The 56448-nt window shown below is 64.7% G+C and carries 50 protein-coding genes, 1 tRNA gene and 1 pseudogene (1 of these 52 only partly in view); 24 read left to right on the top strand and 28 right to left on the bottom strand.

Annotated elements, in window-relative coordinates; all coding sequences use genetic code 11:
* The 4 genes in view from G4223_RS09490 to G4223_RS09475 are tightly spaced (at most 16 nt apart) and all read left to right on the top strand, a layout consistent with a single transcriptional unit that may run on beyond the window.
* Positions 1-422, top strand: partial view of a phage tail protein gene (locus G4223_RS09490; protein ID WP_163678410.1) — the final stretch only. Its footprint begins 532 nt before the window's first position; the window shows 422 of its 954 coding nt (coding positions 533-954); the start codon falls outside the window, past its left edge; it ends in the stop codon at positions 420-422.
* On the top strand, positions 419-1258 hold the full coding sequence (locus G4223_RS09485) for an H-type lectin domain-containing protein (RefSeq protein ID WP_163678405.1): 840 nt from the start codon (positions 419-421) through the stop codon (positions 1256-1258). Before G4223_RS09490 ends, G4223_RS09485 begins: the two co-directional genes overlap by 4 nt.
* 16 nt (positions 1259-1274) lie before the next feature.
* Positions 1275-4511, top strand: coding sequence for a polymer-forming cytoskeletal protein (locus G4223_RS09480; RefSeq protein WP_163678403.1), 3237 nt, complete (start codon positions 1275-1277; stop codon positions 4509-4511).
* Positions 4501-6609: an AAA family ATPase gene (locus tag G4223_RS09475; RefSeq protein WP_163678400.1), complete on the top strand. Its 2109-nt coding sequence runs from the start codon at positions 4501-4503 to the stop codon at positions 6607-6609. The genes G4223_RS09480 and G4223_RS09475 overlap by 11 nt, the downstream gene beginning before the upstream one ends.
* On the opposite strand, the gene G4223_RS09470 is transcribed toward G4223_RS09475, so the two are convergent.
* Positions 6588-8555 carry an eCIS core domain-containing protein gene (locus G4223_RS09470; protein ID WP_163678398.1) on the bottom strand — a complete coding sequence of 656 codons (1968 nt, stop codon included), beginning with the start codon at positions 8553-8555 and terminating at the stop codon, positions 6588-6590. The two genes, G4223_RS09475 and G4223_RS09470, sit on opposite strands and share 22 nt — an antisense overlap.
* Before the next feature lie 117 nt (positions 8556-8672).
* Here G4223_RS09470 and G4223_RS09465 point away from each other — a divergent pair, with 117 nt between their 5' ends.
* Complete coding sequence (locus G4223_RS09465; protein WP_163678396.1) at positions 8673-9575, top strand: hypothetical protein; 903 nt, start codon at positions 8673-8675, stop codon at positions 9573-9575.
* An 81-nt stretch (positions 9576-9656) separates the two neighbouring features.
* Here the strand turns inward: G4223_RS09465 and G4223_RS09460 are convergent, their stop codons facing one another.
* Positions 9657-10997: a ferredoxin reductase family protein gene (locus tag G4223_RS09460; protein WP_163678394.1), complete on the bottom strand. Its 1341-nt coding sequence runs from the start codon at positions 10995-10997 to the stop codon at positions 9657-9659.
* Between the two features lie 189 nt (positions 10998-11186).
* Here G4223_RS09460 and G4223_RS09455 point away from each other — a divergent pair, with 189 nt between their 5' ends.
* The gene (locus G4223_RS09455; RefSeq protein WP_163678391.1) at positions 11187-11759 is read left to right on the top strand and encodes a septation protein A; all 573 of its coding nucleotides are present in this window, start codon (positions 11187-11189) and stop codon (positions 11757-11759) included.
* Between the two features lie 162 nt (positions 11760-11921).
* Positions 11922-12248, top strand: coding sequence for a hypothetical protein (locus G4223_RS09450; protein ID WP_163678388.1), 327 nt, complete (start codon positions 11922-11924; stop codon positions 12246-12248).
* Positions 12249-12376: 128 nt separating this feature from the next.
* On the opposite strand, the gene G4223_RS09445 is transcribed toward G4223_RS09450, so the two are convergent.
* The 16 genes from G4223_RS09445 to rnk all read right to left on the bottom strand — a co-directional run bounded on the left by G4223_RS09445 (position 12377) and on the right by rnk (position 27490).
* Positions 12377-14020, bottom strand: a complete 1644-nt coding sequence (locus G4223_RS09445) for an enoyl-CoA hydratase-related protein (RefSeq protein WP_163678386.1) — start codon at positions 14018-14020, stop codon at positions 12377-12379.
* A gap of 4 nt (positions 14021-14024) precedes the next feature.
* Entirely contained in the window at positions 14025-14861 is an 837-nt protein-coding gene (locus tag G4223_RS09440) for an FkbM family methyltransferase (RefSeq protein WP_163678382.1), read from the bottom strand.
* Positions 14861-15925, bottom strand: coding sequence for a hydrogenase expression/formation protein HypE (gene hypE, locus G4223_RS09435; RefSeq protein ID WP_163678379.1), 1065 nt, complete (start codon positions 15923-15925; stop codon positions 14861-14863). The genes G4223_RS09440 and hypE overlap by 1 nt, the downstream gene beginning before the upstream one ends.
* Complete coding sequence (gene hypD / locus G4223_RS09430; RefSeq protein ID WP_163678378.1) at positions 15922-17076, bottom strand: hydrogenase formation protein HypD; 1155 nt, start codon at positions 17074-17076, stop codon at positions 15922-15924. The genes hypE and hypD overlap by 4 nt, the downstream gene beginning before the upstream one ends.
* Positions 17073-17297 carry a HypC/HybG/HupF family hydrogenase formation chaperone gene (locus G4223_RS09425; RefSeq protein WP_163678375.1) on the bottom strand — a complete coding sequence of 75 codons (225 nt, stop codon included), beginning with the start codon at positions 17295-17297 and terminating at the stop codon, positions 17073-17075. Before G4223_RS09425 ends, hypD begins: the two co-directional genes overlap by 4 nt.
* A gap of 4 nt (positions 17298-17301) precedes the next feature.
* Positions 17302-18396 carry a Kae1-like domain-containing protein gene (locus G4223_RS09420; RefSeq protein ID WP_338086856.1) on the bottom strand — a complete coding sequence of 365 codons (1095 nt, stop codon included), beginning with the start codon at positions 18394-18396 and terminating at the stop codon, positions 17302-17304.
* Positions 18397-18487: 91 nt separating this feature from the next.
* A complete protein-coding gene (hypB, locus tag G4223_RS09415; protein WP_163678372.1) occupies positions 18488-19414 on the bottom strand; it encodes a hydrogenase nickel incorporation protein HypB in 927 nt (308 codons plus the stop codon).
* A complete protein-coding gene (hypA, locus tag G4223_RS09410) occupies positions 19414-19758 on the bottom strand; it encodes a hydrogenase maturation nickel metallochaperone HypA (RefSeq protein WP_205762453.1) in 345 nt (114 codons plus the stop codon). The genes hypB and hypA overlap by 1 nt, the downstream gene beginning before the upstream one ends.
* Positions 19751-20920, bottom strand: a complete 1170-nt coding sequence (locus G4223_RS09405; RefSeq protein WP_163678369.1) for a nickel-dependent hydrogenase large subunit — start codon at positions 20918-20920, stop codon at positions 19751-19753. Before G4223_RS09405 ends, hypA begins: the two co-directional genes overlap by 8 nt.
* Positions 20920-21153, bottom strand: coding sequence for a HypC/HybG/HupF family hydrogenase formation chaperone (locus G4223_RS09400; RefSeq protein ID WP_163678366.1), 234 nt, complete (start codon positions 21151-21153; stop codon positions 20920-20922). Before G4223_RS09400 ends, G4223_RS09405 begins: the two co-directional genes overlap by 1 nt.
* Before the next feature lie 2 nt (positions 21154-21155).
* The gene (locus tag G4223_RS09395) at positions 21156-21641 is read right to left on the bottom strand and encodes a HyaD/HybD family hydrogenase maturation endopeptidase (protein ID WP_163678363.1); all 486 of its coding nucleotides are present in this window, start codon (positions 21639-21641) and stop codon (positions 21156-21158) included.
* 78 nt (positions 21642-21719) lie between these two features.
* Positions 21720-23426, bottom strand: coding sequence for a nickel-dependent hydrogenase large subunit (locus G4223_RS09390; protein WP_163678360.1), 1707 nt, complete (start codon positions 23424-23426; stop codon positions 21720-21722).
* Positions 23427-23438: 12 nt separating this feature from the next.
* Complete coding sequence (gene hybB, locus G4223_RS09385; protein WP_163678357.1) at positions 23439-24626, bottom strand: Ni/Fe-hydrogenase cytochrome b subunit; 1188 nt, start codon at positions 24624-24626, stop codon at positions 23439-23441.
* A gap of 4 nt (positions 24627-24630) precedes the next feature.
* Complete coding sequence (gene hybA / locus G4223_RS09380; protein WP_163678354.1) at positions 24631-25608, bottom strand: hydrogenase 2 operon protein HybA; 978 nt, start codon at positions 25606-25608, stop codon at positions 24631-24633.
* A 6-nt stretch (positions 25609-25614) separates the two neighbouring features.
* Positions 25615-26751 carry a hydrogenase small subunit gene (locus G4223_RS09375; RefSeq protein WP_163678352.1) on the bottom strand — a complete coding sequence of 379 codons (1137 nt, stop codon included), beginning with the start codon at positions 26749-26751 and terminating at the stop codon, positions 25615-25617.
* A 319-nt stretch (positions 26752-27070) separates the two neighbouring features.
* Positions 27071-27490, bottom strand: coding sequence for a nucleoside diphosphate kinase regulator (rnk, locus tag G4223_RS09370; protein ID WP_163678349.1), 420 nt, complete (start codon positions 27488-27490; stop codon positions 27071-27073).
* 351 nt (positions 27491-27841) lie between these two features.
* Here rnk and G4223_RS09365 point away from each other — a divergent pair, with 351 nt between their 5' ends.
* On the top strand, positions 27842-28177 hold the full coding sequence (locus G4223_RS09365; RefSeq protein ID WP_163678347.1) for a hypothetical protein: 336 nt from the start codon (positions 27842-27844) through the stop codon (positions 28175-28177).
* On the opposite strand, the gene G4223_RS09360 is transcribed toward G4223_RS09365, so the two are convergent.
* Positions 28170-31061 carry an EAL domain-containing protein gene (locus tag G4223_RS09360; RefSeq protein WP_163678345.1) on the bottom strand — a complete coding sequence of 964 codons (2892 nt, stop codon included), beginning with the start codon at positions 31059-31061 and terminating at the stop codon, positions 28170-28172. The two genes, G4223_RS09365 and G4223_RS09360, sit on opposite strands and share 8 nt — an antisense overlap.
* 197 nt (positions 31062-31258) lie before the next feature.
* Between G4223_RS09360 and G4223_RS09355 the strand changes: the two genes are divergently transcribed.
* The 7 genes from G4223_RS09355 (at position 31259) to G4223_RS09325 (ending at position 39951) form a co-directional block, all read left to right on the top strand.
* Positions 31259-31903 carry a ribonuclease T2 family protein gene (locus G4223_RS09355; protein WP_163678342.1) on the top strand — a complete coding sequence of 215 codons (645 nt, stop codon included), beginning with the start codon at positions 31259-31261 and terminating at the stop codon, positions 31901-31903.
* A 77-nt stretch (positions 31904-31980) separates the two neighbouring features.
* Positions 31981-33594 (top strand): YfbK domain-containing protein, encoded by a 1614-nt coding sequence (locus G4223_RS09350; RefSeq protein ID WP_163678340.1) that lies wholly within the window; start codon positions 31981-31983, stop codon positions 33592-33594.
* A 159-nt stretch (positions 33595-33753) separates the two neighbouring features.
* A complete protein-coding gene (locus G4223_RS09345) occupies positions 33754-35403 on the top strand; it encodes a putative transporter (RefSeq protein ID WP_241004051.1) in 1650 nt (549 codons plus the stop codon).
* A 258-nt stretch (positions 35404-35661) separates the two neighbouring features.
* Positions 35662-37383 (top strand): putative bifunctional diguanylate cyclase/phosphodiesterase, encoded by a 1722-nt coding sequence (locus tag G4223_RS09340; protein WP_163678339.1) that lies wholly within the window; start codon positions 35662-35664, stop codon positions 37381-37383.
* Between the two features lie 127 nt (positions 37384-37510).
* Entirely contained in the window at positions 37511-39190 is a 1680-nt protein-coding gene (locus tag G4223_RS19955; RefSeq protein ID WP_163678337.1) for a methyl-accepting chemotaxis protein, read from the top strand.
* Positions 39191-39241: 51 nt separating this feature from the next.
* Positions 39242-39568: an Hpt domain-containing protein gene (locus G4223_RS09330; RefSeq protein WP_163678335.1), complete on the top strand. Its 327-nt coding sequence runs from the start codon at positions 39242-39244 to the stop codon at positions 39566-39568.
* Positions 39565-39951 (top strand): RrF2 family transcriptional regulator, encoded by a 387-nt coding sequence (locus G4223_RS09325; RefSeq protein WP_163678332.1) that lies wholly within the window; start codon positions 39565-39567, stop codon positions 39949-39951. Before G4223_RS09330 ends, G4223_RS09325 begins: the two co-directional genes overlap by 4 nt.
* On the opposite strand, the gene epmA is transcribed toward G4223_RS09325, so the two are convergent.
* The gene (epmA, locus tag G4223_RS09320) at positions 39952-41010 is read right to left on the bottom strand and encodes an EF-P lysine aminoacylase EpmA (RefSeq protein WP_163678329.1); all 1059 of its coding nucleotides are present in this window, start codon (positions 41008-41010) and stop codon (positions 39952-39954) included.
* A 20-nt stretch (positions 41011-41030) separates the two neighbouring features.
* Between epmA and G4223_RS09315 the strand changes: the two genes are divergently transcribed.
* Complete coding sequence (locus G4223_RS09315; protein ID WP_205762452.1) at positions 41031-42095, top strand: lysine-2,3-aminomutase-like protein; 1065 nt, start codon at positions 41031-41033, stop codon at positions 42093-42095.
* Here the strand turns inward: G4223_RS09315 and G4223_RS09310 are convergent, their stop codons facing one another.
* On the bottom strand, positions 42096-42896 hold the full coding sequence (locus G4223_RS09310; protein ID WP_163678327.1) for a hypothetical protein: 801 nt from the start codon (positions 42894-42896) through the stop codon (positions 42096-42098). It lies immediately after the preceding gene.
* A gap of 238 nt (positions 42897-43134) precedes the next feature.
* On the opposite strand from G4223_RS09310, the gene efp reads away from it, so the two are divergent.
* The 3 genes from efp (at position 43135) to G4223_RS09295 (ending at position 45907) form a co-directional block, all read left to right on the top strand.
* The gene (efp, locus tag G4223_RS09305; RefSeq protein WP_163678325.1) at positions 43135-43698 is read left to right on the top strand and encodes an elongation factor P; all 564 of its coding nucleotides are present in this window, start codon (positions 43135-43137) and stop codon (positions 43696-43698) included.
* An 84-nt stretch (positions 43699-43782) separates the two neighbouring features.
* Entirely contained in the window at positions 43783-44589 is an 807-nt protein-coding gene (locus G4223_RS09300) for an inositol monophosphatase family protein (RefSeq protein ID WP_163678320.1), read from the top strand.
* Positions 44590-44800: 211 nt separating this feature from the next.
* Positions 44801-45907, top strand: coding sequence for an OmpA family protein (locus G4223_RS09295; RefSeq protein WP_163678317.1), 1107 nt, complete (start codon positions 44801-44803; stop codon positions 45905-45907).
* Between the two features lie 196 nt (positions 45908-46103).
* On the opposite strand, the gene G4223_RS09290 is transcribed toward G4223_RS09295, so the two are convergent.
* Positions 46104-47792, bottom strand: coding sequence for a cation acetate symporter (locus G4223_RS09290; protein ID WP_163678313.1), 1689 nt, complete (start codon positions 47790-47792; stop codon positions 46104-46106).
* Entirely contained in the window at positions 47792-48085 is a 294-nt protein-coding gene (locus G4223_RS09285) for a DUF485 domain-containing protein (protein WP_163678310.1), read from the bottom strand. Before G4223_RS09285 ends, G4223_RS09290 begins: the two co-directional genes overlap by 1 nt.
* 521 nt (positions 48086-48606) lie before the next feature.
* Between G4223_RS09285 and G4223_RS09280 the strand changes: the two genes are divergently transcribed.
* Together G4223_RS09280 and G4223_RS09275 are read left to right on the top strand one after the other, a co-directional pair.
* Positions 48607-50046, top strand: coding sequence for a DUF294 nucleotidyltransferase-like domain-containing protein (locus G4223_RS09280; RefSeq protein ID WP_163678306.1), 1440 nt, complete (start codon positions 48607-48609; stop codon positions 50044-50046).
* Between the two features lie 127 nt (positions 50047-50173).
* The gene (locus G4223_RS09275) at positions 50174-50422 is read left to right on the top strand and encodes a hypothetical protein (RefSeq protein ID WP_163678303.1); all 249 of its coding nucleotides are present in this window, start codon (positions 50174-50176) and stop codon (positions 50420-50422) included.
* Between the two features lie 67 nt (positions 50423-50489).
* Here G4223_RS09275 and rpoH read toward each other — a convergent pair whose 3' ends face one another.
* Both rpoH and G4223_RS09265 read right to left on the bottom strand, forming a co-directional pair.
* The gene (rpoH, locus tag G4223_RS09270) at positions 50490-51356 is read right to left on the bottom strand and encodes an RNA polymerase sigma factor RpoH (RefSeq protein WP_163678300.1); all 867 of its coding nucleotides are present in this window, start codon (positions 51354-51356) and stop codon (positions 50490-50492) included.
* Positions 51357-51506: 150 nt separating this feature from the next.
* Complete coding sequence (locus G4223_RS09265; protein ID WP_163678297.1) at positions 51507-52487, bottom strand: RluA family pseudouridine synthase; 981 nt, start codon at positions 52485-52487, stop codon at positions 51507-51509.
* A gap of 37 nt (positions 52488-52524) precedes the next feature.
* Here G4223_RS09265 and G4223_RS09260 point away from each other — a divergent pair, with 37 nt between their 5' ends.
* The 3 genes from G4223_RS09260 to G4223_RS09250 all read left to right on the top strand — a co-directional run bounded on the left by G4223_RS09260 (position 52525) and on the right by G4223_RS09250 (position 53426).
* Entirely contained in the window at positions 52525-52854 is a 330-nt protein-coding gene (locus G4223_RS09260; RefSeq protein ID WP_163678295.1) for a hypothetical protein, read from the top strand.
* Positions 52855-52864: 10 nt separating this feature from the next.
* A complete protein-coding gene (locus G4223_RS09255) occupies positions 52865-53317 on the top strand; it encodes a M67 family metallopeptidase (protein ID WP_241004050.1) in 453 nt (150 codons plus the stop codon).
* Between the two features lie 33 nt (positions 53318-53350).
* Positions 53351-53426: transfer RNA gene (locus tag G4223_RS09250), tRNA-Glu, on the top strand.
* Positions 53427-53657: 231 nt separating this feature from the next.
* On the opposite strand, the pseudogene G4223_RS09245 reads toward G4223_RS09250, so the two are convergent.
* The 3 genes and pseudogenes from G4223_RS09245 to G4223_RS09235 all read right to left on the bottom strand — a co-directional run.
* Positions 53658-54095, bottom strand: a pseudogene (locus tag G4223_RS09245) (IS5 family transposase); the annotation flags it as partial.
* Positions 54096-54444: 349 nt separating this feature from the next.
* A complete protein-coding gene (locus G4223_RS09240) occupies positions 54445-55098 on the bottom strand; it encodes a TetR/AcrR family transcriptional regulator (protein ID WP_163678290.1) in 654 nt (217 codons plus the stop codon).
* Between the two features lie 117 nt (positions 55099-55215).
* Positions 55216-56271: an AbrB family transcriptional regulator gene (locus G4223_RS09235; RefSeq protein WP_163678288.1), complete on the bottom strand. Its 1056-nt coding sequence runs from the start codon at positions 56269-56271 to the stop codon at positions 55216-55218.
* Between the last annotated feature and the right edge of the window lie 177 nt (positions 56272-56448).

Genomic DNA, 56448 nt, shown 5'->3' with positions numbered 1-56448 from the left:
GGACGGTGAATGGTCAAGTGGTCCAAAACGGCCAGACCCAGGATTCCACCGGCACCGTCTCGCTGGAGGTGGCGAATCCCGCCCCGCCGGTCATCACCGTCACCGACGTCTATGCGCGCGGCCAAAGCTTCGTGCTGCGCGATTCCTACACCTCGGGCATGCCGGTGGTTTCCGGTCAGGCGCCGTGGGTGTTCAGCGTGCGGCTGATCCAGCGCGATCCGAATTTCTTTCCAAGCAATTCGGCGGTGGTGCAACTGCGCGATCTGCTGCCGAAGTTGCGGGTGGTGTTGGACGCGGCCCGTCCGGCGCTCTGCCGATACACCATCCAGGTCATTCCCGGCATGCGGCTGCCGCCCACGGGCAGCTCGATCATGCTTGTTCTCAACGGCAACACGCTGCTCGGTAGCCAGGAGGCCACATGAGTTCCATCCCCACCGAAATCGCCTATTCGGTGTTCTACACCGACGGCCAGTTCCTGACCGCCGCCAGCATGCAGATGCAGGCCGATTACTTCAGCAACTGGATTCAATTGCAAACCAGCATGCTCTACAATCCGGGGATATTGCAGGGGCTCGACGTCACCGCCTCGGGAGCGTCCACGCTGATGGTGGCGCCGGGCGGCGGGTTGAACGCCGCCGGCAACTTCCTGATCCTGCCGGGCAATGGCGGCAGCATCACCGTCAACAGTCAGACGGCGACGCCGCTCTATGTCTATCTGGTCTATCCCAGTCCCGGTCCGCTGGTGGCCGCCAACGTGCGGAACATGGCGGCGCAGGTCAGTTCGGGCACCAGCCCGGCGGCGCCGCCGAACGGCATCGTCCTGGCCAAGGTGACCCTGGCCAACGGCGCCATCGCGGGTATAGACAACAGCGTGCGCGTTGCGGTGACCGCCAAGGTGGCTGCGGCCTCGCGCGCCGACGTGGCGGCTGCGGCTTCGCCCGCCAATGCCGCTGTGGTGGGCGCGTCCTTTACCGCGGCGCCATCGACCACCACCCGAACCGGCACCGCCACGGTGCCCGGCCAGGGGCTGGACAAGCCGGGGGCGACCGTCGTCACCCAGATCACCTTCGGCCCGAGCGGCGCTCCCCAATTCTCGGTGCCGCCCATGGTCACGGCGACGACGCAGGGGCCGGTGCCTTTTGCCACAACGGTCAGCGGCATCTCGACCACCGGCTTTACCCTGACCGTGACCGCCATCACCACCGGCATCGTGCCGGCCGACACTTTGGCCGTGTCGTGGATCGCCACCGGCGCCTGAACCAGGAGACGGCCGAATGACCGACGTGCCCCCCATCGCCCGCCCCAATTACTTCACCGGCGAGGCATTGCTGACCGACGATTTCGTCTGCGAGCAGCGCTATCACATGGACATGTTGCAGGCACTGAACCTGGGCCTGCACACCTATGGCATCGCCAGCGGCCTGGACGTCTATTGGCAGGCCGGCGTGCAGTCGCGCCAAGTGCGGGTCGGCTCCGGCATGGCCATAGACCGGCTGGGGCGCGAGATCGTCATGACCCAGCCTCGAGTGATCTCGTTGGGCGATGCTGCGCCTGGCAGCATGCATTTCCTGACCATCCGCTATCACGACACCTTCGCCGAGTTGTCCGATGACGGCGGTGTGCTGGGGTACAAGCGAATATTGCAGGAACCGGTGATCGAATACGCGGCGGTTCTACAGGATCCTGGCCTGAACGTGCTGTTGGCGGTGGTCAACATGTCCAGCCAGGGTGTCATCAACCAACTGACCTACGAAGCCGGCGGCTACGAGCGGCGCTATGTGGGTGGCCGGTTCGGGGCGCTGTCGCTGGTGACGGAAGGCAGCGGTATCCTGGCTGCCAGCGATCCCGGCACCGCAATGTCGGTGGGCGCGACCCTGGCGGCCCGGCGTGAGGCCTCGGGCGACGGCGCCTATCTCGAGGTCGGCGCGGCGCGTACCTTGTTCGCCGGCATGGTCGCCGGCATGGGCGCCATCGGCATCGGCACCGAATATCCCACCGCCGACCTGGACCTCGGCGCCATCATGACCGACGGCTTGGGGACCATCACCTCCAATGGGGTCCAGATGACCCTGACCCGCGCCATCACCCCCCCGTTGCAGCCGGGCGACATGGTCATGCCGCTGGTCCCCCCAGGTGCCACGCCGATCCGCCCCAGATGGGCGGTCGTCGCAGCCGCCACTTCGGACCCGCTGGTCTATACCCTGGTGACCGCCTTCGACCCGCCGCTGACGTTGCCCTACCGGTTCGGCTATGCGCGCGGCACGGTGGCACGGGTCAGTTCGCCCGTGGGCGATCCCACGTCGCGGCCCTTGGACCTGCTGCGTGTCGAACGCACCGGTCAGGTCGGCCTTGGCCTACGCGCCAGTCCGGCCAGCGGCGGGGGCGACGGCCCCAGCGCGCTGACGATCCAGCCTGATCGGCGGGTGGGCATCGGCCTGACCGCCGGTCCCGTCACCCAGGCCCAATTGGAGGTCGGCGGCCTGATCCATGCCGACGCGCTCAGCGTAGCGGGGGCGGTGGAGAGCGGCGGCCTGACCGTCAATGGCGGCATCTACGCCGAAGGCGCGGTGCAGGCGGCGTCGTTCGAAGGCAACGGTTCCAAGCTGAAGAACCTTCCCATCCTCAGCTATTGGACCAAGGTCAACCCCACCGCCTCGGTCTCGCCCATCTATTTCGACGGCGGCGCCGTGGGTATCCAGACGGCGGCGCCGCTGGCGTCGCTGACCGTGGGCAGTGGCCGCGCCTTCGTCGGCAGCGGTCTGGTCAGCCGGTCGGTGGACAATTCCCTGGTGCTGATCGGCAACCAGACCCGTTTCCTGTCCGAGGTCAACGTGGGCGACAGCATTCAGGTCGGAGCCCTGCGGCTGCTGCGCCAGATGGTGGCGAAGGTGGTCAGCGACACCGAACTGGAATTGACCGAACAATTTCCGGTCATCCTACAGGCCGCCCAATTCCAGGTGACGGGTGCCGACGGCAAGGCGAACAAGGGCGATGGGCAGGTTTCCAGCAACGGCACCCGCCTGCTGGGCAAGGGCACCAAGTTTACCCAGCAGGTCAAGTCAGGCAGCGAAATCTGCATCCAGGACTTCATCCCCAATGGCGACAAGGCGGTGTCCACCTGGCGGGTGGCCATGGTCAGCGGCGACACCCAACTGGTGCTGATGCAGCGTCCCGACCAGGCGCAGTTTCCCGCCAACCTGTCCGCCTTCATGGTCCAGCCGTCGCTGATGACCATGATCCAGGACAACAGCGAGACGCCGGCCAATACCCAGCCCAGCGGCGACGCGCCCATTCCGGCGCTGCTGGTCATCAGCAACGGCGCGGCGGCGGCGGGGCAGGCGGTGGACGGCAGCATGCCCGCCAACACGGTGGCCATCAACACGCCGCTGTCCAAGGTGGATTCGTCTTACGCCCTACAGGTGACGGGGGCGGTCGACTTCAGTGGTTCTATCGTCGTCGACAGCTTGCAGACCGGCACCCTGACCGTCACCAAGACGGCGACCATCGGCCAGACCCTGTCGGTGCAGGGAGACACGCAGGTCGGGGGCGTCATCACCGGGGGGCAGGGGCTGACCTTGACGGGCGACATCCAGGCACAGAACGCCGCTCTCAAGGGGGGGCTGACCGTGCAAGGCAATCTTAGCTGCCAGGGCGGCATATCGGCCGAAGGGAACCTGTCCGGGGCGCAGGTCGGGTGCGGTGCGTTGTCCGCAGGACCGTTGAACGTGTCGCCGGACGGCAGCATTTCCGCCTTTGGCGCACCTTTCCAGGTGCCTCAGTCCTTCCAGGCGTCAACCGACGGCATCCTGGTCGTGCAGGCTGCGCCCAGGAACGACGACAGCATAGGCATGGTCCGATGCGAGTTGGGTTCGTTTACCTACCTCATGTCCGTCTTGGCCTTCAGTCAGTCCAGCGGGTTCAAAGTCAAATCCTATCCATTGCCCAACACCATGACGGTGCCCGTCCGCCGAAACGATTCCGTCAAGGTCGTGGCCGAAGTCGCTTCCGGTGGCATCGCGGTGACCTGTATCTTTACGCCGCTGGGTGTCTTCGGCGGCATGCGGACCTTGTCCAACGTCGCGCCGCCGCCGGATCTGGCGGCGCTGACCAGTCCGGGCCAGCAGACGCGGCATGCCGCCGCCGTGTCGGACGATCTGGCCAACGTTCTGGCCGATGCCGCCAACATGTCGGCCGGCGATTCGCTCCGCGACCAGTTGGCTCAGGGCATCGCCAAGCTGACCTGCGCGGTCAGCCCGGATGGCGTGACCCCGGACGCATTGGGCGCGGTGGTGGATACGGTGACGGCCATGGCGCACGCCAAGGTCACCGACGCGCAGCGCAAAGCGCTGGAGGAGGGCATCCGTGCCGTTCTGCCGGGCAGCGGCGGGCCGGACGGTGTTAAGACCCTGGCCAGCGCGCTGCAAGCCATCGGCATTCCCCGTGACCCTTCTGGCCGCCGTCTGATGATGCGGGCGCTGGAGCGCGTGATCGGGCTCCCCGATGCGGACTGAACGTTCACCCGCTCCAGACGGGCCGTTCGCCGATACCGCCGCCTGCCTGGCTGCGCTGGCGCGGTTGGCGGCCTGGCACCTTGATCTGGGCAAGGCCAAGCCGGGGGTCGGGGCGACACGCCTGCGCCTGCGCCTGGATCGTGGCTGGTCCAGGTTCGAAGAACGCGCCGAAGCCAGCTTCACCCACGGTCCCTTCATTCCCTGGGTCCATGTCTGCGCCTTGTTCCAGCTTGAACGGCTGGACCAGGTGGCCTTGGTCATGGCGTTGATGGCCGAGCTGGATTCGTCCTTTTCGGCGCATCTGCGCCAGCTTTCTGGCGCGGCGGCAGAGGGCGAGGGCGGCGGGGTGCCGTGCCGTGCCCTGGCCCGCATGTTAGGGGGGGGGGCCGATCTGTCCGTTGCCCTGGGCGAGGACGGGCCGCTACGGCGATGGGTGCTGGTACGAACCGGGCCGGGTTTCGATGCCGCCGCAACGGTCGGAAGCTTCCGGCTGGACCCCGCCATGGCCGCCTATCTTTCCGGCCGGGCGGCGCCGCGTCCGCGTCTGGATGCTCCTTTGGTGGCGGTGGAGCCGGTGCCGCTGGACCAATTGCCGGTGTCCGATGGCGTCCGTCGTCCTATTCAACGCTTTGTCGCCCTGTGCCTGCGCCGCGACGAGGCCCCGGCGGGCTATCTGCTGCTGTTGCAAGGGCCGGATACTCCGCTACAGGAAAGGATATGCGCGGCGGTCTTCGCCGCCTTGGGCCTGGGTTGCCTGCGACTGGACGGCCGCGCCGTGCGGGCATCGGCCCAGGTGATGGCGCGGGCCGACCACCTGGGCCGGCTGCGGCTGCTGTGCCGTGACCTGCTGCTGTGCGGTCAGGCGGTCATGGTGGTGAACGCCCATGACTTGACGGAGAGTGAGGACGACACCGGATTGCGTGACCTGATGGACGCGCTGCTGTCCAGCCAGCGGGTCATGGCGGTGGTCGGTGGGCCACGCCGATCGTTGATGGACGCGGCCCACCGCTTTGCCGGCCATCGGGTCACTCCGGCGCCCGTGATCGTGGATCTGCCCGATGCCGCGCTGCGCCGCCGTATCTGGGCCAGACGGCTGGCGGAGCAGGGGATTGTGGCCCCGGAGGGTGCGGACACCCGTCTGGCCGAGGCCTATCCGCTCACCGACGAAGCCGTCGCCTTGGCGGTGGACGACGTCGCCGCGCAACTGAACCTGGACCCCGAGGCGGCGGTCGAGCCCCTGCTGGCTGAGGCCTGCCGCGAGCAGTCCCGTCGGCAGACCTTGGATGTGGCGCGGGAAATCCGCTCGGACCGCAGGCTGGACGAGGTCGTTCTGCCGTCCCGCCAGCGCGGCGTGCTGGCCGAGGTGCTGGCGCATGTGCGCCACCGCCGCGCGGTGAGCGAGGATTGGGGGTTCGCCGCCTTGTCCGGCGGGGCCTCGGGGCTATGCGTGCTGTTCCACGGCCCATCGGGCACCGGAAAGACCATGGCGGCATCGGCCATAGCCACCGAGTTGGGCTTGTGCTTGTACAAGATCGACCTGTCCAGCGTGTTCAGCAAATATATCGGCGAGACGGAAAAACACTTGGCGCGGCTGTTCGACCATGCCGAGGCCATGAACGTGGTGCTGTTTTTCGACGAGGCGGAAAGTCTGTTCGCCCGCCGCACCGAAACCCGCGACTCCCACGACCGCTACGCTAACCTGCAAACCGGCTATTTGCTGGACCGCATCGAGCGTTATGCCGGCACCGTCATCTTGTCCACCAACCTGCTGAAATCCGTGGACCAGGCCTTCCTGCGCCGCTTCCGTTTCATCGTAGACTTCCCCTTTCCCGGTCCAGAAGAGCGGCGCGCTATCTGGTCCAGGGTTTTTCCACCCCAGGCGCCGCGTGCCGACGATCTGGATATGGAGGCCTTGGCGGAAAATCTGGTGCTTAGCGGCGGCAACATTGCCTCGGTGGCGCTGTCGGCGGCCTATCTGGCCGCCGATTCCGGGCAAGCCATCGCCATGCGTCATGTGCTGCAAGCCGCGCAAGCCGAATATTTGAAGCTGGGAAAGCTGTTTCCAACCGAGGAATTTTATTCCGGCACCACCGCGTAGTAATGCCGCTCACGGAAGGACAGATAAACGCTGATGGGGTTGGGGCCAGCCGCCACGTCCTCGTGCACGATGTGGTTGCCCATGTAATAATAGACCCGGATTCCGCGTGTGGCGTCGATATGCCCGTTCTGACGCAGATATTGGATCAGGCGGCGGCCTGCCGGAGATCTTAGGGACAGCATGTTGTGGGCGCTGGCCAAGTGCTCGGACACCAGCGTCTGTCGGGCCTGGGCGACGACGGCTTCGTCAACCGATCCGTTTCCGGCCAGCAGCAAGGCGCGAATGGCGCAATTGTAGCCGGCGCCGCTGACGCCCCGCACCCGCAGGCCGGGGGCGACATAGGCGGGCACCCGCTGTTCGCCCACTGGCCTGGGTCGTTGTATCTGGGTGCCGCTTTGGCCTTGTCGGGAATTGGTGCCGATGGTCGGCAGTTGTACGTTGGCGGTCTGGGTGGTGGGGCGCATCACGGTGCGCCGCAGGGTGCTGTTTTGGCCTTGTCGGGAACTCGTGCCGAAGGTCGGTCGTTGCACTTTGGCGGTCTGGTTGGGAGGGCGCATCACGGTGCGCCCCGGCTTTGGACCGGGACCGTGGATGACCATGGTGGTGGCCCGGTTGGCGTGCTGTCCACGCTGGTTCAGATGCAGGTCGTGGAAGGTCTGCTTGGGCCGGCTGGGGTCGGTGCCGTGCATCTGGAAGTTCCAGACATTGTTGCTGACGGCGTTGGCGCTGTCCGCGCCCAGCGAGAACCCCTCCAACGTCACCCGGTCGCTGCCGTCGCTCATCACCACGCCGGCCACATGGTAGACCCATTCGTTGCCGGGATCGGGGCGGTATCCCGGCATGGTGCTTTCGGTGGCGATCAGATAGGCCTCACCCACATCGGGGTTGGCGTGCAGGTTGATGCCCATTCTCTGGTCGAACGCTTCGCGTTCCTTGTCCGTCAGCTTCGCATAACGGGCGCGCAGGTCGCGGGCCTTGTCCTTGGTTTTGAAGCCGGCGCGAAACAGCGACGTGCCCAGATGCCGGGCGAAGGCGCTGGGTTGGTTCTCGACTTCGTCCTGAGGACGCGACTCTTTCCCCGCTTTGACCTTGAAGTCGCGGAAATAGCCCATGCGCCCGCCGATCACCGCCTGGGCCGCCTTGCTGCAATCCGCCCACATGGCGAAATTGGGCTCGCCGCCCCGATTGTTGGCTAGACGGTTCTTTTCCGCCTTTTCAGTCATGTCGCGGCAATCCTTGGCCTTGCCCAACTCGTCGTTGGAGGCTTGGTCGCGCGGCACCCAACTGGGATAGGCTCGGTACAACGCCCCCAGCACAGGGTGAGGGCAGGGCGGTCCCTGGATCAGGCGCACGAATGATCCGCGCTGGCGCAGGGACTGGTTGGCGGCGGCGATCAATTGGGGCGTGGCGTACAATTCGCGGCATTCACCCCCCACCGACCGCAAGGCCATGTGGCGGTTGTCGGAAACGGTCCAGGTCTCGGCTTCCGTGTCGCCGGAATAGACGCCGTAGCATTGGGTCACCGCCGGCACTGTCGTGACGGCTTTCATTCCGGCGGCTTGGGCCGGCGCTGCCGTCCGCAGGGCGCGGGCGCCCATGGTGTCGGCCTCGGTTTCCAGCCGCCGGTCGGTATTCAGGGGCACGCCTCGCACCGAGGAATCGGCGGCGACGCGGCGCTGTTTTTGTTGGACAACGTGCCAGGCCTCGTGCGCCAGATGGCGCTCGGCCCCCGGACCGACATGGATCTCGCTGCCCCGCGTGAAGGCCTGGGCGCCATAGCGGGCCGGTTGGGGCGAGTTGTAATGGACGCGCACGTCGTCCAGCGACATTCCCGACAGGGATTCCGTTCCCGCCTTCAGGGGATCGGGCAGGCCGGTTCGATTGGGCACATGTGCCGGTTCTTCCCGTCGCCCCGGTTGCCGTGCTGCCGCCCAGGCATAGGCCATGCGTCCCTCCGCGTGAGGGTTGCATTGTGATATGTATATTTTTAGTCGTCAATGTCGTCAGCGTGGACAATTTCAGATAATTTTATGATGATGGTGTGCCACAAAATGGGGTGTGACATGCCTTCGCTTGCCGCCATTCGCCCCGAGCCGTCGGTCCAACTCCGGCGATCGGACCCGCCCATGCAGATGCGGACCGTCATCCAATATGGCGACCTTCAGGACTTCACCTTTGACTGGGGCACCGGCCAACAGGATGGCAAGGTGGCGACCTCGATGCATGCCGAGTTGGACCCCGCCGATCCCAAGACCGGTTCGGATACCGGCGGGTCCGACGCTTTCGACAGACTAATGACGGCTTTGGAGACCCACACCAACACCACTTGGGTGCGGGGCCATCTGCTCAACCATGATTTGGGTGGTCTGGCGATCTACAACAATCTGTTCCCCATCACCACCGCCGCCAATTCCGCCCATTACCACGAGGTGGAAAAGAACGTTAAACATTGGGTCGGTGAAGGGTGCGAGGTGGAATACAACGTTGACGCCAAGCAGTCCAAGGAAGCCGGCAGTCCCGACGGCCTGTTCGTCTGCGATGCCGAGGTGACCGCCGATCCCAATGGTGCCGGCCTGCTGAACGAGAAGATCCACAAGGTCATCGTTTCGCACGGCAACACCACCCCGACCACCCAGGTCCGCTACGCCAAAAAGGCGAACAAGAACGTCACCAAGCATGCTGGCGTGCTGTACGGCGCCGACAACACCGTCTACCGCGATTCCTACCGCCCCTTGTCCAGGGACCCGGCCTGGGATCATCAGGGCGGAAATGCCGGGATCAATAATGTCAAGGCGGCTAAGGTCAACCTTTCCCCCATCGGCGTGTCGAGTTGGGAATCCGGCCGCAGCCGCGCCGCCAAGAAGGCGGCGCGCAAGCAAGCGGAACGTAATAGAGCTTGGCAATCCCCGCTGATCACCGGCAATTACGACGGCGAATTTTATGGGCACGAGGTGGAATATTTTTGACCGCCATGGCCCACCTCGTCCCTCCGGCCACATGGCCTCGACGCGCCGTGCGTCGGATTTAACGCCCGGCGCCCCGTCGCGTTACCGCATGGCGAACAGTTCCTGGTGGAAGCGGGTGTTGACCGCCAGTCCCTGGGCGGCGAAGTCGGCCTTGAGCGCTTGGCCGAAGCCGGCCGGGCCGCAGAACCAGATGCTGGCGTTTTGCCAATCCGGCACGGCTTGGCGGATGCGGTCGCCGTTCAGGCGGCCGTCGCGGGAATCCACCAAGACATGCAAGGTGATCCCCGCCGCCTTGGCGTCGGCGGTCAATCTGGCGATGGCGTCGGCGTCGAAGTCGGTGGTGGTGTGGAACAGGTCGATGTGCGGGGATTGTGCCCCCGTGGTCGCGGCCAGATGTTGCAGGCGGGCGATGAACGGGGTGATGCCGATGCCGCCGCCGACCCAGATCTGACGCGGGCACTCGTCCTCGAACGTGAAGCAGCCATAGGGGCCTTCCACCGTCACCTTCTGTCCAACCGCCAGGGTTTGGCGCAAGCGGCGGGTGTGGTCGCCCAGTTCCTTGACGATGAAGGTGACGCGGCGGTCGTCCTCGTCCCAGGCCGAGGCGATGGTGTAGGGGTGTGCCCCCTCCGACGGGTCGGACATGGCGAAGGCGAACTGTCCCGCCTTGTGACCGGGCCAGCCCTGGGGAATTTCCACGGTGATTTCCAGCACGCGGACGTCGGCGTAATAGTGCAGGGCGGTGATCGTGCCGGCGACCTTGCGGTCGGCGCCGACGCGACGGGTCAACACCACCAGAGCCGACCACACGCCGCCGGCCAGCAACACGGCCAACACGATTCCAAGCGGCGAGGTCCAATAGCTGAACTTGACCAGGACCACCGCATGGAAGGCCAGGACCAGATAGGTGACGGCCAGGATGCGATGGGTCTTGAAGAAGGCGCGATAGGGAAAGCGTTTCACAAGCGCGAGGACGATCAACAGGGCTGCGGCATAGAACGCCCACTCGCCGATCCCTTCCGCCACCCCGCGCAGCGAGGAGAACGCCGCCTCGACCGCGTTGTCGAGCATCGGGCGCGGACCGCGCTGCGGCCGTTCCAAAAGGCCCCAGCCCACCGCCCATTTCGGCCCCTTGGCCCACAGCCAGTGGATGACGCCGAAGCACAGGCCGGCGATGCCCAGCCATTTGTGCAGCCGATACATCTTGTCCAGGCCGCCGAACCACTTCTCCGGCCAACGCGGCCTGAGCGCCAGGATCATGGCGACGCTCATGCACCCCATGGCGATCAAGCCGCTATATTGCACCATGGTGTTGCGCACGGCGAAAAAGCCCTTGGCGTTAAACGCCGACGGTTCGGCCAACAGCCACAATCCGCTCAGGACGACGAAAAGCCCCCAGAGCGAGTATTTTATGGTTCGCATGATGTCCCCAGGTTATCGGTCAGCATTGGATCTCGTGGATCATTTTCGGACGGGTATGTAACCCGCCGATGTCGCGGAGCCCGGCAAAGTGTAACGCTTGGTAACCGGACGGCGTCCCGGTCTTGAAGAGGGGCGGGGGGAATGCTACTTCACCAGGGTTCGAACCGCCACTTTCAGGATGAAGACTGCATGCGCTCCACGCAACCGCCGGCTTGGCTCAAGCCTACCGTCGACTTCGGCCCATTGGCGGTGTTCCTGGCGGCGTATTGGAAATGGGGCATGCTGCCGGCGACGGCGGCGTTGATGGCGGCGACGGCGGTGGTTCTGATCCTGTCCCTGGTCCTGGCCCGCAAGCTGGCCCTGATGCCGCTGGTGACGGCGGCGGTGGTCGGCGTGTTCGGCGGCCTGACGTTGTGGCTGCACGACGACACCTTCATCAAGCTGAAGCCGACCATCATCTATGGCCTGTTCGCCGTGGTGATCGCCGGTGGTTTGGCGCTGGGCAAGCCGGCGGTCAAGGCGGTTCTGGGCGAGGCGTTCCAGTTGGACGACGCCGGCTGGAAACGGCTGTCGATCCATTTCTGCCTGTTCTTCGTGGCCATGGCCGCCACCAACGAAGTGGTGCGCCGGGTCGCCAGCGACGACCTTTGGGTCCTGTGGAAAGTGCCGGGCAGCATTGCCGCCACCTTCGTCTTCATGCTGACCCAAATGCCGCTGATCCTGCGTCATAAGGTCGAGGAAGAGGTGTCGGGGGCGGAATAGGGGTCAACAGGCCATGCGTTCCGCTCATGCTGTCATGCGGTAACTGAACCACCGATTCCCGGATGGGGGGCATGCGAATCCTGCTGTTCCAATGGGCGGGTGTTTTGCGGTTTTTTATAAACATGTAAAGCGCCCGCATGCTTGGAACGGAGGCGGTCGGTGGTGGATTTCACGCTTCTTGCCTATGCTGTCATCGTGGCGGCCAGCGTGGCGATAGCGCTTCGGTGGCGGCACGATATACCGCGTGCGGCGGTGCCGCTGGTGCGGCGCCGGATCGACTTCGAGCATCACACCTTGAACCTGGTGTCCGAGGACGGGCGGGTGAATCCCGGCGGGTATCAGGTTTTCCCCAATTATTCATCCGCCCTGGCCTATCAGCGCAAACTGGCCCGGCTGGGTCAGGCCAGCGTCGTCACCCACACCGAAAGCGGCGAGGTGCGCATCGACTTTCCCACCATGCTGGGACCGTTCGGGCGGATTTATTATTGATACCAAATCCCGATGAGTGAACTCGTCGGGATTTGGCTAGGCTCAAGGAACCGCGCGCCTTATGGCGCGGAGGGCAAGGGTTTCGGAGAAACCCGCCCGCCGCTGAGGGCTTCGGTGATCGGTTCCGATCACCGGGATGTGGTCTGAGCCTTGTTGCGGTGACGCGCCAGATAAAGCGGCGTGCGTGATTTCGGCACCCGGCGGATGAAATTCCAGCGCGCCACATGGTAGCTGGGATCGAAGCCATAGAAATTCAGCTTCATGTGCTCCAGTTCCTCGGCGCGATAGGCGGCAAGGGACTTTTCCGCCTCGTCGGCCAGACGGGTCAGCCGCTTGCCGGCAAGGTGGTTCCCGATATCCGGCTTGGCCGCAAGGTCGGCGGCGAAGGCTTCGACGCCGGCACGGAATTCCGCCACGCTTGCTCCGAACGCGGCATCGATCAACCCCCAGTCGCGGGCTTCCTCGGTGCCGATGGGCAGACGTGCCAGGGTCAGCGCCTGGGCGGCGGCGGTGCCGCAGCGTTTGGGCAACAGATAGGTCCAGTATTCCGAACCGTACAGGTTGCCCATGCCCTTGTAATGGGGGTTCAGCACCACGCCGGTCCGCGCCAGCACCATGTCGGCGGCCAGCGCCATGAACACGCCGCCGGCACCGGCGTTGCCGGCCATGGCCGCCACCGTCAGGTGGCTGGAACAGGTGATGATGGCCTCGCACAGATCGTTCATGGCGTTGATGTTGCGCCATGATTCGTCGGCCGGGCTGTCGGCGGCCTCGATGGTGCCGAGATGGATGCCGTTGCACCAGAAATCGGGGCCGCCGGCCAGCACCACCACCTTGGTCGGGCGTTGGGTCGCGGCCAGAAAAGCCTCGCGCAGGCGTTGGCACTGCTCGGTGCTCATGGCGCCGTTGTGGAAGGGGAAGTGCAAGGTGCCGACCCCGTCCTTTTCGTCGTACCAGATGTCGTGATGGCCGGGCTGTTCCGGCAAGCCGGCGGCGATGTCGGCCAGCACGGTGGCGGCCGGCAGCTTCAGGCTGCCCGGTTCGGCGGTGCGGGCATGGCCGATCCACACCGCGCCATCGGTGGTGGCGCGCGCCAGCCGCCCGCCCTGGCGGGCGATCCATTGGCCGGGACGGCCGCAGACGTTCAGGCCGTCGGCGGCGGCACCGTCATGCAGGTAGAAACCGCCGTCGCGCACGCCCGGCGTGCCGTCGCTGGCCCGCAGCTTGCGCAACACGGCGGCGGTGTCGTCGGTGTCCCAATCGATGGCGCGTGTCGCTTGGGTCATGGCCGGTTTCCACCACGTCCGTTCCGGCCGGATCGGTTCGGCCACCCGCAACGCCTCGAACACCGCGTCCACCGCCGCGTCGGTCACCTCGTTGCGGTACAGGCTGGATTTCGTGGCGGTGCGCATGGCGAAGCGGCGATGCGCCCAGACCGGTCCGGCGTCCATCTCGGCTTCGGCCTGCAACACGGTGACGCCCCATTCCTCATGCCCTTCCAGGATCGCCCAGTCCAACGCCGCCGGTCCCCGGTCGCCCAGGGGGCCGGGATGGACAACCAGACATTTGTGACGGCGCCATACCGTCTCGGGGATGGCGCGTTTCAGGAAGGGGGCGATGATCACGTCGGGTTTGGCCAGTTCCACCGCCTCGATGGTCACCGCGTCGCTGACGTCGAATTCCAGGCTGACGTCGTGCCCGGCGCGGCCCAGTTCGACCCACAATCTCTGGGTCAGGCTGTTGAAGGAATGGGCGAGCATGAGGATGCGCATGGGATCAGCCCTGCAAACCGGGGGACAGCAACACAACGTCGGTGTTGTCCGGCCCCAGGACGTAAGGGACCAGATGACCGGCGTCGAAACGGTGGGCGGCGAAGCCCAGCGCTTGCAAGCGTTCCAGCATGGCGGCAAAGGCCGCCAGCCCCTCGCCGCCGGCGGCGGTGTTGCCCTTTTCCACCAACAGGGCGGCGATCTTGCCGCTTTCCAGCAAGTCCTGGCTGGCGGCTAACAGCCGGGGTTCCACCCCTTCCACGTCCAGCTTGGCGAAAACGCGCTTGAAATTCGTCAGCGGTCCGGCGACCGCGGCGGCGTCGGCCAAGGTGATGGTGGGGACGTGCAGCGGAGCCAGTGTCGCCGCCTTGGCCAATTCGGCGCGCGGCGGCAGCAGCGAACCGCCCATGGTGCCCTGGCTGAGATGCAGTTGCGCCATGCCGCGTTGCTGGTCCACCGCCGCCGCCACCACGGCGACGCGGTCCTGAACCTGGTTGGCGTGCACCGCCTTGATCAATTGATGGACGTTGAGCGGCAGGGGCTCCACCGCCACCACCCGGATATGGGCGGGGTTGGTGGCCATGGTCAGGGCAAAGCTGCCCACATGGGCGCCGATGTCGAGAAACAGGTCGCCGTCGCGCAGGTGGTGGTCGAAAAACCGCCGTGCGGCGATTTCGAAACCACCGTGGAACAATTCATGCTGGACCAGATGCTTGATGCCCAGGTCATTCATCAACGCCTGTGCCACCACGAAATTGAAGCGTGGCGACCGGTCGGGGCGGCGCAAGACGGATGGCACCAGCACATAGCCGTCGGGAGTGGTGGCGAGGGTGGTTTTGCTCATCAGCAGATCCTCGGCAATTGTTCGCCGGCCAGCCAGTCCACCACCCGGTTGCCGCCCATGGCGGTCCGCATGGTGACGAAGGCGTGGGAATCCTCGACGCAGGTGCCGACAAGGGCGGCGTCGCGGCCCAGGGGGTGGGCCCGCATGACAGCCAACAAGGTGTCGGCGTGTTCGGGGGCGCAGATACAGATCAGCTTGCCTTCGTTGGCGACGTAAAGCGGGTCGAGCCCCAGCAACTCGCACGCTCCCTTGACCTCGGGACGGACCGGGATGTCGCTTTCCCTGAGCGCGATGCCGACGCCCGATTGCACGGCGATTTCGTTCAAGGTCGAGGCCAGCCCGCCGCGTGTCGGGTCGCGCAGCACGTGGATGTCGGGTGTTGCGGCCACCATGTCGGCGACCAGGGTGTGCAGCGCCGCCGAATCCGACAAGATGGCGGTGTCGAAGCCCAAGCTCTCGCGCTGGCTCATCACCGCCACGCCGTGGTCGCCCATGGTGCCCGACACCAGAACGGCATCGCCGGCCCGCGCCCTGTCGCCCGAGACGTTCACCCCCGGTGGCACCACGCCGATGCCGGTGGTGGTGATGAAGATGCCGTCGCCCTTGCCCTTTTCCACCACCTTGGTATCGCCGGTCACCACCGGGACCCCGGCCTCGCGCGAGGCATTGGCCATGCTGTCGACGATGCGTTTCAGGTCCGAGAGCGGGAAGCCTTCCTCGATGATGAAGCCGGCCGACAGGCTGAGCGGACGGGCGCCGGCCATGGCGACGTCGTTGACGGTGCCGTGCACGGCCAGACTGCCGATGTCGCCGCCGGGAAAGAACAGTGGCGAAATGACATAGCCGTCGGTGGTCATCACCATGCGCCCGCCCCGGAGCATTTCCGGGGGCACGTCGAACGCCGCCTGATCGTTGCGCTGGTTCAAGGCATCGTTGTCGAAGGCGGCGACGAACAGTTCCTCGACCAGTTGCTGCATGGCGCGGCCGCCGCCGCCATGGGTCAGGTCGATGCGGCCATTGGCGATGTCCAGCGGGCGGGGATGGGTGCGGCGGGGCAGGGTCATGGATCAACCTTCGAATCGGGGGCGGCCTTGATGTCGCGGAAACGGCCATAGGTCCAGTGCGCCGCGCAGGCGCCCTCGGCGGAGACCATGCATGATCCCATGGGGTTTTCCGGGGTGCACACGGTGCCGAACAGCTTGCAGTCGGTGGGCTTTTTCACGCCGCGCAGGATGGCGCCGCATTCGCAGGCCTTGTTGTCCGGGGGGCTGTCCTGGGGAACGTCCCAGTGGCGTTCGGCGTCGAACCGGGCGAATTCGGCCTTGATGCGCAGCCCGGAATAGGGCACGCGGCCCAGGCCCCGCCATTCGAAGCTTTTACGCAATTCGAACACCTCGGCCACCAGCGCCTTGGCCTTGGAATTGCCGTCCCGCGTCACGGCGCGGGCGAATTCGTTTTCCACCTCGAAGCGGCCCTGGTTGACCTGACGCACCAGCATCAGCACCGCCTGAAGCACGTCGAGCGGTTCGAAGCCGGCGATGACCACCGGGCGCTGGTATTCCTCGGCGAAATATTCGTAAGGGGCCGAGCCGATGATGGTGGAAACGTGGGCCGGGCCGATGAAGCCATCCAACTTGACCGTACCCAGAACCCGCACTTCCGGGCTGTCGAGAATCTGGGCGATGGCCGACGGCGTCAGCACGTGGTTGCAAAAGACGAAGAAGTTCTTGAGGTTCAGTGCTTGCGCCTGTTTCAGTGCGACGGCGGTGGGCGGCGTGGTGGTCTCGAAACCGATGGCGAAGAACACCACCTGGCGGTCTGGGTTGTCCTGCGCCAGCTTCAGCGCGTCCATGGTCGAATAGACCATGCGGATGTCGCAGCCTTCGGCCTTGGCCTTCAACAGCGACAGGCGTTTCGAACCGGGCACCCGCAACATGTCGCCATAGGTGCACAAGATGACGCCGGGTTGGCGGGCAAGGTAAATGGCGGCGTCGATGCGTCCCACCGGCAGCACGCACACCGGACAGCCCGGCCCGTGCACCATGCGCACGTTGGCCGGCAGGATGTCTTCCAGGCCATAGCGGGAAATGGCGTGGGTGTGACCACCGCAGAATTCCATCAGATGATAGGTGCGGGCGGGATCGGCCTCGGCGGCGATGGTTCGCGCCAGGGCTTGCGCCAAGCCGCCGTCGCGGTATTCGTCGATGTATTTCATGACGCGGTTTCAGCCATCTCGGCGAACAGTGCCAGAGTTTTCTCGGCTTCGACCGGGTCCACCTTGGTCAGCGCGTAGCCCACATGAACGATGACATAGTCGCCCGGCTCGACATCGGCCACCAGCGCCAGCGAAATGGTCTTGATGACACCGCCCAGTGAGACCTTGGCCTGGTCGGCGGGCAATATTTCGGTGACCAGCGAGGGCAGGGCCAGACACATTTTCTCAGTTCTCCATTTGGCTGGCGATCCATGCCTGGCCCAAAGACAATCCGGGGTCGCCGGGTGACGCCTTGAGCGCCGTCAAGGGAACAACCCCCAACCGTTCCAGCAAGGGAACCAACTGGCGGCACAGGACCTTGTTGAAGAAGCAACCGCCGCCCAGGGTGACCGTGCGGCAACCGGTTTCGTCACGGGCCCAACCGCACCATTGCGCCAAGGCCGTCGCCAAGGTGCCGTGGAACAGGTTGGCACCATGGCGGGCGTCGGGGCAAGAGGCGAGAGCATCCAACAACGGTACGAAATCCAACGTGCCATCCTTCAGCGTCCAGCCGTCGGCCATGGTTTCGGGGGCGTCGGCCAGCGCTTCCAACGCCATGGGCGCCTGCCCCTCGAATTCGGCCAGCGGGTGGATTCCCAACAGACCGCAGGCGGCGTCGAACAATCGCCCGGCCGACGACGTCATGGGGGCGTTCAACCCTTTGTCGAGCATCAGCCCCAGCCGTTGGGCGGCGGGATAGTTCGGCCAGCGTCCGGCGATCTCGGCGCCGCGCCCCAGCTTGTGCAAGGCGGCGCCGGCCATGCGCCACGGTTCACGGGCCGCCACGTCGCCGCCCGGCTGGGCCAGCGTCGCCAGATGGCCCAGCCGGCGATATCCGGCGCCCTGGCAATACAGCAATTCGCCGCCCCAGGATTGGTTGCCGGGGCCAAGGCCGAAACCGTCCAGCGACAGACCGATCACCGGCCCGTCATGCCCATGTTCCGCCGCCACCGCCGCCGCATGGGCGTGATGGTGCTGCACCGGCACGGCGGGCAGGTCCAGCCCTTGGGCGAAGCGGGTGGAATGGAAGTCGGGGTGCAGGTCGTGGGCGACGCGGATCGGGCGGATCGCCAGTGCGGTCACCATGCTTTCCACCGAATCCTCGAATGCCGCGATGGCTTCGGGCGTGCCCAGGTCGCCGTGCACCGGCGACAGATAGGCGATGTCGCCGCGTGTCACGCACACGGTGTTCTTCAGGAACGCCCCCACCGCCAGCACCGGCGGCACGGCGCGGGGCAGGGGGATGGCGGCGGCGATCATGGCGATGACACGGATGGACACGGATGAACACGAAGATGACGGGCGGAAGACAATCCGCGTTCATCCGTGTCCATCCGTGTCGTTGAAAAAAATGGGATGGGGGCGTCTCCCATCACAAACTCTCCCGCGCCGCCCTCAGCTTGGCTTCCAACGTGGCGATGCGGGCGGTGACGGCGCGCTTGCGGCCCTCGGCGATCCAGGTCAGCCATTCCTCCATGCCCTCGCCGCTGCGGGCCGACAGCTTGAGAACCACCAGATCGGGATTGACCTTGCGGGCGTTGGCGATGCAGGCATCCACGTCGAAATCCAGATGGGGCGCCAGGTCGACCTTGGTCAGGATCATCATGCCGGCGGCGGCGAACATGTCGGGATATTTGAGCGGCTTGTCCTCGCCTTCGGTGATGGACAGGATCGCCACCTTGTAGGCCTCGCCCAGATCAAAGGCCGCCGGGCACACCAGATTGCCGACGTTTTCGATGAACAGTACCGAATCGTCGGCGGGGTTCAGCCGGTCGCAGGCCTTGGCCACCATGTCGGCGTCGAGATGACAGCCCTTGCCGGTGTTGACCTGGATGGCGGCGGCACCGGTGGCGCGGATGCGGTCGGCGTCGTTGCTGGTCTGCTGGTCGCCTTCGACCACCGCCAGCGGGAATCGCCCGGCCAGCATCTCGATGGTCTTGCACAGCAGGGTGGTCTTGCCCGAGCCGGGACTGGACACCAGATTCAGCGCGAAGATGCCGCGGTCGGCGAAAAAGGCGCGGTTCTTGACGGCCAGGGAATCGTTCTTGCCCAGAATGTCCTGTTCGATCTGGATGATGCGCGACTGGCTCAGGCCGGGAACGTGCACCCCGGCCAGTCCGTGGCCGTAATGCAGGTCGTGCTCATGATCGTGGTCATGGTCGTGACCATGGCTGTGGTCATGGGGGTGATGGTGACCATGTCCGTGCCCGTGCTCATGGTCCCCGTGCTCATGGTCCCCGTGCTCATGGTCATGGGAGTGTTCCAGCTTGGAATCGCCGCAGCCGCAGACGGTGCACATCACTCCACCTCCAATTCCTTGATCCGCATTTCGTCGCCCTGGGTGACGCGAAGACCGAAGCCGCCGCATTGGGGGCAGGGGTCGAAACGGTTTTCCACCACCACGTCCTGGCCACAGCCCAAACAAAACGCGCGGCCGGGAAGGCGGATCACCTCAAGCTTGGCCTCGGCCGCCACCGGCGATCCCTTGGCCACCGCGTCGAAGCAAAACAGCATGGATTCCGGGTCGACGCTGGACAACGCGCCGATCTCCAGCCACACGGTCTTGACCTTGGCGAAACCGTGTTGGGCGGCCTGTTCCTCCAGGATGCGCACCACGCCTTCGGTCAGGCTCATCTCATGCATCGGCGTTCTCCACCGTGACGCGGCAGGCGACGCAGGGGTCGAGCGCCAGTGCCAGAAGAGTGGCCCGGCGCTCAAGCTCGGGGCCGGCCGGCGCCCCCATCAGGCCGCGTGCCAGCGGTCCCTCGGGGTGGAAGTTCCATTCGGTGGGGGCCAGGATCTGATAACGCTTCACCCGTCCGCTCTCCAACTCCACCCGATGGGCCAAAAGGCCGCGTGCCGCCTCGACCAGTCCCAAGCCGGCGCCGTCCACCAGACAGGCGGCCGGTGCGGGGGCGTCGCTCAAAGCATGCACAAGCTGATCCATTTCCTGCAAGCTTGATGCGAGTTCCGCCAGCCGCGCCACCATGCGGGCCAACAGGCCGGCGCCGAAAGCGCCCATCTGGGCGGTTACCGCCGGGTGCCACGACATGCGGGCCAGCGGTCCGGTTTCGAACACGCGGCCATGCGAATCGGGCCGTGCCAGATAGGCGCCGTCGCGGTCGCCGTCAAGGCGCGCGTCAAGGCCCGCCGGTCCCTGTTCCGGCATGGGCAGGAACGGCCCACGGCCGAAGGTCGCCAGATCGGGCGCCATGATCTCGTCGATCAGGCGTGCCGCCGGGCGGTTGCCGCTCCTGTGCCACAGGTGAAAGGAATCCGGGTCGGCCAGCACGGCTTCGGCATCGGCGCTCAGGATGTCGGCGACGGCAGCGCGGGCTTCGTTCACCGCCTTGCCCAGCGCGTCGAGCGACGGGCGAACTTCGCCGCCGCCCGGCCGGGTCCAGTCGCCGGCCGGGTAAAGGGCCGGCCGGACGGCCGCCATGGCCAGCTTGAGCCGGCGTGCCGCCGCCAGATCGGGTTCGGCGCCGACCAGGGGCGGCCAGTCGCGGGCCAGTCCCAATCCGTGCTCGGTCACGGTTTCGGCCAGCAACAGCATCTGCCGTGCCGGGGTCTGGCTGGACGAGGTGGAAATGCCCGAGGCCCGTTCCATGGCGGCCAGTCCGGCCAGGACCTGGGCGGTGCCGCACAACGCGAACAAGGTGGGCAACAGGTGGGTGACTTCGTCCGGGCGGCGGCCGGCGAACAGCTTCGACGCCTGCACCAGGCGGTTAGAATGGATGTTCACGCCGGCCACCCGACCGGCTTCGACCCGCAAGGTCACGTCCAGCCGGGCCTCGGGAAACATCACGCCTGACCGTCGGCCAGAACTTGCGCCAGATAGGCCAGCGCCTCGCGCGCGGCGTCCTCGGGCACCACTTCGGCGGCGAAGGTGCCGCCGGCACCCAAGATGACGTAGTCGCCCACCGCCACCTCGTCGCCCAGCAGCAACAGGCTGGTCTGGCGTTCCTGTCCGAACGCCTCGACCGTGGCGGTCAGACCTTCGATGGCGACCACGCGCGAGGGGACGGCCATGCACATGCTCAGGCCGCCTTCTTCGTCAAGGAGACCCCCATGGCGGCCACTTCGGCCACCAGCCGTTCCAGAAGGTCGGGCAACACGGCGGCCACTGGCGGCGTCAGTTCCATGCAGGTTTCAAAGGATTGCGGCTGAACCCCCAACAGCACCACCCGCTTGGGCGAGATGCCATGGAAACAGCAGGCGGCCAACACGTCGGACAATCCCACCTGATGGGGGGAAATCTTGGTGTTGAACCATGCGTTGATTTCGTCGTCGGCCAGCCGGGTGATGGTTCCCGGCGCCTTATCCTTGGACCGCATGCAATCGGCGATCACCAGCAAGTCGGCCTCGGCGATGCGGTCCAGGCAGTCCATGCCCGAGGTGCCGCCGTCGATGATCTCGACCTCGTCGGGGACCGCGTAGCGTTCGGCCAATGCGGTGACCGCGTGGACGCCGACACCTTCGTCCGACATCAGGATGTTGCCGACCCCAAGAACCACGACGCGCATGTGACGTTTTCCCAAAAAGACCGATGCCGCCCCGAGAGGGTAACCCCACTCGGGACGGCACCGCCATATCGGTTTTCCTTAAACCGCCTTCACCTGGACCACTTGGCCCTTTTCCTCGTCGTGCACGTGCACGGCGCAGGCCAGGCAGGGGTCGAAGGAGTGGACGGTGCGCAGCACTTCCAGCGGCTGGTCGGGGTTGGCGATGGGGTTGTCCATCAACGACGCCTCATAGGGACCGATGACGTCGGTCTCGTCGCGCGGACCGGCGTTCCAGGTGCTGGGCACCACGCACTGGTAGTTGGCGATCTTGCCGTCCTTGATCACCGTCCAGTGCGACAACAGGCCGCGCGGCGCCTCGTGCATGCCGAAGCCGCGGATCTCGCCCTTGGGGAAGACCGGCTTGTTGAAGGTGGCCTTGTCGCCCTTGCCGATGTTCTCGATCAGCATGGACCAGTTCTGGGCCAGCACTTCGGTCATCACGCAGGCGCGGACAGCGCGGGCGGCGTGGCGGCCGATGGTCGAGTGCAGGATTTCCGGGCCGACCTTGGACCCCACCAGGGTCGAGACGCGGTTCAGCGCCTCGGTGGCGTAGGTGACGGTGGGCTGGTGGCCGGCGGCCAGGCCGCACAGCACGTTGGCCAGCGGGCCGACCTGGGCGCGCTTGCCATAGAAGGTCGGAGCCTTCAGCCAGGAATACTTGCCCTCGTCCTGGAAGTCGGTGTAGTGCGGCTTGGTCTCGCCCTCATAGGGGTGCAGCGGGCCGGGCTTGGAATATTCGTACCAGGCGTGCTTGACCGATTCCTCGACGCCGTCGTGCAGGTACTTGTCGCCGAACTGGGTGAACGGCTTGTACTGCGCCAGGTCGCCGTCGGGCACGTGGCCGCCGGGGACCAGGAACTGGGTGCCCTTGGAATCGATGGGGAAGTCGGGGGTCGAGATGTAGTTGGTGACGCCCTTCCCGATCTTGGTCCAATCGGCGTAGAAGGCGCCGACCGCGCACACGTCCGGCAGGTACACCTTACGGGTGAACTCGGACAGGGCGTCGATGTGCTCCTTGACCGCCAACAGACGCTCGATGGTCAGGTTCGACTGGCTGTTGGTGTCGATCGGGTTGGCGACGCCGCCGACCGCCAGGTTCTGGATGTGCGGCGACTTCGACCCCAGGATGGTGACGATCTTGTTGGCGTGACGCTGGGCCTCCAGCGCCTGAAGGTAATGGGCGACCGCCAGCAGGTTGACCTCGGGCGGCAGCTTCATGGCCGGGTGGCCCCAATAGCCGTTGGTGAACGGCCCCAACTGGCCGGTGCCGACGAAGGCCTTCAGCTTTTCCTGGGTCTGGGCCATGACCTGCTTCGAGTTCATGCCCCAGTCGGACAGCGTTTCCGCCAGTTGCGCCGTCTTGGCCGGATCGGCCTGAAGCGCCGAGACCACGTCCACCCAGTCAAGGGCCGACAGGTGGTAGAAATGCACGATGTGGTCGTGCAGCGCATGGGCGCTGGCGATCATGTTGCGGATGAACTGGGCGTTCACCGGCACTTCCAGGTTCAGGGCGTTCTCCACCGCGCGAACCGAGGTGATGGCGTGCACCGTGGTGCACACGCCGCAGATGCGCTGGGTGATGGCCCAGGCGTCGCGGGGGTCGCGGCCGAGCAGGATCAGCTCGACGCCGCGCCACATCTGGCCGGAGGACCACGCCTTGGACACCTTGCCGTTATCGACCTCGACGTCGATGCGCAGGTGCCCCTCGATCCGGGTGATGGGGTCGATGGTAATACGCTGGGACAAGGCAGTGGCTCCTTACTTTTCGTGAGCGGCGGCCAGATCTTCGGCCGTGAGCTTGTGGGTGTAGAAGACCGGGAGCTTCCGGACGAAGACGATGTAAAGCAGGACCTCGGCGGCGATGATGCCGAAGGTGACCATCAACTCGGACACGGAGGGGAAATAGTGCCAGCCCGGACCGGTGTCGTAGGCCACCAGGAAGGCGTCCAGACGATAGAGCGCGCCGCCCAGCAGCATGGCCACCGCGCCGATGAACAGGCCCTTGCGGCTGTCGCGGTTGGATTGCTTGGAAAACAACACGATCGGGGTGGCGAACAACACGATCTCGATCAGGAACATCAGCGAGCGCAGGCCCGAGTTGAACACCGCGCCCAATTCCCCGCGCACGATCAGGTCGCCGAAACGCAACACCAGATAGGCCACCATGAAGCCCTGGACGATGCGGGCGATCTTGGCCAGTTGCGGCATCTCGTGCTTGATCGAACGCTTGAAGCCGGCCGACCCCAGCACCGCCTCGAACACCACGATGGAGAAGCCCATGCAGATGGCCGAACTGAGGAACAGCACCGGCAACAGCGGGGTCTGCCACAGCGGATGGATCTGGTAACCCAGGACCACCAGCAACGTGCCCAGCGAGCTTTGGTGCATGGTCGGCAACAGGCAACCCAGCGCCACGAAGACGAACAGGGTCTTTTCCAGCTTCCTCTTGTGCGGACGCAGGGCCGGGACCTTCGAGACGATGGCCGGCGAGAACTCGATCCACAACACCAGGATGTAGCTCATGACGCACAGCGCCACTTCGAACATCACCGAATTGGGCTGCATGTACTGGGGAACCAGGATGTGCCAGGCGTTCCACCAGCGGCCCAGGTCGAACAGGATCGACACGCCGCCCAGCGTGTAGCCGAAGCACGACGCCAGCAGGGCAGGGCGCACCAGCGGGTGGTATTCGCCCTTGTTGAGGATGTAGCAGACCAGGGCCATGGCATAGCCGCCGCAGGCGAAGGCGGTGCCGATCACCACGTCGTAGGCGATCCAGATGCCCCAGGGAAAGCCGTTGTTGAGGTTGGTGACCGAGCCCAGGCCCAGCACCATTCGTTTGGCCAGCAAAAAGGCGGCGATCAACGCCAGGATGGCGCAGACCACGGTGGTCTTGGTGACCAGCTTGCCGCCCAGCGGCTCGTGCTCTTGATGGAACGGTGCCATGGGCCTACTCCTCCGGGTGCTCGTCTTCGACGTGGGACGCGCGCTTGGCGGCCCACACCAGGCCGGCGAACACCACCGCGGGCGCGATCATGCCGCTGTACAGCGTGTGCTGGATGCCCTCGGAATCCGACGGATAGGATTTGTCGCGCAGGGCCGGCATGCCCAGCTTCTCGAACTCGACGCTGGACATGAAACGGAACTGGGTGCCGCCCACTTCCTTTTCGCCGTAGACGTGCTCCAGGTATTTCGGCGCGGCCTTCTCGTGGACGTCGCCGGACCCCAGGGTGCGGCGTTCGAAGGTGGCCGTCTCGCCCGGAACCATCGCCCGGCGCCGTGCGATCTCGGCGTCGATGGCGGCGATGGGGCCGAACACCGTGGCGCCGGTGGGGCAGACCTCGGCACAGGCCGGAATCTTGCCTTCCGCCTGACGGTGGCGGCACATCTCGCATTTCTTGATTTTCGGCGTCGGCGTGTCGTACTCGGCCTGGGGCACCCCGAACGGGCAGGACAGCACGCAATAGCGGCAGCCGATGCAGATGTCGGGATCATAGCCGACGATGCCGGTCTGCGGGTCCTTGGTCATGGCCGAAACCGGGCAGACCGAAACGCAGCTTGGATCGACGCAGTGCATGCACGACTTCTTGACGAAGGCGAAGCCGTTCTCTTCCTGGTCCTTGTGCTCGGCGGTGCCCGACGCATAGAGCTTGATGACGTTGAACGTCTTGGGCCCGATGTCGATGGGAGTGTCCCACAGCTGTTCGGCGGTGTTGAAGTCGGGCGGCAGGTCGTTGGCTTCCTTGCAGCCCGCCACACAGGCCTTGCAGCCGATGCACAGGGTGGAATCGTAGAGCAGGCCGACCGCGTTGGGCGGCATCGGCTTGTTCTCGCGGGCCTGGGCAGGCGCGGTCGCCACCGCCGCTGTCGCCAGCGCGGCGCCGCCGCCAGCGGCCCCTTTCAGAAAATCTCGACGGTTCACGGCCATGACGGCTTACTCCGCATCCGTGCCGTTGCCGTCCTTGGCGTCGGCCTTGCCCAAATTGCCCGCCAGCTTGAAGCCGGCACCGGCGGCCAGACCGGCGACGCCGGCGACCAGGGCGGCGGCACCCAGCGAGGCACCCTCGCCCTTTTCCTCGACGATGCGCGGATAGGAAATCGGCGGGTTGGTCTTGAGGTCGGCAAGCGCGTGGATGGGCTTGGCGAAGCCGATGCCCTTTTCCGTGCAGCCGATACAGGGATGTCCGGTGCCCACCGGCCAGGCGGCCGGGCCGGCGTCGTTGAACAGGATGGCCGGGCAATTGGCATAGGTCTCGGGACCCTTGCAGCCCAGCTTGTACAGGCAATAGCCCTTGCGGTGGCCTTCGTCGCCGAATTCCATGGCGAAGCGGCCGGCGTCGAAATGGGCGCGGCGTTCGCAATTGTCGTGGATCAGGCGGCCATAGGCGAACACCGGGCGGTTTTCATGATCCAGCGCCGGCAAGGTGCCGAAGGTCAGGAAGTGGACCACGGTGGACAGGAAATTGTAGGGGTTGGGCGGGCAGCCGGGAATGGTCACCACGTCCTTGCGGCCCAACGCCTCGCCGACGCCGGCGGCGCCGGTGGGGTTGGGCGGGGTCGAGGGCATGCCGCCCCACGAGGCGCACGAGCCGATGGCGATGACCGCGGCGGCGTCCTTGGCGACCTCGCGGGTCAGTTCCAGCGAGGTCTGGCCGCCGATCTTGCAGTAGATGCCGCCATCCTTGAGCGGAATGGCGCCTTCCACCACCAGGATGTACTTGCCCTTGTTCTTTTCCATGGCCGCCTTGCGCGCGGCTTCGGCCTGATGGCCGGCGGCGGCGAACAAGGTCTCGTGATAGTCGAGCGAGATGATCTCGAGGATCAGCTTTTCCAAGGTGGGGTGTTCGGCGCGCAACAGCGATTCGGAACAGCCGGTGCATTCCTGGTGATGCAGCCAGATGACCGAGGGGCGTTCCTTGTTGGTGATCGCCTCGGCGATCTGGGCGTCGGCGCCCTTGGGAAGCCCCATGGTGGCGGCCATGGCCGCGCAGAATTTCATGAAATCGCGACGCGAAACGCCGAAGCGGGTCTCGATGTCGGTTCCGTTCACGTTGGCGCTGTCGTCATACATCGCTCTACCCCACCTCTCCAAGGGCTTGTCTGGAGAATGCCGAGAGGCAGGGAAAGGGCGCGGCACGCATGCCGCCCGCCGGTCAGAATCCCGAAGCCTCCCGATATTCTTCTTCTCGGTTGCCTGTTTTCCCACCCGCAAGAGCCGTGCCAACTCCATCGGGTAGGCGGGTGGGCTCCGGCGGGTGGGCGGGAGGGGTGGGATTCCAACGCATTAGAGGAGGGCGGCCGCCTGGGGGAGGAGCCTAAGGGAAATGCCGATGTGGAAACTAATCTTCCATTGGTGAGAGATCTGTTTCCACACGTTGCGCCGCACCATTTCAGTTTGCGGTCGATCCCGCCTGAGGCTGTTCGACCTCCAGTATGGTCAGCTTGCGGCGGCGGCCGTGGGGGCTGGCGAAGACGATGGATTGCCCCGGCGTCAAGCCGATCAGCGCGGCGCCGACCGGCGACAGGATGGAGACGTGGTGGCGTTCCACGTCTTCCTCGCCGGGATAAACCAGCACGACCAAGGTGGAAAGACCGGTGCCATCGTCGCGAAACCGCACGCGCGATCCCATGCGGATGAAGCTGGCCGGCACGTCCTCGTCCGGCAGGACGCGGGCGCGCTCCAACTCTCCTTCCAGGAAGTCGGCGACCTCGGGCGAAACGCGGTGGCTGAGCGAGGACAGCATGCGCAGACGTTCGGCGTCGGCGGCGCACAAGGTGATGGGGGGCAGCGAGGAATCGGGGATAGGCATGGCTGAATCCTTAGGCGGACGCATGTGGCGCCGACAATGGGTGCAAATCGGAAGGTGGATTTTGGAAAGGCCCCGGCTTCGCCGCTGAAATCGACGGATCAGACGACCGCCGCCGGGGCAGGCGTGCAGTTTCGCACGCATCCGGCGTGGCACAAGAAACGGCGAAGGGGAACCAAGTCAGCCATGCCACCATCCAACCAAAAGGGGAGGATGCGGTCAATCCCTTCGAACGGCTTGGTTCTTTGTCCATCAGGGACACAAAGTGGCGATATTGGCGCCATAATTTCCTGGTGGGATGATCGGGACTGGCGGTCGTGTCTTCCGTCCAGGTCTTTGCCGGGAGTGCCCGCCATGATCCGTTGTTTTCGCGTCGTCGCCGTGTCGCTTGTGCTGATGGGGGTGGTGGCGCCGGCCTGGGCCGACTGGCGTCACGACGACCCCTGGCGGCGTCATCATCGGCCGCCGCCGGTCCATGCCCCGCCTGGCGCGTGGATGCCGGGACCGCCGCCGCCCTTCGCCTCGGGTCGCCGGGTGGTCTATGTGGAGCCGCCGCTATGGGCGGTTCCGGCCTCGCCGGTCTACATGGATGTCTTCGGGCGCACCTGTCGCGACTACCGGACGCAGGGCTATTTCGGTTACGGCAGCGCCTGTCTGATGCCGGACGGGGTGTGGCGGGTGGTCAGGTAGCGTCGCGGCGCGCCAGGTATTCCCGGAAATCCTCGACCGGCATCGGCCGGGCATGCAGGAAGCCCTGCACCTGATCGCAGCCCTGGGAGCGCAGGACGGCCAGCGTCTCCTCGTCCTCGACCCCTTCGGCGATGGTTCTGAGGTTCAAGCTGCGGGCCATCTGGATGACGGCGGTGACGATGGCGGCGCTGTCTTGTTCGCGGGTCAGGGCGCGGACGAAGGATTGGTCGATCTTGAGCTTGTCCACCTGGAACCGTTGCAGATAGGACAGGCTGGAATAGCCGGTACCGAAATCGTCGATGGACAATTCGACGCCAATGGCGTGCAGCCGGCGAACCTTGGCCAGGACGTTCTCGGTGTCCTTGATCAGGATGCTTTCGGTCAGTTCCAGTTCCAGCCGGTGGGCGCCCAGGCCGGACTGATGCAACGCCGCGCGCACGCTGTCTTCCAGGTTACCGCGTTTGAATTGCAGCGCGGACAGGTTGACCGCGACGCCGACCTGGTGTCCGGCGGCGTTCCATCCGGCGGCGTCGTGACAGGCCTGATGCAGGACCCATTCGCCCAAAGGGACGATCAGCCCCGAATCCTCGGCGATGGAGATGAAGGAACCGGGGGGTACCAGCCCGCGTTCGGGATGACGCCAACGCACCAGCGCCTCGGCGCCGGCCACCTGTCCGCTGGCCATGTCCAGTTGCGGCTGGTAATAGACGACGAATTCGCCGCGTTCGAGCGCCCGACGCAGGTCGTTGCGCAGCGAGAGATGTTCGATGGCGTCGGCGTTCATGCGCTCGTCGAAGAAGCGGTGAGTGTTGCGCCCCGCTTCTTTGGCCGAATACATGGCGGTGTCGGCCATCTTCAGCAAGGTGTCGAAGTCCATGGCGTCGTCGGGATAGATCGAGATGCCCACCGACAGCGACGTGGTGAGTTCGTGCCCCATCAACTCGAACGGCACCACCAGCGCCTCTTCGATTTTTTCGGCGATCGATCCGGCCTCGTCGCCGTCGTGCAGGTCGGTCAGCAGCACCAGGAACTCGTCGCCGCCCTGGCGGCTGACGGTGTCGGTATCGCGCAGGCAATGGCCCAGGCGGCGCGCCACCTCCAGCAGCAGGGAATCACCGACCGGATGGCCCAAGCTGTCGTTGATGGTCTTGAAATGGTCCAGGTCGACGAACAGCATGGCCAGCTTACGGTTCTGGCGTTCGGCATGCGAGGCGGCCTGAAGGAAGCGGTCGCGGGCCAGCAGGCGGTTGGGCAATCCGGTCAACGGGTCGTGGTGAGCCAGGAAGTCCATGCGGGCTTCGGTCGCCTTGCGCTCGGTGATGTCCAGGCTGGCGCCGATCAGGCCGCTGACCGTGCCGTCGATGGTACGGATGGGGGCCACCGCCAAGTCGAAATGGCGCAAGGTGCCGTTGACGGTGACGCCGAATTCGTGGCGTTGGGCAATGCGGCCGCTCAGGGCTTGGCGTTTCAACGCCATGATTCCCTGTGCGTCGCCCGGCGGCAACAGGTCGGCGTCGGTCTGGCCCAGCATGGCCTCGGGCGGCAGACCCAGTTGCGGTTCGATCACCGAGGTATAACGCAGGTGGGCGTCGTGGCGGAACGCCGACAATCCGACCAGCCGGGCGGCCAGTCCCAGATGCTCGGCGCTTTCGCGCAACGCCGCCTCGGTTTCGCGGCGGTCGCCGATGTCGCGCACCACCACCAACAGCGCGTCGCCCAGGCCGCCGATATGGGCACGGCGCATGCCGACCTCGGCCCAGAACAGGGCTCCGTCCAAGGTTTTGGCCCGCCATTCGAACACCTGGGGCTGACCGGCGATGGCCCGCTCCATCCAGGTCTTGGCCCCGTCCAGGGTATAGGGCGGCGTGTTCTCGCTCAGGCGGTCCAGGGTCAGGTCGTTGGTGGGAATGCCGATGGCGCGGTACATCTCGCGCATGCGTTGGTTGACGAACAGGATGTGGCCGTCATCGATGTCGTGGATGAAGATGGCGTCGTTGACGTTGTCGAAGATGGTGCGGAAGCGTTCCTCGCTTTCCGCCAGACGCCGGGTGCGGGCGGCCACCTGCCGGTGCAACGACCAGTTCCACGCCAAAAGTGCCGCCGCCGCCGCCGCGACCACCACCGCCAGACGGGCCAACAGGTCGAAATCCACCTGCCGCGCCAACGGGGTTCCCATCCAGCGTTCGGCGATGGCTGTGCGTTCGGTGTCCGAGATCAGCGAGAAACCGGCGGCCACCAATTCGCGGGTGGCGTCGTCGCCCTTGCGCACCGCCCAATGGAACTGGCCGGAATAAAGCGGTTCGGTTCGGTGGAACAGGTCGTCGAGCTTGCGCTTGTAAAGCAGGTACAGCCCCGGCGGCTGGTCCATGCAGAACACCTTGACGTCGTTGCGCGCCGCTGCGTCCACCAGGGACTCGTAGCTGGAATAGAGCGCCAGCGTGCTGATGCCGTGCCCTTGCAGCCAGTCGACGCAGGCGTCGCGCGCCTTGGCGCCAACGGAAAAGCCGCGCAGGGATTCCGGGTCGTCGGTGATGCCGCCGATGTCGCGGTTGAAGAAGATGGGAACGTCGATGTCGGCGTAAGGCGGGGAGAAATCGTATACCCGCTCGCGGGCCGAGGTGCGGAACAGGGTGTCGATGACGTCGGCGCCGCCCGCTTCCATGCGGGCCTGGGCCACCGCCCAGTTGGATGCCTCGATCACCACCGGGACACCGGTACGGCGAGACCATAAATCCCACGTATCCTTGAGGATGCCCTGAAGGTGTCCGGCGGAATCGCGGAAGATATAGGGGGGATAATTGTCATCGATCGCCACCACCAGCGGCTTCGCGCGGGATGCGGGAGCGTCGTCGGCCAGGGAGGGGGCGGGAGGCAGAAGTGTCAAGATTGCCATCGCCGTCGCCAGGAAAAGGCGAAGGAAACAGGGCCGCCTGAGCGGAAGAGTGTCTGATCCGTTTTCTGCCATCAACTCACAGGCTAGGGGAGGCAGGCAGGTAAAAGCAAGTGACGAGCTGAAGTCGGTTGTGACGCAAAGGAAGGCTATGCCACCATGCCGACACCCGTTTCGCCAAGGTTTCCCCCATGTGCCGCCTCATGTTTGTCCTGATCGCGCTGTTCGCTTCGCTGACGCCGGCTGTGGCGCGTGAGAAAGGGGTTCCCGGTCAATTCGACTATTATGTGCTGTCGCTGTCGTGGTCTCCCACCTGGTGCGGCGGCAAGGCGGGCAAGGCCGACACCGACCAATGCGGCGGTGCCCGCCGCTATGGTTTCGTGGTGCACGGTCTGTGGCCGCAATACGCCAAGGGCGGCTATCCGGCGCAATGCGCTCCGGTCCAGCCGGTGCCGGCGCGGGTGGTCGAGGACATGTTGCCGGTGATGCCCAGCCGCAAGCTGATCTTGCATGAATGGTCGCGTCACGGCACCTGTGACGGCGGCACCGCCCAGGACTATTTCGCCCGCACCCGTCAGGCCTTCGACAAGGTGAAGCTGCCGCCCGCCTTGCAAAACCCCGAGCACCCCCAGTCTTTCAGCGTCGAACAGGTGGAACGCATGTTCGCCGACGCCAATCCCGGCCTGGGGCGCAAGGGGGTGGCCGTGATGTGCCGGGGCAATCAGGCGGCGGAAATCCGTGTGTGCCTGGATCGTGATCTTGGTTTCCGCACCTGCGGCCGCGACGTGCGCCCCCGCTGCAAGGGGGGTGTCGCCCATTTCCCGGCGGCACGCTAAGACCTTAAACTTTCCATAATTCCGCCATGGTGGACCCGCAACTTTCGGGAGAGCTATACGCACCCGAGGAGGCATCCATGGTGAGACAAGGTGGTGGCGCGGCATTGGCCGTGTTGATGAGTGCCGGTTTGCTGGCCGGTTGCCAAAGCGCGCCGGAAGAAAAGGCGTCGTCCGCCGCCGGTATGGTGGTTCCGTCTCCGTCGTCCGCGCGGGCCGCCGCTCCCGTCGCCAAGCCCATGTTTGCCGTTCTGCCGGGCGCCATGCTCCAGGAACAGGACACCGCCCGTTTCCCGGACGCGGCCGCCAACGGCTGGCAGGTGGTCGAGGAAGCGCCGGTGTCCACGTTCTCGCTTGACGTGGACACCGCCTCCTACGCCTTTGTTCGCCGTCTGGTGCGCGAGGGACGCAAGCCGCCGCCGCAGGCGGTGCGGGTCGAGGAAATGGTCAATTATTTTCCTTACGCCTATCCGGCACCCGAGCGGCGTGAAGACGTGCTGGGGGCAACGCTGACGGTGACGCCGTCGCCGTGGAAGGACGGCGCCAAGCTGTTGCATGTGGGGCTCAAGGGCTGGGACGTGGCCCGGACCGGCCGGCCGCCGGCCAACCTGACCTTTCTGATCGATGTGTCGGGATCGATGTCGCCCGAAGACCGGCTGCCGCTGATCCAGAAATCCCTGCGCCAACTGGGCGAGGGGCTTGGTTCCGACGACAAGGTGGCCATCGTCACCTATGCCGGTGTTTCCGCCGTCGCGCTGCCGCCGACTTCGGCGGCCGAATTGCCGCGTATCCTGGCGGCGGTGGACGGATTGAGGGCGGGTGGCGGCACCGCCGGCGCCCAGGGCATCAAGACCGCCTATGAACTGGCGCGGCAGATGTATGATCCCCAGGCGATCAATCGCGTGGTCCTGGCCACTGACGGCGATTTCAACGTCGGTGTCACCGACAACCGCTCGCTCGAGGCCATGGTGGTGGAACAGCGCCGCGCCGGCATCTATCTGACGGTGCTTGGCGTCGGCCGCGACAATTTGAACGATGCGTTGACCCAACGTCTGGCCCAGGCCGGCAACGGTCAGGCGGCCTATCTGGACAGCATCCAGGAATCGCGCAAGCTGTGGATCGAACAGCTTGGCGCCTCGATGGTGCCGCTGGCCGACGACGCCAAGATCCAGGTGGAGTTCAACCCCGCCCAGGTGGCGGAATACCGGTTGGTCGGCTATGAAACCCGCATGCTGAAAAGAACCGATTTCAGCGACGACCGGGTGGATGCCGGCGATCTGGGCAGCGGCCATTCGGTCACCGCCATCTACGAGTTCACCCCCAAGGATTCTTCCGCCCGCCTGACCGAACCCTTGCGTTACGGCAAAAAGGGCAAAAGAGCCCAGGACGAGGGATCGCTGGAATACGCGTATATCAAATTGCGGGCCAAGCTGCCCGGCGCCAAGGACAGCCGGGTCTCCAACTGGCCGGTGGGCCGGGCCCAGGAAGTCACCACCTTGGCCCAGGCTTCGGACGATGTGCGTTTCTCGGTGGCGGTGGCGGGATACGCCCAATTGCTGCGCGGCGAATGGAATGGCGGCGCCGAAGGATGGGACCGCACCATCGCCCTGGCCGACGGCGCGCGCGGTGCCGATCCTTATGGCTGGCGGGCCGAGGCGGTGCAGTTGATGCGCACGGCCCGCGACCTGCGCTGACGCCGCGGCCAAGCGGCCGGAGGGCCGCGCCCGGCGAGGGCCGATAAGAAATTTCCGACCAAGGGTCGGGAACTTCTGAAACAAGTATCATTCGGATTTCTCTTGCCGAAGTGCCTGCGCCACGCCAACCATCTTGCATCGCAACGGGGGGAAGTCCGCATGCATATGCATGGTGTGGCGCAAGCGCTTTTGGTGTTGTCGGCGGTGGCCGCCCTGGGTCTGGGGTTGGGGCAGATCAAGGTGGCCGGGGTTCGGCTGGGGGTGGGTGGCGCCTTGTTCGCCGGTCTGGCCTTCGGCCATTTCGGTATCGGCATGGAAGCCAACATGCTGACCTTTGTCCGCGAATTCGGGTTGGTGCTGTTCGTCTACGCCATCGGCGTGTCGGTCGGTCCCGGCTTTTTCGAGGCGTTCAAGAAAGACGGCATCGTGCTGAACGTGCTGGCGGTGGCCATCGTCGTCTCGGGCACGCTGGCGGCGGTGGTCGTCCATCTGGTGGTCGGGATCGAGTTGCCGGCCGCCCTGGGCATCCTGTCGGGTGCGGTGACCAACACGCCGTCGCTGGCCGCCGGGCAGCAGGTGTTGAACCAGTTGGGGGTGAACAATGTCGGCGCGATGATGGGCCAAGCCTATGCCGTGGCCTATCCGTTCGGCATTGTCGGCATCTTGTTGACCATGCTGCTGGTGCGGGTTGGCTTTCGCCTGAACGCGGAGCGGGCGGCCCAGGATTTCGAGGCCGAACAGGCCGCCAACTACACCGCCGTCGAAACGGTCAACGTGGTGGTGCGCAATCCGGCGGTTGCCGGGTGCCAGTTGCGTGATCTGGACGAGCTCAAGGAAATGGGCGTGGTGCTGTCGCGCGTGCTGCATGACGGTTCCCAACACGTGGTCAGCGCCGATGACGTTCTGGCCGAAGGCGACGTGGTGCTGGCGATCGGGCCGCGCAACAAGCTCGAACGGCTGAAACGCCTGATCGGTCCCATCGCCGACGTCGATCTCAAGACCATGGAATCGACGGAGGTGGCCTGGGAACGCATGGTGGTCACCCATTCCGCGGTGTTGGGCAAAAGCCTGGGAGAACTGAATTTCCGCGCCAACCACAATCTGGTCATCAGCCGTATCAGCCGCGCCGGCCACGATCTGGTCCCCGGCGCCCATCTCAAACTGCAATTCGGCGACATCCTGACGGTGGTGGGCGACCCTCAAGGCTTCGGCACGGTGGCCGCCCTGGTCGGCAACCGCTCCAAGGCGCTTCAGGAAACCCAGATGATTCCGATCTTCATCGGGATCGCGCTGGGCATGCTGGCCGGTTCGGTGCCGGTCATGCTTCCGGGGTTGCCGGCGCCGGTGCAGTTGGGGTTGGCCGGCGGCCCCCTGGTGGTGGCCATCGCCCTGTCCCGTCTGGGGCATGTGGGACCCTTGGTGTGGTTCATGCCGCCGGCCGCCAACCACATGATGCGCGATTTCGGCATCGCCCTGTTCCTGGCGGCCGTCGGCCTCAAATCGGGCCAGGGGTTCGTCGATACCTTGCTGTTCGGTGACGGGTTGAGGTGGATGGCCTGTGGCGTGGCGGTGACGCTGGTGCCGCTGGTGACGGTGGCGGTGGTGGGCTATTGGCTGACCCGGCTCAATTACCTGTCGCTGTGTGGCGTTTTGGCCGGGTCGATGACCGATCCGCCGGCCTTGGCCTTCGCTCAGGGAATGTCCACGTCCGAGGCGCCGATCCTGTCCTATGCCGCGATCTATCCGCTGGTGATGGTGCTGCGTGTGGTCGCGCCGCAGGTGGTGGCGTTGGTGTTGTGGGGGATATGAACGGAAAAACGCGGCCCCATGGGGGTGGGGCCGCGTCATCGTCCGTTCAGGAGATAAACGAAAAGCTTCGTTCGCCTGTGATGATGCCTGTGCCTTGGAATGATGACAAGTTGTGCATGCATGCGAATCGAGCATGGTTGTCATCTGCCTGTCATATACGCATTCGTCCTGACTCGACGATTCATGCATGACTTCGCTTGCATCGCCGTTTGAGCCGGTTATCCTGTGGCCCGGTCTACGACTTTCAGACGAGGCGGCATGGTTCGGAAAGACCACGGCGAGTTGGGACGGATCGCCGGGCTTGAACGCGAGAATGCCGAATTGCGCCTGTTTCGCACGGTGTTCGACATGGCGGCCGAGGCCATCATGGTCACCGACGCGGACAACCGCATCCTGGCCGTCAACCCGGCTTTTACCGTTGTCACCGGCTTCGAGATGTCCGAAGTGGTGGGGCAGACACCCCGCTGCCTTCGCTCGGACATCCATGACCAGGCGTTCTTCGAGCATTTGTGGGCCGAGGTGGCTCGCCAGGGCCGCTGGGAAGGCGAGCTTTACAATCGCCGCAAGACCGGCGAGGTGTACCGTGCCTGGATGTCCATCGCCACCGAGCGCGACGACCATGGCCACATCCGCCGCCATGTCGGAATTTTCCGCGACGTTTCGGAGGCGCGCGACACCGCCGAGAAGCTGTGGCACCAGACCAATTTCGACCCGCTGACCCGCCTGCCCAACCGTTCCCTGTTCCTGGACCGGTTGCTTCAGGCGCTGGTTCAGGCCGGTCGCGGCAACCAGCGCGCCGCGTTGATGTTCGTCGGCTTGGACGGGTTCAAGAACATCAACGACACCTTGGGGCACACCATCGGCGACAAGGTTCTGGAAGAGGCGGCGCGGCGTTTCCAGGGAGCGTTGCGCAAAGGCGACACCTTGGCCCGATTCGGAGGCGACGAGTTTACCGCCGTGCTGACCGCCATCGACTCGGTGGACGAGGTCGAGCGGGTTGGCCGCGCCTTGCTGGAATGTCTGGCCGAACCGTTCCTGGTCGAGGCACACCAGATTCTTATTTCCTGTTCGATCGGCATCAGCCTGTGGCCAGGTGACGGCGAGGACGTCGAGGCGCTGATGCGCAATTCCACCAGCGCGCTCGGCAAGGCCAAGGAAGCGGGGCGCAACACCTTCCGTTTCTTTACGCCGAGCATGGACGCCCGTGCCCAGGCCCGGTCGCGTCTGGCCAGCGAGTTGTCGGATTCCCTGGAACACGACGAGTTCACTTTGGTTTACCAGCCGGTGATCGACGTGCCCACGCGGCGGACCGCCGGCGCCGAGGCGTTGTTGCGGTGGAACAACCGTTATCTCGGGGCGATCAGCCCCGAACAATTCGTGCCCTTGGCCGAAGAGATGGGCCTGATCCTGCCTATCGGCGACTGGTTGTTGACCGCCGCCTGCCGCGAGGCCGCGAGTTGGCTGCCGTTGGTTTCCGATCCCTTGCGTATCGCCATCAACGTCTCGCCGCGTCAGGTTCAGCAAGGCGACATCGCCGGCGCCTTGGAATGTGCCCTTCAGGCAACCGGCCTGCCGCCCGAACTGGTGACGATCGAAATCACCGAAAGCCTGTTGCTGGCCTCGGGCGAAGAGGTGTTGCGCAAGATCAGGCGTATTCGCGACCTGGGGGCGAAGATCGCGATGGACGATTTCGGCACCGGATACGCGTCCCTGTCCTATCTCAAGCATTTCCCGGTGGACATCCTCAAGATCGACCGCTCGTTCGTGGCCGGCGCCCTTGCGGGGGGCGAAGACGCCCGCCTGATCGAGGCGATCATCGCCCTTGGCCATTCATTGGGCATGAAAATCGTCGGAGAAGGGGTGGAGACGGACGAACAGATGAATTTTCTGGCGGAACGAAAGTGCGATTTGATCCAGGGCTATCGTTTCAGCCCCCCCCTGGTCTCGGAGCGCTTCCGTGATTTCGTAACTCGAAGTTGATATTGTGCGGTGCACAGATAAATGTTCGTGCCATTTATTTGTATTCTCCGACTTTTGGGTAATCCGCTGATTAAAACCAAAGTGGTACGCTAGCTCTCTTAGGGACGTGTACTTAAGGGAGGAGGCCATGCGCAGCTTCGGAATCGCCGCCAAGATTTATCTCATCGTCGCCTTGATGGCGGCCGTTTCCGGGACGGTGGGGCTGATTGGCCTCGGGGTGCTCGGCACCTTCATGAGCCGGGCCGAAGAGATGCGCGACGCCGCCGCCCGCGCCTTGCTGGGCGAGGAAGTCAACGCCCTGGTCCTGGCGGTGGTGATGGATTCTCGTGGCGTCTACATGGGAACGAATGCTGCCGACGTCGAGAAATTCGGCAAGCCCCTGTTGGCCAATCTGACGCGGATCGAGGAAAAGCTGCGGCAATGGGAGCCGCTGATCCTGCCGGAACAGCGTGAGGATTTCGCCAATCTGACGGCGGCGGCGAACCATTTCGTCCAGTTCCGCCGCGAGACCGTGCGCATCGGCCGCGAGGAAGGTCCCGCCGCAGCCCGCGAATATGGCGACAACGACGCCAACCGCAAAAGCCGTCAGTCCCTCAACGTGTCGATTGATCGTTTCGCCAAGGCCAATGCCGCCGACATCGAGACGCATACCGCCGGTCTGGCAACCACCTACACCTGGGCGCGGACGTTGAACCTGTCGGTGCTGGTGGGGGGCATCGCCTTGGGTGTCCTGGTATCGTGGCTGATCGCCACCCGCGGCATCGCCCATCCGTTGCGGTGCATCACCGGTGTCATGGACCGGTTGCGGGCCCGTGAACTGACGGTGGAAATCTCCAATACCGAGCGCGGCGACGAAATCGGCGCCATGGCGCGCGCCGTTGCCGTGTTCCGCGACAGCATGGTCCAGGGCGAGCAACTGGCCGCCCGCGAAGCCGAAGCGCAAAAGGCGCGTGAACGGCGTGCCATCGCCATCGAAGAAATGACCCGTGAGTTCGACGCTCAGGTATCGGACGTGGTGGCGGCGCTGACCGGTGCCGCGACATCCCTGTCGGGCACCGCGCGGGCTTTGACCGGTACCGCCGGCCGCGCCCAGGAACAGGCCGCGTCGGTGGCTGCGGCCGCTCAGGAGGCGTCGACCAACGTGCAGACGGTGGCGTCGGCCACCGAGGAATTGTCGTCCTCGATTTCCGAGATCGCCCGTCGTACGGCCGACGCCTCGGGTGTGGCGCGTGCCGCCGCCGACGAGGGTGAACGGGCCAACCTCAAGGTCCGCAGCCTGGCCGAGGCGGCCCAGCGGATCGGCGAGGTGGTCGGGCTGATCAACGATATCGCCAGCCAGACTAATCTGTTGGCCCTGAACGCCACCATCGAGGCGGCCCGCGCCGGCGAGGCCGGAAAGGGCTTCGCCGTGGTGGCCGGCGAGGTCAAGAACCTTGCCAATCAGACGGCCCGCGCCACCGAGGACATCGCCGTCCAGGTGACCGCCGTCCAGGAATCCACCCGCGAGGCGGTCGCGGTGATCGGCAGCATTACCGGCACCATCGGCCAGATCAACGAGATTTCCACCACCATCGCCAGCGCCGTCGAGGAACAAGGCGCGGCGACCTCGGAAATCGCCAGCAACGTCAACCAGGCGGCGATGGGTGTCCAGTCGGTGACGGCCACCATCGTCGAGGTCGAGGAAGCCGCGGTGGAAACCGATTCCGCCGCCGACGCGGTGTTGCAGGCGGCCGAGCAACTGGCGACCCGGACCAGCGACTTGCATCACATCGTCCAGAATTTCCTGGGACGGGTGAAGGCCGCCTGAACGGATGCTATCATCGGGTGTTTCAACGAGGATGCCGGAGGCCCCCCCGACATGTCCGAAGTCATGCCCCCTCCACCCAACATCCCCGAAGGGCTGGAGCATTTGTTGCCGCAATTCGTCGCCGAGATGTTGAAGGACTCGGCGACGCTGTCCGGTTTGTTGGGAGGTTCCCTGGAAGAGATGGGCGAGCATGCCCACGCCATGCGGGGCAAGGCCGGGTTGTTCGGCGAGGACCATCTTTACGATCTTTTGAGCCGCCTTGAACGGATGGCCATGGATGGATGCGCGGAAGGCATGGCAGACCTTTGTGCGCAAGTGATTGAACGATCAAACCAACTTGCGGTATACGGGCAGCTTCCTGCTGCGGGGCAGTCATGAAGATCACCCAGTTTACCGACTTTTCCTTGCGTTTGCTGTTGTACCTAGCGGCCCGGCGTGAACGTGTCTGCACCGTGCGCGAGGTCGCCGATTTTTACGACATTTCCTCGGAACATCTGAAAAAGATCGTCCGGCGTCTGTCGGAACTGGGCTACCTCACCACCGTACGGGGCAAGAACGGCGGGCTTCGGCTGGCGCGTGATCCCGCCGACATCAATATCGGAACCTTGGTGCGGGAAGAGGAAAACCTGATCCTGCTGCCGTGTCTGGAAGGACCGGGCTGTTGCCCCATTCCGCACTGCAAGCTGACGGGGCTGGTGAGCGACGCGCTTTCGGCCTTTCTGGGGGTTCTGGATCGCAAGACGCTGGCCGATCTGGCCTGATCAACTGCCAAACTTCGTCACCGGCGCCCACAGCACCTGTTCCAGGCTGCCGGCGCCGCACAGCAGCATGATCAGCCGATCCAGCCCCAGCGCGATGCCGGCGCAATCGGGCATGCCGGCGGCCAGGGCCGCCAGGAAATCCTCGTCGATAGGATAGCGCTCGCCGTAAAGGGCCTGTTTCAGGTCCATGTCGGCTTGGAAGCGGCGGCGCTGTTCGGTGGCGTCGGTCAATTCGCCGAAGGCGTTGCACAATTCGACGCCGCAGCCATAGGCCTCGAAACGTTCGGCCACGCGTGGGTCGGCGGGCGACGGCCGCGCCAGTGCGGCCATGGACACCGGATAGGAATGCAGGATCACGGGCACGCCGAATCCCAGATGGGGTTCGATGCGGTCCAGCATGATCTTGAAGAAGATGTCGTCCCAGCGGTCGCCCTCCGAGACCGAGATGCCCAGCCGCCGTGCCTCGCGGGCGATCAGGTCGCGCTCGGGGTTCATGGGATCGGGAGCGGTCGCCAGGACGTCCATGTCGCAATAGTCGAAAAAGGCGTCGGCCACCGACAGCCGCCGCCAGTTAAGGAACGGGTCGCAGATGCGGCCCTGGTGCTCCATGTGGGTGGCCCCTGCGGCGCGGGCGCAGATGCGCACCAGTTCCTCGGTGTCGTCCATCAATTGCCCGAGGTCGCCGCCGGCGCGATACCATTCCAGCATGGTGAACTCGGGATGGTGGGTTGCCGAGCGTTCGCCGTTGCGGAACACGCGGGCGATCTGGTACAGCCGCTCGACCCCGGCCACCAGCAGCTTCTTCATGGTGAATTCGGGACTGGTGTGCAGGTACAGCGTGCCGGGCGCCTCTCCCCATGGGTCTTCCAGACGGGTGGCGAAGGCCTTGAGGTGCGGTTCGAGGCCGGGGCTAAGCTGAAGGCAAGGGGTCTCGACCTCGTCGAAGTCGCGTTCGGCGAAGAAACCGCGTACCGCCGTCAGCACCCGCTGGCGTTTCCTGAGGGCGTCCCGCCGGGTTGCGAAAATCTCGGGGCGCCACCACTCTTTGCCTTGGTCCATAAATCCTCTATCCAATAGCGATGTCTTCCGAACCTACACCCATCCGCCGCCGCTCGCTTCGCACCCCCGCCGAATTGGTCGAGGCCGGTCTGGCCCCGCCGGCGGCGCGTGCCGCGCTGGAACGGGTCGCCCGCAACAGCGTGATCGCCCTGACGCCCACCTTGGCCGATTTGATCGACCTGAATGATCCGGCCGATCCGGTGGCGCGCCAGTTCGTTCCCTCGGCGGCCGAGTTGGAGGTCGCGCCCGAGGAACGGGCCGATCCCATTGGCGACGCAGCCTACAGCCCGGTCAAGGGGATCGTCCACCGTTACCCGGATCGGGTGTTGCTGAAGCCGATCATGGTTTGCCCGGTCTATTGCCGCTTTTGTTTCCGGCGCGACATGGTCGGCGACGCCGACGGCACCCTGTCTTCGGCCGAGTTGGACGAAGCGTTGGCCTATGTCGCGGGCAAGCCGGGGGTGCGCGAGATCGTCGTTACCGGCGGCGACCCGCTGATGCTGCCGCCCAACCGTCTGGCCGAGTTGGTCGAGCGTGTCGAACGCATCGGTCATGTGGAGGTGCTGCGCTTCCATTCGCGCATCCCGGTGGCCGATCCCGAGCGCGTTACCCCGGTACTGGCGGGGGCGTTGCGGCCGTCGTCCGATTCGGATCTGGCGGTGTGGGTGTCGGTGCACGTCAACCACGCCCGCGAATTGTCGCCGGTTGCCCGCCGGGGGTTGCGCCGTCTGGCCGATGCTGGCATTCCGCTGGTGTCGCAGACGGTGTTGCTGAAAGGCGTCAACGACAGCGCCGAGACGCTGGAGGAACTGTTCCGGGCCCTGGTTCGCAACCGGGTGCGGCCCTATTACCTGCACCATCCCGATCTGGCGCGGGGAACCGGACATTTCCGCCTGAGTATCGCCGAAGGTCAGGCGATCATGCGGCAATTGCGGGGGCGTCTGACCGGCATCGCCCAGCCGACCTATGTCCTCGACATTCCCGGCGGGGCCGGCAAGGTGCCGCTGATGCCGGAATTCTGGGACGAGGAAAGGGGGGAGGTGACCGACTGGCGGGGCCGCAGGCACCCCTATCCCCCGCGATGATCAGCTTTGTTCGGCGCTGCAACTGGCGCTTGGCGGCTTGGCCGGAAGGTTGTTGAGGCTGGCGACGAACGGCCACCATGGGCTGGCCGGCAGCTTGCAGTCGAAGAACGCCCGCTCAAGGACCTTGTTTTCCTTGGTTCGCGGCAGCAATTGCCGGAGAAGGGTCCGGGCCGCCTTCATGCGCCCGGCATAGATCATGTCGAGCGTGTCCTTGAAGATGGCGCCGGCCGTTTCCTCGGCGCTGTTGGGTTGGCGGCGTTCCTGCATCTGATAGAGCATGATGCCGGCCCGCATCAACTTGGCCGAGGGGACGTATTGCTGGCCATCCCAGTGCAGGATGACGCGCGGAACCGGGGTAAAGGCGAAACCATGCGGCCATCCGGCGAAGCTCCAGTCCGGCAGGCCGATCTCCAGCGCCGGGTCGTCGTCGAACTGGTTGAAGATGTCGATGTCGCTGCGTCCCAGGTCGAAGGACTGGATCAGGTGGGGGGGTTCCCCCAACTCCACCAGATGGACCCTGTAGCAGCACCCTTCCTCGCCTGACCAGGTGGTCAGCACCAGTTGCGGCGTGTCGCCGCCGGTGACGTTGAGGCCGGCCGGTTCGCGGACCCGCATGGCGCGGGAATCGATGACCACCGGTTCGGCGCCATCCCGTCGGATGGTGGCGCGCTCGCTGCCGTCGGCCTGCTTGTCGATGCTGACCTTGGTGCCGGCGAAGTCCCACCATCGCCCTTCGTCGCTCAGGCCGGGAACGGGCCAACTGGCGACAAGGCAGGCCGTGACGATCAGCAAACGTCGCATGGTCTGTTTTCCCCCTCCTTCGGCCATCCGTCCATTCCCCCATTACGAAGGAGCCCCCAATACAAAGGGATTGTACGTGGCCGTGCTTTGTGGGGAAAGGCCGGCGAGGCCAAAAAACCGACGAAAGTCGCAGGTTCTGGCAGGCAGCGTGCGCGTCTGGTGCGCGTGGGTTGCCTTATGACGGCCAACCTGCTAGGTTCCGCGCCAATTTCCCGCAAGCCCGTCGAGATTTCATCACATGAAGATCAACGCCAACCTGATTCGTGTCGGCAACATCATCGAGCACAACAGCCGCCAGTGGGCCGTGCTCAAGACCGCTATCGTCCAGCCGGGCAAGGGCGGCGCCTTCATCACCGTCGAAATGCGCGACATCCGCACCGGCACCAAGACCAACGAGCGCTGGCGCACCGCCGACACCGTGGAAAAGTGCAACGTCGAGGAAAAGGACTGCACCTTCCTGTTCGTCGACGGCGAGCACCTGACCTTCATGGATCAGGAATCGTTCGAACAGTTCACCGTGCCGACCGAGGTTCTGGGCGAAGCCGCCGCCTTCCTGCAAGACGGCATGCAGGTCGCCGTGGATTTCATCGAAGGGTCGCCGGTGTCGGTCTCCTTGCCGGAAAAGGTGGTCATGCTGGTGGTCGAGGCCGACCCGGTGGTCAAGGGCCAGACCGCGTCGTCGTCGTACAAGCCGGCCAAGCTTGAGAACGGTCTCAAGATCCTGGTGCCGCCGTTCATCGCCGAGGGCGAAAAGATCGTCGTCAACACCGGCGACTGTTCCTACGTCGAGCGCGCCAAGTAAGCGATTTTGTGGTGAAATGGCCGCTCCTTGGGCATTGTTCCAAGGAGCGGCTTCGTATTTTTCAGGTTCCAAGGAGTTTCCGCCGTGATCGTCCGTTCCGCCATTCTCAACGTGATGATGGGCGCCGCCCGCAAGGCAGGCCGCGGTATGGTGCGCGACTTCGGCGAGGTCGAGAAGTTGCAGGTGTCCATGAAGGGCACGGCTGATTTCGTCACCTCGGCCGATCTTCAGGCGGAGAAGGTGCTGCGCCAGGAATTGAAGAAGGCGCGGCCCGGTTTCGGCTTTCTGCTCGAGGAAGGCGGCGAGGTGGCCGGCGATGACAAGAGCCATCGCTGGATCGTCGACCCCATCGATGGCACCACCAACTTCATCCACGGCATTCCCCATTTCGCCATTTCCATCGGTCTGGAACGCGACGGCGAACTGGTCGCTGGCGTGGTGTACGAACCCATTTCCGATTCCATGTTCCATGGCGAGAAGGGGGGCGGCGCCTATCTGAACGACTGGCGTTTGCGCGTCTCCGCGCGCCGCAAGATGGAAGAGGCGGTGCTGACCACCGGCATTCCCCATCGTGGACGTCCCGGCCGTGACGAGTTCATGAAGGAATTGGAGGTGGCGATGGATTCCTGTGCCGGTCTGCGCCGTTTCGGGTCCGCGTCGCTGGATCTGGCCTATGTGGCGGCGGGCCGTTGCGACGGTTATTGGGAACGCGGGCTCAAGCCGTGGGACATCGCCGCCGGTATCGTCCTGGTGCGCGAGGCCGGAGGCTATGTCACCGACATGGACGGCAAGCCCGACGTGCTGGCGACCTGCGACGTGGTGGCCGCCAACGACCATCTTCAGTCCAAGCTGGTGTCGCTGCTCAAGAAGGCACGGGGTGGGGCGGGCTGATCCGCTGCTGACTTCTGAATGATTCCAATGATGCGGGCGGAACCTCATGTTCCGCCCGCAGGTTCTTTGGGACCTCGATTTTGCTTTTTCTTGCCCGTTTCCGTGACATCCTGGCAACGCCTGTGGCGTTTTCGGCAACATGCTGTTGTAGCGGAGTCAGCCATCGGTTAGTCTTGCCGCCAGTTGTCTTTTGAGCGGGGGGTGCCGTCCCATGAAGCGGTCGAGTTGGCGAGTTCTGGCCTATGGTGCGGTGATGACCGCTGTGGCGCTGCCGGCGTCGGCCCAGGTGGTGATCGGCGGCAACAGCCGCCCCAGTGTCGAGGTTAATTGGTCGGTGCTCGACAGCCTGGGGCATCAACCTACTTTGGCGGATATGCTGAAGGCGGACGGTGTCGCGCCGTCGCAGCCGCAGGTGGCGCCGCGTTCCTCCGCCAGCCAGGGCGTGCAGTACCGGCCTTACAAGGCTGGTGCCCAGCCTTATGCCAAGACGCCCAAAACCGTCAAGTCGGCCAAGGCCGCGCCCAAGCCGGCCAAGAAGTCTTCGGTGGTGCCGGCGTCGGCCTCGGCCGACAGCATGGCCGATTTGGTCCAGTCGTCCCAGGAGGCCAAGCCGGCGGCTCAACCGCCGGCCAAGCCCCAGATGAGCGAGCCGGCCGTGACGGGGCCGCAGGTGTCGTTGCCCGAATTGCCCAAGGCCGCGCCGGTTGTCGAGGCCAAGGCCGAAGTGCCCAAGGTTGAGGCGTCCAAGGTTGCCGCTCCCAAGGCTGAGCCGCCGAAGGTGGAGTTGGCGAAGGTCGAAGCTCCGAAAATAGAGATTCCGAAGGTCGAGGCCCCCAAGGTCGAACTTCCCAAGGCGGAAGTGGCGGCGCTGCCTCCGATGGCGTTGACGCCCCCACCCTTGCCGGCGGCCAAGACCGAGGTGGTTGCGGCGGTCGAACAAAAGGCCCAGGAAGTTGCGGCGCTGCCGCCCGCCGCGCCGGTTTCGGCCCCGTCGGCGTTTCGTGGCGACACCTTGACGGTGCCGTTCTCGGTCGAGAGCGCGCGTCTGTCCGACGCTTCGCGCGGCGAGTTGGACCTCTTGGCCAAGCGCATGCTCAAGGATGAAGGCCTGGGCTTGCAGTTGATGGCCTATGCCGACGGCGACGACGCCAGCGCGTCCAAGGCCCGCCGGCTGTCGTTGTCGCGTGCGCTTGAGGTCCGCAAGTACCTGATGGACAAGGGCCTGCGCTCCACCCGGATCGAGGTGCGGGCGCTGGGCAACAAGTTCGAGGGCAGCGGTTCCCCGGATCGTGTGGACGCGGTGCTGGTCAACCGCTGATCCCAAGGACAGGTTACGGAAAACCCCGCTCGGTTCGAGCGGGGTTTTTCTTTTGGTTTATCCCGGATTGGCGAGGAAGGGGCGCCTTCCAATTCCGGCTCCCCACTTCGCCTGGCGGTGTTCCACATAAAAAGGGCCGCCGGGGGTAAGCCGGCGGCCAAGTTTATTCTTCGAAGAATGTTGGAACGTGCGACCCTTAGTGGGAGGCAGCACCTTCGGCACCCAGACCGGTCTCGGACCGGATGGCCTGGGCGGGGTAGGCAGCCCGTTCAGCCTGGGCGCGCGGCGAGTTGTCGAGCGCCGAGAACAGCCAGCAACCGATGAAGGCGGCGGGCATGGTGAACAGGGTCGGGTACACGAACGGGAAGATGGGGTCGGCGAAACCGAAGCTCTGGACCCACACCACCTTGGACAGGATCACGCAGCCCACCGAGCCGATCAGGCCGATGTAACCGCCGATGACGGCGCCGCGGGTGGTCAGGTTCTTCGAGAACATCGCCATCACCAGCACCGGGAAGGTGGCCGAGGCGGCGATGGAGAAGGTCAGAGCCACGATGAACGCGACGTTTTGCCTTTCGAAGATGATGCCCAGGATCACGGCGATGACGCCGAGGCCCAGAGAGGCCATCTTGGAGACGCGGACTTCCGAAGCCTCGGTGGTGCGCCCACGGGCGAACACGTTGGCATAGAGGTCATGCGAGATGGCCGAGGCGCCAGCCAGGGTCAGACCCGACACCACCGCCAGGATGGTGGCGAAGGCGACCGCCGAGATGAAGCCCAGGAACATGTCGCCGCCGATGGCGTGCGCCAGCCAGATGGCGGGCATGTTGCCGCCGCCCTTGAGCGCCAGACCACCCTTGGCCGCGTCGATGTACTGGGGATCGGTGGCCACCAGGGTGATGGCGCCGAAGCCGATGATGAAGGTCAGGATGTAGAAGTAGCCGATGAAGCCGGTGGCGTAGAAGACCGACTTGCGGGCTTCCTTGGCGTTCGGCACGGTGAAGAAGCGCATCAGGATGTGCGGCAGGCCGGCGGTGCCGAACATCAGGGTCAGGCCCAGCGAGATGGCGTCGACTGGATTGGTCACCAGCGAACCGGGGGCCATGATGGCGCCGTGCTTGGGATGGACCTCGACCGCCTTGGTGAACAGGGCCTCGAACGAGAAGCCGAAGTGGCTCATCACACCCAGCGCGATGAAGGTCGCGCCGCCCAGCAGAAGGCAGGCCTTGATGATCTGGACCCAGGTGGTGGCGGTCATGCCGCCGAAGGTCACGTAGATCATCATCAGCGCGCCGACCACGACGACCGCGATCATATAGTCCAGGCCGAACAGCAGCTTGATGAGCTGGCCGGCGCCGACCATCTGGCCGATCAGGTAGAAGATCACGACGATCAGGGCGCCGGTGGCCGCGAAGATGCGGACCGGGCCTTGGGCAAGGCGATAGGATGCCACGTCGGCGAAGGTGAACTTGCCGAGGTTGCGCAGGCGTTCGGCGATCAGGAACAGGATGATCGGCCAACCGACCAGCCAGCCCACCGAGAAGATCAGGCCGTCAAAGCCCGATCCGTACACCAGGGCGGAAATACCCAGGAACGACGCGGCCGACATGTAGTCGCCGGCGATGGCCAGACCGTTCTGGAAACCGGTGATGCCGCCACCGGCGGCGTAGAAGTCAGCCGCGGTCTTGTTCTTGCGCGCGGCCCAATAGGTGATGCCCAGGGTGATGCCGACGAAAATGACGAACATCACGATGGCATGCCAGTTGGTGGCTTGCTTTTCGGCCGCGCCCATGTCGGCGCCGGCCGCAAGGGCGGTGGTGGTGGCGGCCATCAGCCCGCCGGCGGCGAGCGTAGCGGCCGCGAATGCGGTCTTCAGCATCTTCATCAGCGGGATTCCTCGATGATCTGGCGGTTGAGTTCGTCGAATTCACCGTTGGCGCGACGGACGTAAATGCCGGTCAGCACGATGGCCGACAGGATGACCGCGACGCCGATGGGGAAACCGATGGTGGTGGTGCCGCCGGACAGCGAGGTCCCGAGGAAAGCCTTGCCATAGGCGATCAGGAGGATGAAGCCGAAATAGATGATCAGCATGATGGCCGTCAACGTCCAGGCGAAGGACGTGCGCTTCGTGACAAGCTCGTGGAACTTTGGGTTGTTCCTGATGTGGTCATGCATCGCTTGATTGTGAGGTGCTTGTGACAATTGACCCTCCACTATCTGAGCCGTCCTGCGTTCGCGGACGGCTTCGTTGTTTTCTGTCGCCGATCTTGGTGTCGGCTCGATTGGCGCTCCAAGTGGTAGGACCGATTGACCTATGCGTTTGCAGCATAGCCCCTCGGCATACCTGAGGCTTCCCATGTCATTAACACCAGTCTATCTTGCCGTCAACTCCATACCATTGTGTCTTGAGATTGGTTGTTGGGCTGTGATTCTGCCTGCGAAGGCATTTTGCAGTGCAATGCGAAAGAATGATTGCGGTCTTTTTTCAGTCTCTCTGATATCTTTCCCGTGAGTTTCCTCAATAAGCCTTCCTGTTCAGGATCCGGGACTGTCCATTGTCGCTGAATGACAGAAATATCCGCCCAAATGTGTTCTCAAGCGACACTTTTGGAAAAATACGTTTGCGCTTGCAATGACCTGTTCTGCAATATCGTCCCGGTTGCGAACATCCCACCAGCCTCTATGGTGATCTCTCCATGAACGACGTCGCCGCCTTGGCCCGCATCGACAGTTTTCCCTACCAGCATCGCTTGCACGAGGTGATGAGTACGCCGGTTCTGACCGCATCCGGCGGCCTGTCGCTCAAGGATGCGGTCGACCGCATGTACGAGGCGCGGGTCTCTTCGATCGTCGGTGTCGACGAAATGGGCCGGGCGATCGGCATCCTGACCGAGCGCGATCTGTTGCGGATCTTGTCCACTGAGGGCGCGCGTGGTCTTGACACCACCCTTGGTCAGGTGATGAGCCGGCCGGTGGCGGCGGTGGACGGTGATGCCTTCGTCTATGTGGCGTTGGGCAAGATGAACCGCATGGGCCTGCGTCATCTGGTGGTGGTGGATGCCGACAGCCGTCCCATCGGCATGGTGACCGGTCGTGCCCTTTTGAAGGTTCGCGCCAACGACGCCCTGGCCTTGGGTGATTCGGTGCACGAGGCGCGGGGGGCGGAAGACATGGCCGCCGCCATGGCGGCGTTGCCGAAACTGGCGCGCGGCCTGTTGGTCGAGGGGGTGTCGGCGCGCAATATCGCGTCGGTCATCGCCCTGGTCATCCGCGACCTGACCGCACGCGCCACCGAACTGGCCGAAGCTTCCATGGCCGAGGATGGCTGGGGTGCCGCGCCGGCACCGTATGCCATGCTGGTCCTGGGATCGGCCGGACGCGGTGAAAGCCTGCTGGTGTTCGACCAGGATAACGCCATCGTCCATCGCGGCGGGCCGGCCGACGACGTGTGGTTCGCCGAACTGGGCAAGCGTGTCAACCAGATGCTGAACGACGCCGGCATTCCGTTCTGCGACGGCGGCGTGATGGCGCGTGAGAGCAAGTGGCGCAAGAACCTGGACGAGTGGAAGGACGAGGTCCATCACTGGGTTTATTCGGTCGAGAACCAGACCGTCATGTATTGCGACATCTTCTTCGATTTCCAGCCGGTGTGGGGTGACCGTGCCCTGGCCGAGGAACTGCGGGCCTATGCGGTGGAAAAGGCGTCGCAATCGGCGTTCTTCATGCAATATCTGGCCCAGCACGTGGCCAAGATGGAGGTGTCGCTGGGGTTCTTCGGCGAGTTCGTCACCAAGCAGGGGCGGCTGAACGCCAAGAAATTCGGTTTGTTGCCGCTGGTGTCGGCGGCGCGGTTCCGGGCCATCCGTGCCTTGGTCATGCAGACCGGCACCGACGAACGTTACACCGCGCTGAAAGAGCGCGAGATGCTGCACGAGGACGACTGGCGCGATTTCCTGGAAATCCGCGAGGTGGTCATGCGCATGATGCTCGACCAGCAATTGGCCGATCTGGCCGCCGGCCTCAAGCCATCGGCCAACATCGACCCCAAGCGTTTCGGCAAGCAGATGCGTAACCGTCTGCGGTGGGCGTTCAAACGTCTGCGGACCTTGAAATACATTTGTGGGGTGGCGGGGTAAGGGCGGACTTTACCGTCCCGCAGCGGCGCAGGGCCATATTGCATGGCCCCATGCGATTTGTCGGGTGGTGAAGGTAGGGTGCGGGGCGTAGGATTCTTGCATCTACAAACTTCTTGGACTCGCGACAATGCGTACCAAGCCCATGTTCCGCCGTCTGATGGCGGCGTTGCCGCACGAGGGCGAGCGGCGGTTTCAGGCTGACGGCGTTTCCCTGCAAATCACCCGGCATGACACTCCCTTCACCATCATTTCCGTGCTGGTGAAAGACAACGGCCACAACGCCTGGGTGACCGTGGAATCGGATGCCGGCGACATCACCTTGCATCATCCGCGCAACGTCGATCTGGTGGACAAGGCGTTGGACAAGTTCCTCTGATCTGTCTGTTGTCAGACTCACGAAAAAAGCCCGAGGTCGCAACCCCGGGCTTTTTCGTTGCCGGTTCTCAGGGGGCGGCGGTCTTGATGGATTTCTGCAACTTCTCGAAGGCGCGGACCTCGATCTGGCGGACCCGTTCGCGGCTGATGCCGTAATGTTGCGAAAGGTCCTCCAGCGTCACCGGATTTTCCTGAAGGCGGCGTTGGGTCAGGATGTCGCGCTCGCGTTCGTTCAATTGCTTGAGTGCCGACGTCAGAAGGTTGCGGCGACGCCCAAGTTCCTGGCGTTCGGCCAGTTCCGTCTCCTGATCGACGCGTTCGTCCACCAGCCAATCCTGCCATTCCCCTTCGCCGTCGGCGCGCACGGGGGCATTCAGGCTGTGGTCGGGGCTGGCGAGACGGCGGTTCATGTTGACCACCTCCTCCTCGCTGACGTCCAGTCGCTCAGCGATGGCGCGCACCGTCTCGGGGGGAAGGTCGCCGTCCTCGATGGCCTGCATCTGGCCCTTCAGCTTGCGCAGGTTGAAGAACAGTTTTTTCTGGGCGGCGGTAGTGCCCATCTTCACCAAAGACCACGAATGCAGGATGTATTCCTGGATCGAGGCGCGAATCCACCACATGGCATAGGTCGCCAGGCGGAAACCCTTTTCCGGGTCGAAGCGTCGCACCGCCTGGACCATGCCGACGTTTCCCTCGGAAATCAGCTCGCCCAGCGGCAGGCCGTAGCCGCGATAGCCCATGGCGATCTTGGCCACCAGCCTAAGATGGCTGTTGACCAGACGGTTGGCGGCGCTGGCGTCGTCATGGTCGCGATAACGCTTGGCCAGCATGTACTCTTCTTCCGGCGCCAGCATGGGAAAGCGGCGAATTTCCTGAAGATAACGCGTCAGGTTGCCCTCGGGAGCCAGGGACAAGGTGGGAGATATGGCCGTCATCTCGCGGTCTCCTCTTCTCGGCGCGGGCGGCGAAGGGGGGGGAGCCTTCCCGCGCATGGGGCGAACCGAGCCGGGCTCGCCCTTGTGATTCACTATCACATCAGAACCAAGAAGAGAATGCCATACTGCATAGCTCGGGTATATTAAATTTTATACACCATCTAATTCAAAAATTAAGTTACTGAAATCGCTTGTGACGTCGCTCTCAAACTTTAGTCTCTCCCCACTGACCGGATGGATAAACCCTAAAAGATAGGCATGAAGCGCTTGGCGTGGAAAGGTAGCCAGGGCGGAGCGGGCGGATTCTGGTAGGGCCTTGAGTTTGGCACTGCGTGAGCGGCCATAGAGCGGATCGCCGACCAGCGGATGGCCGATCGACGTCATGTGGACGCGGATCTGGTGGGTGCGGCCGGTGGACAACCGGCATTCCACCAGGCTGACCACGCCGCCGGCCAATGGCCGGATGACGCGGTAATGTGTGTGGGCGTGCTTACCGCCATGGCTGACCACGGCCATTTTCTTGCGGTCCTGGGGGGACCGGCCGATGGCACCTTCGATGTCGCCATTGGGGGGGGTGGGCAGTCCCCAGACCAGCGCCTTGTACGCCCGCTCCAGCGAATGGGCGGCGAATTGTTCGGACAGACCATGGTGGGCGCGATCGTTCTTGGCCACCACCAACAGGCCGCTGGTATCCTTGTCGATACGGTGCACGATGCCGGGACGGCGGACGCCGCCGATCCCCGACAGCGACTGGCCGCAATGGGCCAGCAGCGCGTTGACCAGGGTCTGGTCGGGGCTGCCGGGGGCGGGGTGGACGACCATGCCGGCGGGCTTGTCGATGACGATCAGGTCGTCATCCTCGTACACCACCGTCAGCGCGATGGGCTGTGCCTCGGGCTCGGCGGGGGCGTCTGGGGGGACGGCGACGGTGAAGTCCTGGCCGGCTTTGACCTTGGCCGAGGCGTCGGCTATGGTCGCTCCGGCCGAGGTGACGAGGCCTTGTTCGATCAATGCCTTGACGCGGGTGCGCGACAGCTCGGGCAACCGGGCCGACAGCCACTTGTCCAGGCGTTGTCCCACTTCTTCCGCGGTGGCGGGGGTGGGGGTCAACAAGGTGGTTTGTGCGGACATCGGTTTTCTTTTCGTGAATTGGCGTGCGGGGATTGAAGTGCAAGGCATCAAGGCGATCAAGGCTCTGGTTGCGTTCATGGGCGTTCTTTTGGTGGCCGGCCTGGCTGTGCTGGGCTGGGGATTGTCCAACACCGCTGGCAAGGTGGGGAAACCCCGCCCGGCGGCGACGGTTTCCGACGCCAGCGATTTCGGCGCGGTCGTCGTGCCGGTGCCCGCCGGAAGCCGGATCGAACAGACCCTGGTGGCGGGCGAGCGCGTGGTGGTCCGCCTGTCGGGCGGCGGCGACCGCCTGTTGGTGCTGGATCCGGCGACGGGACGGGTGGCGGGGTCTTTCGTCCTCACTCCCGAGGCTCCGGCCGGACGCTGAGGAGCGCGCCATGATCTTGCAGACCGACGCGGCTTTTCTCAAGGTGATGGTCGACGCCGCCGAGGCCGCCTATCCGGCCGAGGCCTGCGGCCTGATCATTGGACGCGGCAAGGGGCAATTGGTACGTGTCACCGCCATCGTGCCGGCCCCCAACCTTCTGGCCGCCACCGGCGACCGTTTCGAGCTGGACCCGGCGGTCCGCATCAAGGTGGAGCGCGACCTGCGCGAGGCGGGGAGCAAGGACCGCATCGTCGGCCATTACCACTCTCACCCCGACGGAACAAGCGAGCCTTCGGCCGTGGACCGGGTTTCGGCGTTCGAGCCGGACATGGCCTGGGTGATCGTCGGTGTCTTGCAAGGACAGGCTATCCACGTGGCGGCGCATCGCCTTGACGAACGGCGCAATGCGTTTCGCACGGTGCCCATGCGAATCCCCAAAAAAAGTGCTTGCGCCCCGACCTGAGTTTCGGCATAAAGCGGACCTCGCGCCGAAGACGTCCCCATCGTCTAGAGGCCTAGGACACCGCCCTCTCACGGCGGCAACCGGGGTTCGAATCCCCGTGGGGACGCCAATATTCGTAAGTTGTTGATTTTCCAGCAAAAATCGCCTCGCCGTTGAACGGCATGTTGTCCGCGCTGTACAACACTGTCATGGCTGATACCGACATGCTGGACACCGATTATCTCTTCCAACCACGCGGCCAAGGCACCGGCTGGTGCTTCCGCATGATTACCCCTCATGTCCTCATCGGCAGGACCAATACCTTCAATCAGGGGAAGTGCCTGCGTGCAGTCGGCTTCGTTGCCGCCGGTCAAGATGAACCGAACCGGGTTGCCCAAGGCATCGGTCAAGGTGTGTACCTTGGTCGTCAGCCCTCCCTGGGAACGGCCAATGGCTTCCGCCTGCGCATCCCCCCTTTTGCTCCGGCACGGTGCTGGTGAGCGCGAACGATAGTCGAGTCCATCAAGACGTATTCGAAGTCGGGATCACCGGAAAGTGCCTGGAAAACCCGCTCCCAGACGCCACTCTTGGCCCAACGATTGTAGCGGGCGAACACGCTGTTCCAGTTGCCGAACATCTCCGGCAATTCGCGCCAATGCGCCCCACTTCTCGCGATCCATAAGACCGCATCGACAAACAGCCGGTTATCCTTGGCCGTGACGCCCCGATCCGTCGCTTTGCCAGGCAGGAATACCGCTATCTGCTCCCACTGATCATCCCGAAGTTCCCGTCGTGCCATCCATCGCCGGCCTCCTATCCCGGCAGGAATCTTGAATCACAACGGCAGCATTTGGGGAATCATTATTGTCAACAGAACCTAGCACATTCCCGGATCAACAAGCGGCCCTTTGTGCAGAGCGGGATGTGTCTCACGGGCTTGTGAGGGCCGGCGTGCCTATCCTCGATCCATACAGGACCGACAAGCATTCACCGGCTTTCGAGGCGCTGTGGCGAACCGCACAAACAGGCCGGACACATGACTGCACCCAACTCGGTCGCGAAAAACGTCGAATTCCCCTTGCAACGCAGGAGCCGTCCACACATGAGCGCAAACCGGTTCCGCGAGTCGGAAATTCGTGGAACCGGTATCAGCCCTTTTCCGCCAGCATCCTGGCTGCCCCCGGCGCACCGGCGACGAAGGTCTCGATCAACGCGGAAACCGCTTCCTCGACGTTGATCGGCACGGCGGTCTGGTAGACCCAGCGACGCAATCCCACGTATCCCACCGCGCCATGCAAGCCGGCGGCGGCTTCGATCTCGGCCTCGGTCGGCGGGGTGACGGTGTCCAGACCGGCTGTCGCGCGGACTTCGCACGCCAGCGGGATGAACAGGTGGTCGCGCAGGAAGGTCAGATACCGGCTAGCGATGGCGCGGTCCTTGAGACCGGCGAACATGAACAGCCGGACCCGTTCGAACGTGAAGTTCTCGAGCGTGTAAAGGCGGTAGACGTCGTGCAGTCGGGCGGCGAGCGGACGCGAACGGTCGGTCAGGACCTGTTCCCAGGCCGGATCCCAGCCGCCCTCGAACACCTCCTGGTAGACACGTTCGATCAGCGCTTCCTTGTCCGGGAAATAGCGGTAAAGCAACGGCTGGGTCACGCCCAGGCGTTGCGCCAGCGCGCGGGTCTGGCCCTCGAAGCCCACTTCGGCGAAGAAGCGGATGGCTTCATCGACGATCAGCCGCTCGCGTTCCGAGCGAGGCAGGCGGCGGCGAATCTTGTCTTGGTTGGCGCTGTTACCCATGGTTCCCGTCTTATTTTAAATCTTACTCAAGCAAGAACCCCTGTCAGCATCATTACCATGCCTTTCGTAGGGGTTCCACCCCCTTGTTGGATTCTGGATGTTCCTTTGTTGGGATGTTCAGGCGTGGCGGGCAATCAACCGGGCCAGCGCGGGTCCGGTGGCGAGCACCAGGAACAGTCGCAATGTCTGGGCCGCCAGCACCAACGGGGCGTCGGCATGGCTGCCGACCACGATGATGGCGATGGAATCGAGCCCCCCAGGAGAGGTGGCGAGATAGGCGCTGAGCGGGTCGATGTGCAGCACCAGCGTCAGCAGCCATGCCGAGGCGGCGCACAGGGCGATCAGCAGGAAGGTCGCCAGCAACAGCTTGGGAACCGCGCGCAGGGCATAAAGAAAGATGGCGCGGTTGAAGCCCAGCCCCACGGTCCAGCCCAAACCGGCATAGGCCAGTCCCATCAGCCATGGCGGCAAGACGATTTCGACCAGACCGGCGGCGTGCAGGGCGGTTCCCAGAACCATGGGGCCGATCATGGCGCCGGCCGGCACCCGCATTCTGAGCGCCAGCACCGCACCGATCGCGGCGATCGCCAGTGTCGCGATAAAGGGCAGAAATGGTGGCAAAACCCAGATGTCGGCGGCGGAGGGAGGGGGAGGCGCGGAACCGACGAACAGGCGGGTGACCGCCGAAGCGGTCAGCACCACCACCACCACCCGCAGATATTGCATGAAGGCGACCAGACGGACGTCGGCTCCGAATTCGGCGGCCAGGGCGACCATGGCCGAGGCGCCGCCCGGCGACGATCCCCAGGCGGCGGTGGTGCCGGGCAACACCTTTGCCCGCGTCAGCACCCATCCCACCGCCGCTCCGGCGGCGATGGTGGTGGATACCACCAGCAACAACATGTCCCAGCCCGCCGCCACGGTGACCAGGATGGACGGCGTGAAGGAATGGGCGATCAGACAGCCGATCAACGCCTGGGCGGCGGTGAAGCTCCAGCGCGGTGTCCGGATCGAGGTGCCGCCGACGCCGAAGGCGATGGCCGCCAGCATGGGCCCCAACAGCAAGGCGGCGGGAAACGCCGCCCATTCCAGCAGGCCGGCCAGCACCAGCGACACCATCAGCAATCCCGCCCAGTGCAGGCGCGGACGGGATGGCAGGGAAAATCCACTCATGGCCGGCAGGTTTAGCGCAAGTGGCGGATTGCCGCCACAGGGATAATTCCTAGTGCATTGAAGCATTCAGATGCTTCAATGCACCAAGCCCGAGCGGCGGTTGAGCCTGGCTTGCGCCGGAGACGCAGCCGCCAAAGGCAAACCTAGTGCTCAGACGCATTCAGATGCGTCTGAGCA

This window comes from Magnetospirillum aberrantis SpK, assembly GCF_011022235.1.
Lineage (GTDB): Bacteria > Pseudomonadota > Alphaproteobacteria > Rhodospirillales > Magnetospirillaceae > Magnetospirillum > Magnetospirillum aberrantis.
Note: the sequence above shows the minus strand (reverse complement) of the source record. Positions and strands in the feature narration are given on the sequence as shown.

Excerpts from the sequence above, each read along its gene's own strand:
- G4223_RS09365 (WP_163678347.1), top strand. The coding sequence starts at position 27,842 with ATGATCCGTTGTTTTCGCGTCGTCGCCGTGTCGCTTGTGCTGATGGGG.
- G4223_RS09340 (WP_163678339.1), top strand. The coding sequence starts at position 35,662 with ATGGTTCGGAAAGACCACGGCGAGTTGGGACGGATCGCCGGGCTTGAA.
- G4223_RS09400 (WP_163678366.1), bottom strand. The coding sequence starts at position 21,153 with ATGTGCATGGCCGTCCCCTCGCGCGTGGTCGCCATCGAAGGTCTGACC.
- hybA (WP_163678354.1), bottom strand. The coding sequence starts at position 25,608 with ATGGCCGTGAACCGTCGAGATTTTCTGAAAGGGGCCGCTGGCGGCGGC.
- G4223_RS09275 (WP_163678303.1), top strand. The coding sequence starts at position 50,174 with ATGCGTACCAAGCCCATGTTCCGCCGTCTGATGGCGGCGTTGCCGCAC.
- G4223_RS19955 (WP_163678337.1), top strand. The coding sequence starts at position 37,511 with ATGCGCAGCTTCGGAATCGCCGCCAAGATTTATCTCATCGTCGCCTTG.
- G4223_RS09350 (WP_163678340.1), top strand. The coding sequence starts at position 31,981 with ATGGTGAGACAAGGTGGTGGCGCGGCATTGGCCGTGTTGATGAGTGCC.
- G4223_RS09240 (WP_163678290.1), bottom strand. The coding sequence starts at position 55,098 with ATGGGTAACAGCGCCAACCAAGACAAGATTCGCCGCCGCCTGCCTCGC.
- G4223_RS09330 (WP_163678335.1), top strand. The coding sequence starts at position 39,242 with ATGTCCGAAGTCATGCCCCCTCCACCCAACATCCCCGAAGGGCTGGAG.
- hypB (WP_163678372.1), bottom strand. The coding sequence starts at position 19,414 with ATGTGCACCGTCTGCGGCTGCGGCGATTCCAAGCTGGAACACTCCCAT.
- G4223_RS09325 (WP_163678332.1), top strand. The coding sequence starts at position 39,565 with ATGAAGATCACCCAGTTTACCGACTTTTCCTTGCGTTTGCTGTTGTAC.
- G4223_RS09285 (WP_163678310.1), bottom strand. The coding sequence starts at position 48,085 with ATGCATGACCACATCAGGAACAACCCAAAGTTCCACGAGCTTGTCACG.
- G4223_RS09375 (WP_163678352.1), bottom strand. The coding sequence starts at position 26,751 with ATGTATGACGACAGCGCCAACGTGAACGGAACCGACATCGAGACCCGC.
- epmA (WP_163678329.1), bottom strand. The coding sequence starts at position 41,010 with ATGGACCAAGGCAAAGAGTGGTGGCGCCCCGAGATTTTCGCAACCCGG.
- efp (WP_163678325.1), top strand. The coding sequence starts at position 43,135 with ATGAAGATCAACGCCAACCTGATTCGTGTCGGCAACATCATCGAGCAC.
- G4223_RS09465 (WP_163678396.1), top strand. The coding sequence starts at position 8,673 with ATGCCTTCGCTTGCCGCCATTCGCCCCGAGCCGTCGGTCCAACTCCGG.
- G4223_RS09265 (WP_163678297.1), bottom strand. The coding sequence starts at position 52,487 with ATGTCCGCACAAACCACCTTGTTGACCCCCACCCCCGCCACCGCGGAA.
- hypA (WP_205762453.1), bottom strand. The coding sequence starts at position 19,758 with ATGCATGAGATGAGCCTGACCGAAGGCGTGGTGCGCATCCTGGAGGAA.
- rpoH (WP_163678300.1), bottom strand. The coding sequence starts at position 51,356 with ATGACGGCCATATCTCCCACCTTGTCCCTGGCTCCCGAGGGCAACCTG.
- G4223_RS09310 (WP_163678327.1), bottom strand. The coding sequence starts at position 42,896 with ATGCGACGTTTGCTGATCGTCACGGCCTGCCTTGTCGCCAGTTGGCCC.
- G4223_RS09445 (WP_163678386.1), bottom strand. The coding sequence starts at position 14,020 with ATGCGCATCCTCATGCTCGCCCATTCCTTCAACAGCCTGACCCAGAGA.
- G4223_RS09470 (WP_163678398.1), bottom strand. The coding sequence starts at position 8,555 with ATGGCCTATGCCTGGGCGGCAGCACGGCAACCGGGGCGACGGGAAGAA.
- G4223_RS09475 (WP_163678400.1), top strand. The coding sequence starts at position 4,501 with ATGCGGACTGAACGTTCACCCGCTCCAGACGGGCCGTTCGCCGATACC.
- G4223_RS09395 (WP_163678363.1), bottom strand. The coding sequence starts at position 21,641 with ATGCGCGTCGTGGTTCTTGGGGTCGGCAACATCCTGATGTCGGACGAA.
- G4223_RS09405 (WP_163678369.1), bottom strand. The coding sequence starts at position 20,920 with ATGTTTCCCGAGGCCCGGCTGGACGTGACCTTGCGGGTCGAAGCCGGT.
- hybB (WP_163678357.1), bottom strand. The coding sequence starts at position 24,626 with ATGGCACCGTTCCATCAAGAGCACGAGCCGCTGGGCGGCAAGCTGGTC.
- G4223_RS09295 (WP_163678317.1), top strand. The coding sequence starts at position 44,801 with ATGAAGCGGTCGAGTTGGCGAGTTCTGGCCTATGGTGCGGTGATGACC.
- G4223_RS09355 (WP_163678342.1), top strand. The coding sequence starts at position 31,259 with ATGTGCCGCCTCATGTTTGTCCTGATCGCGCTGTTCGCTTCGCTGACG.
- G4223_RS09255 (WP_241004050.1), top strand. The coding sequence starts at position 52,865 with ATGATCTTGCAGACCGACGCGGCTTTTCTCAAGGTGATGGTCGACGCC.
- G4223_RS09485 (WP_163678405.1), top strand. The coding sequence starts at position 419 with ATGAGTTCCATCCCCACCGAAATCGCCTATTCGGTGTTCTACACCGAC.
- G4223_RS09455 (WP_163678391.1), top strand. The coding sequence starts at position 11,187 with ATGCGCTCCACGCAACCGCCGGCTTGGCTCAAGCCTACCGTCGACTTC.
- G4223_RS09425 (WP_163678375.1), bottom strand. The coding sequence starts at position 17,297 with ATGTGTCTGGCCCTGCCCTCGCTGGTCACCGAAATATTGCCCGCCGAC.
- G4223_RS09235 (WP_163678288.1), bottom strand. The coding sequence starts at position 56,271 with ATGAGTGGATTTTCCCTGCCATCCCGTCCGCGCCTGCACTGGGCGGGA.
- G4223_RS09290 (WP_163678313.1), bottom strand. The coding sequence starts at position 47,792 with ATGAAGATGCTGAAGACCGCATTCGCGGCCGCTACGCTCGCCGCCGGC.
- G4223_RS09440 (WP_163678382.1), bottom strand. The coding sequence starts at position 14,861 with ATGAGCAAAACCACCCTCGCCACCACTCCCGACGGCTATGTGCTGGTG.
- G4223_RS09315 (WP_205762452.1), top strand. The coding sequence starts at position 41,031 with ATGTCTTCCGAACCTACACCCATCCGCCGCCGCTCGCTTCGCACCCCC.
- hypE (WP_163678379.1), bottom strand. The coding sequence starts at position 15,925 with ATGACCCTGCCCCGCCGCACCCATCCCCGCCCGCTGGACATCGCCAAT.
- G4223_RS09480 (WP_163678403.1), top strand. The coding sequence starts at position 1,275 with ATGACCGACGTGCCCCCCATCGCCCGCCCCAATTACTTCACCGGCGAG.
- G4223_RS09280 (WP_163678306.1), top strand. The coding sequence starts at position 48,607 with ATGAACGACGTCGCCGCCTTGGCCCGCATCGACAGTTTTCCCTACCAG.
- G4223_RS09345 (WP_241004051.1), top strand. The coding sequence starts at position 33,754 with ATGCATATGCATGGTGTGGCGCAAGCGCTTTTGGTGTTGTCGGCGGTG.
- G4223_RS09460 (WP_163678394.1), bottom strand. The coding sequence starts at position 10,997 with ATGCGAACCATAAAATACTCGCTCTGGGGGCTTTTCGTCGTCCTGAGC.
- rnk (WP_163678349.1), bottom strand. The coding sequence starts at position 27,490 with ATGCCTATCCCCGATTCCTCGCTGCCCCCCATCACCTTGTGCGCCGCC.
- hypD (WP_163678378.1), bottom strand. The coding sequence starts at position 17,076 with ATGAAATACATCGACGAATACCGCGACGGCGGCTTGGCGCAAGCCCTG.